This is a genomic window from Ruegeria sp. CDSA021, assembly GCF_059612325.1.
The window spans coordinates 230,687-288,357 of record NZ_JBXWQJ010000004.1; the positions used below are offsets into that span (position 1 = coordinate 230,687).

General features: G+C 57.6%; 51 protein-coding genes (2 of these 51 running past the window's edge). 29 read left to right on the forward strand and 22 right to left on the reverse strand.

Annotation, left to right across the window (positions count from 1 at the left end; all coding sequences use genetic code 11):
• The 4 genes from AC2FLD_RS07285 to AC2FLD_RS07300 form a co-directional block, all read left to right on the forward strand.
• Positions 1-453, forward strand: partial view of an SRPBCC family protein gene (locus tag AC2FLD_RS07285; RefSeq protein WP_496668228.1) — the 3' portion only. 72 nt of this gene lie to the left of the window's left edge; only the last 453 of its 525 coding nucleotides appear in the window; its start codon lies off the left edge, out of view; its stop codon occupies positions 451-453.
• A gap of 27 nt (positions 454-480) precedes the next feature.
• Complete coding sequence (locus AC2FLD_RS07290; protein WP_496668230.1) at positions 481-963, forward strand: (2Fe-2S)-binding protein; 483 nt, start codon at positions 481-483, stop codon at positions 961-963.
• A 51-nt stretch (positions 964-1,014) separates the two neighbouring features.
• Complete coding sequence (locus tag AC2FLD_RS07295; protein WP_496668232.1) at positions 1,015-3,375, forward strand: xanthine dehydrogenase family protein molybdopterin-binding subunit; 2,361 nt, start codon at positions 1,015-1,017, stop codon at positions 3,373-3,375.
• Positions 3,376-3,469: 94 nt separating this feature from the next.
• On the forward strand, positions 3,470-4,261 hold the full coding sequence (locus AC2FLD_RS07300) for an FAD binding domain-containing protein (protein WP_496668234.1): 792 nt from the start codon (positions 3,470-3,472) through the stop codon (positions 4,259-4,261).
• A 141-nt stretch (positions 4,262-4,402) separates the two neighbouring features.
• Here the strand turns inward: AC2FLD_RS07300 and AC2FLD_RS07305 are convergent, their stop codons facing one another.
• Complete coding sequence (locus AC2FLD_RS07305; RefSeq protein WP_496668236.1) at positions 4,403-6,229, reverse strand: BCCT family transporter; 1,827 nt, start codon at positions 6,227-6,229, stop codon at positions 4,403-4,405.
• Positions 6,230-6,832: 603 nt separating this feature from the next.
• On the opposite strand from AC2FLD_RS07305, the gene AC2FLD_RS07310 reads away from it, so the two are divergent.
• Positions 6,833-7,726 carry a LysR substrate-binding domain-containing protein gene (locus AC2FLD_RS07310; protein WP_496668238.1) on the forward strand — a complete coding sequence of 298 codons (894 nt, stop codon included), beginning with the start codon at positions 6,833-6,835 and terminating at the stop codon, positions 7,724-7,726.
• Between the two features lie 172 nt (positions 7,727-7,898).
• On the opposite strand, the gene AC2FLD_RS07315 is transcribed toward AC2FLD_RS07310, so the two are convergent.
• The 12 genes from AC2FLD_RS07315 to AC2FLD_RS07370 all read right to left on the reverse strand — a co-directional run bounded on the left by AC2FLD_RS07315 (position 7,899) and on the right by AC2FLD_RS07370 (position 24,156).
• Complete coding sequence (locus tag AC2FLD_RS07315; RefSeq protein WP_496668240.1) at positions 7,899-8,633, reverse strand: response regulator; 735 nt, start codon at positions 8,631-8,633, stop codon at positions 7,899-7,901.
• 93 nt (positions 8,634-8,726) lie between these two features.
• Positions 8,727-9,971: a molybdopterin molybdotransferase MoeA gene (locus tag AC2FLD_RS07320; protein ID WP_496668242.1), complete on the reverse strand. Its 1,245-nt coding sequence runs from the start codon at positions 9,969-9,971 to the stop codon at positions 8,727-8,729.
• Entirely contained in the window at positions 9,964-10,449 is a 486-nt protein-coding gene (locus AC2FLD_RS07325) for a plastocyanin/azurin family copper-binding protein (protein ID WP_496668244.1), read from the reverse strand. The genes AC2FLD_RS07320 and AC2FLD_RS07325 overlap by 8 nt, the downstream gene beginning before the upstream one ends.
• Before the next feature lie 14 nt (positions 10,450-10,463).
• Positions 10,464-12,671: a HEAT repeat domain-containing protein gene (locus AC2FLD_RS07330; RefSeq protein ID WP_496668246.1), complete on the reverse strand. Its 2,208-nt coding sequence runs from the start codon at positions 12,669-12,671 to the stop codon at positions 10,464-10,466.
• Between the two features lie 166 nt (positions 12,672-12,837).
• Positions 12,838-15,519, reverse strand: a complete 2,682-nt coding sequence (locus AC2FLD_RS07335; RefSeq protein ID WP_496668248.1) for an arsenate reductase (azurin) large subunit — start codon at positions 15,517-15,519, stop codon at positions 12,838-12,840.
• Positions 15,520-15,533: 14 nt separating this feature from the next.
• Positions 15,534-16,103, reverse strand: a complete 570-nt coding sequence (locus AC2FLD_RS07340) for an arsenate reductase (azurin) small subunit (protein ID WP_496668250.1) — start codon at positions 16,101-16,103, stop codon at positions 15,534-15,536.
• A 5-nt stretch (positions 16,104-16,108) separates the two neighbouring features.
• Positions 16,109-17,296: a cytochrome-c peroxidase gene (locus AC2FLD_RS07345; RefSeq protein WP_496668252.1), complete on the reverse strand. Its 1,188-nt coding sequence runs from the start codon at positions 17,294-17,296 to the stop codon at positions 16,109-16,111.
• Between the two features lie 11 nt (positions 17,297-17,307).
• Positions 17,308-18,414, reverse strand: coding sequence for a cytochrome-c peroxidase (locus AC2FLD_RS07350; RefSeq protein ID WP_496668254.1), 1,107 nt, complete (start codon positions 18,412-18,414; stop codon positions 17,308-17,310).
• 135 nt (positions 18,415-18,549) lie between these two features.
• On the reverse strand, positions 18,550-20,730 hold the full coding sequence (locus AC2FLD_RS07355) for a hybrid sensor histidine kinase/response regulator (protein WP_496668256.1): 2,181 nt from the start codon (positions 20,728-20,730) through the stop codon (positions 18,550-18,552).
• A 172-nt stretch (positions 20,731-20,902) separates the two neighbouring features.
• A complete protein-coding gene (locus tag AC2FLD_RS07360; protein WP_496668258.1) occupies positions 20,903-22,333 on the reverse strand; it encodes an NAD-dependent succinate-semialdehyde dehydrogenase in 1,431 nt (476 codons plus the stop codon).
• An 81-nt stretch (positions 22,334-22,414) separates the two neighbouring features.
• A complete protein-coding gene (locus AC2FLD_RS07365) occupies positions 22,415-23,380 on the reverse strand; it encodes a LysR substrate-binding domain-containing protein (protein WP_496668260.1) in 966 nt (321 codons plus the stop codon).
• Positions 23,381-23,382: 2 nt separating this feature from the next.
• Positions 23,383-24,156, reverse strand: coding sequence for an aspartate dehydrogenase (locus AC2FLD_RS07370; protein ID WP_496668262.1), 774 nt, complete (start codon positions 24,154-24,156; stop codon positions 23,383-23,385).
• 147 nt (positions 24,157-24,303) lie between these two features.
• On the opposite strand from AC2FLD_RS07370, the gene AC2FLD_RS07375 reads away from it, so the two are divergent.
• The 7 genes from AC2FLD_RS07375 (at position 24,304) to AC2FLD_RS07405 (ending at position 32,910) form a co-directional block, all read left to right on the forward strand.
• Positions 24,304-25,257, forward strand: a complete 954-nt coding sequence (locus tag AC2FLD_RS07375; RefSeq protein WP_496668264.1) for a dihydrodipicolinate synthase family protein — start codon at positions 24,304-24,306, stop codon at positions 25,255-25,257.
• Positions 25,258-25,363: 106 nt separating this feature from the next.
• Positions 25,364-25,906 (forward strand): 3-hydroxyanthranilate 3,4-dioxygenase, encoded by a 543-nt coding sequence (locus AC2FLD_RS07380; protein WP_050603752.1) that lies wholly within the window; start codon positions 25,364-25,366, stop codon positions 25,904-25,906.
• Positions 25,907-25,929: 23 nt separating this feature from the next.
• On the forward strand, positions 25,930-26,904 hold the full coding sequence (locus AC2FLD_RS07385) for a TRAP transporter substrate-binding protein (protein WP_496668266.1): 975 nt from the start codon (positions 25,930-25,932) through the stop codon (positions 26,902-26,904).
• 63 nt (positions 26,905-26,967) lie between these two features.
• Complete coding sequence (locus AC2FLD_RS07390) at positions 26,968-27,501, forward strand: TRAP transporter small permease (RefSeq protein WP_496668268.1); 534 nt, start codon at positions 26,968-26,970, stop codon at positions 27,499-27,501.
• The gene (locus tag AC2FLD_RS07395) at positions 27,498-28,757 is read left to right on the forward strand and encodes a TRAP transporter large permease (RefSeq protein ID WP_050603749.1); all 1,260 of its coding nucleotides are present in this window, start codon (positions 27,498-27,500) and stop codon (positions 28,755-28,757) included. The genes AC2FLD_RS07390 and AC2FLD_RS07395 overlap by 4 nt, the downstream gene beginning before the upstream one ends.
• A 119-nt stretch (positions 28,758-28,876) precedes the next feature.
• The gene (locus tag AC2FLD_RS07400) at positions 28,877-29,431 is read left to right on the forward strand and encodes a thioredoxin family protein (RefSeq protein WP_496668270.1); all 555 of its coding nucleotides are present in this window, start codon (positions 28,877-28,879) and stop codon (positions 29,429-29,431) included.
• A 173-nt stretch (positions 29,432-29,604) separates the two neighbouring features.
• Entirely contained in the window at positions 29,605-32,910 is a 3,306-nt protein-coding gene (locus AC2FLD_RS07405) for an ATP-binding protein (protein ID WP_496668272.1), read from the forward strand.
• 77 nt (positions 32,911-32,987) lie between these two features.
• Here the strand turns inward: AC2FLD_RS07405 and AC2FLD_RS07410 are convergent, their stop codons facing one another.
• On the reverse strand, positions 32,988-33,998 hold the full coding sequence (locus tag AC2FLD_RS07410; RefSeq protein ID WP_496668274.1) for a D-cysteine desulfhydrase family protein: 1,011 nt from the start codon (positions 33,996-33,998) through the stop codon (positions 32,988-32,990).
• Between the two features lie 226 nt (positions 33,999-34,224).
• On the opposite strand from AC2FLD_RS07410, the gene queC reads away from it, so the two are divergent.
• From queC to queF, 4 genes are read left to right on the forward strand one after another with little or no spacing between them, the layout of a single operon-like run.
• Positions 34,225-34,923 carry a 7-cyano-7-deazaguanine synthase QueC gene (gene queC / locus AC2FLD_RS07415; protein WP_496668276.1) on the forward strand — a complete coding sequence of 233 codons (699 nt, stop codon included), beginning with the start codon at positions 34,225-34,227 and terminating at the stop codon, positions 34,921-34,923.
• Positions 34,923-35,276 carry a 6-carboxytetrahydropterin synthase QueD gene (queD, locus tag AC2FLD_RS07420; protein WP_050603745.1) on the forward strand — a complete coding sequence of 118 codons (354 nt, stop codon included), beginning with the start codon at positions 34,923-34,925 and terminating at the stop codon, positions 35,274-35,276. Before queC ends, queD begins: the two co-directional genes overlap by 1 nt.
• Complete coding sequence (gene queE, locus AC2FLD_RS07425; protein ID WP_496668278.1) at positions 35,273-35,974, forward strand: 7-carboxy-7-deazaguanine synthase QueE; 702 nt, start codon at positions 35,273-35,275, stop codon at positions 35,972-35,974. Before queD ends, queE begins: the two co-directional genes overlap by 4 nt.
• Before the next feature lie 16 nt (positions 35,975-35,990).
• Complete coding sequence (gene queF / locus AC2FLD_RS07430) at positions 35,991-36,452, forward strand: preQ(1) synthase (RefSeq protein ID WP_496668280.1); 462 nt, start codon at positions 35,991-35,993, stop codon at positions 36,450-36,452.
• Between the two features lie 24 nt (positions 36,453-36,476).
• On the opposite strand, the gene AC2FLD_RS07435 is transcribed toward queF, so the two are convergent.
• A complete protein-coding gene (locus tag AC2FLD_RS07435; RefSeq protein ID WP_496668282.1) occupies positions 36,477-37,169 on the reverse strand; it encodes a Crp/Fnr family transcriptional regulator in 693 nt (230 codons plus the stop codon).
• 185 nt (positions 37,170-37,354) lie between these two features.
• Here AC2FLD_RS07435 and hemA point away from each other — a divergent pair, with 185 nt between their 5' ends.
• Positions 37,355-38,578 carry a 5-aminolevulinate synthase gene (gene hemA, locus AC2FLD_RS07440; protein WP_496668284.1) on the forward strand — a complete coding sequence of 408 codons (1,224 nt, stop codon included), beginning with the start codon at positions 37,355-37,357 and terminating at the stop codon, positions 38,576-38,578.
• Positions 38,579-38,631: 53 nt separating this feature from the next.
• Here the strand turns inward: hemA and AC2FLD_RS07445 are convergent, their stop codons facing one another.
• Genes AC2FLD_RS07445 through AC2FLD_RS07470 form a run of 6 tightly spaced genes read right to left on the reverse strand, consistent with a single transcriptional unit; the run spans position 38,632 to position 44,052 of the window.
• The gene (locus tag AC2FLD_RS07445; protein WP_496668286.1) at positions 38,632-38,880 is read right to left on the reverse strand and encodes a cytochrome C oxidase subunit IV family protein; all 249 of its coding nucleotides are present in this window, start codon (positions 38,878-38,880) and stop codon (positions 38,632-38,634) included.
• 43 nt (positions 38,881-38,923) lie between these two features.
• The gene (locus AC2FLD_RS07450) at positions 38,924-39,472 is read right to left on the reverse strand and encodes a cytochrome c oxidase subunit 3 (RefSeq protein WP_496668288.1); all 549 of its coding nucleotides are present in this window, start codon (positions 39,470-39,472) and stop codon (positions 38,924-38,926) included.
• On the reverse strand, positions 39,469-41,394 hold the full coding sequence (locus AC2FLD_RS07455) for a nitric oxide reductase activation protein NorD (protein WP_496668290.1): 1,926 nt from the start codon (positions 41,392-41,394) through the stop codon (positions 39,469-39,471). Before AC2FLD_RS07455 ends, AC2FLD_RS07450 begins: the two co-directional genes overlap by 4 nt.
• Positions 41,395-41,403: 9 nt before the next feature.
• A complete protein-coding gene (locus AC2FLD_RS07460) occupies positions 41,404-42,219 on the reverse strand; it encodes a CbbQ/NirQ/NorQ/GpvN family protein (RefSeq protein WP_496668292.1) in 816 nt (271 codons plus the stop codon).
• Positions 42,219-43,586 carry a cbb3-type cytochrome c oxidase subunit I gene (locus AC2FLD_RS07465; protein WP_050603738.1) on the reverse strand — a complete coding sequence of 456 codons (1,368 nt, stop codon included), beginning with the start codon at positions 43,584-43,586 and terminating at the stop codon, positions 42,219-42,221. Before AC2FLD_RS07465 ends, AC2FLD_RS07460 begins: the two co-directional genes overlap by 1 nt.
• A gap of 16 nt (positions 43,587-43,602) precedes the next feature.
• The gene (locus AC2FLD_RS07470) at positions 43,603-44,052 is read right to left on the reverse strand and encodes a c-type cytochrome (RefSeq protein WP_050603737.1); all 450 of its coding nucleotides are present in this window, start codon (positions 44,050-44,052) and stop codon (positions 43,603-43,605) included.
• A gap of 242 nt (positions 44,053-44,294) precedes the next feature.
• Between AC2FLD_RS07470 and AC2FLD_RS07475 the strand changes: the two genes are divergently transcribed.
• Positions 44,295-45,398 carry a Hint domain-containing protein gene (locus AC2FLD_RS07475; protein WP_496668294.1) on the forward strand — a complete coding sequence of 368 codons (1,104 nt, stop codon included), beginning with the start codon at positions 44,295-44,297 and terminating at the stop codon, positions 45,396-45,398.
• Positions 45,399-45,422: 24 nt separating this feature from the next.
• On the opposite strand, the gene AC2FLD_RS07480 is transcribed toward AC2FLD_RS07475, so the two are convergent.
• Positions 45,423-46,619: an NnrS family protein gene (locus tag AC2FLD_RS07480; RefSeq protein ID WP_496668296.1), complete on the reverse strand. Its 1,197-nt coding sequence runs from the start codon at positions 46,617-46,619 to the stop codon at positions 45,423-45,425.
• Positions 46,620-46,864: 245 nt separating this feature from the next.
• Here AC2FLD_RS07480 and AC2FLD_RS07485 point away from each other — a divergent pair, with 245 nt between their 5' ends.
• From AC2FLD_RS07485 to AC2FLD_RS07535, 11 genes are all read left to right on the forward strand, one after another.
• Positions 46,865-48,541, forward strand: coding sequence for a cytochrome D1 domain-containing protein (locus tag AC2FLD_RS07485; RefSeq protein WP_050603735.1), 1,677 nt, complete (start codon positions 46,865-46,867; stop codon positions 48,539-48,541).
• A 124-nt stretch (positions 48,542-48,665) separates the two neighbouring features.
• Positions 48,666-50,450, forward strand: coding sequence for a NapC/NirT family cytochrome c (locus tag AC2FLD_RS07490; protein WP_496668298.1), 1,785 nt, complete (start codon positions 48,666-48,668; stop codon positions 50,448-50,450).
• 54 nt (positions 50,451-50,504) lie between these two features.
• Positions 50,505-50,906, forward strand: coding sequence for a cupredoxin domain-containing protein (locus AC2FLD_RS07495; protein ID WP_496668300.1), 402 nt, complete (start codon positions 50,505-50,507; stop codon positions 50,904-50,906).
• Positions 50,907-51,095: 189 nt separating this feature from the next.
• Positions 51,096-51,857 (forward strand): uroporphyrinogen-III C-methyltransferase, encoded by a 762-nt coding sequence (cobA, locus tag AC2FLD_RS07500; RefSeq protein ID WP_496668302.1) that lies wholly within the window; start codon positions 51,096-51,098, stop codon positions 51,855-51,857.
• The gene (locus tag AC2FLD_RS07505) at positions 51,850-52,233 is read left to right on the forward strand and encodes a c-type cytochrome (RefSeq protein WP_496668304.1); all 384 of its coding nucleotides are present in this window, start codon (positions 51,850-51,852) and stop codon (positions 52,231-52,233) included. Before cobA ends, AC2FLD_RS07505 begins: the two co-directional genes overlap by 8 nt.
• Positions 52,230-53,375, forward strand: coding sequence for a cytochrome D1 domain-containing protein (locus tag AC2FLD_RS07510; protein WP_496668306.1), 1,146 nt, complete (start codon positions 52,230-52,232; stop codon positions 53,373-53,375). The genes AC2FLD_RS07505 and AC2FLD_RS07510 overlap by 4 nt, the downstream gene beginning before the upstream one ends.
• Positions 53,376-53,378: 3 nt before the next feature.
• Positions 53,379-54,368 carry a siroheme decarboxylase subunit beta gene (gene ahbB, locus AC2FLD_RS07515; RefSeq protein WP_496668308.1) on the forward strand — a complete coding sequence of 330 codons (990 nt, stop codon included), beginning with the start codon at positions 53,379-53,381 and terminating at the stop codon, positions 54,366-54,368.
• A complete protein-coding gene (locus AC2FLD_RS07520; RefSeq protein ID WP_496668310.1) occupies positions 54,365-54,814 on the forward strand; it encodes an Lrp/AsnC family transcriptional regulator in 450 nt (149 codons plus the stop codon). Before ahbB (AC2FLD_RS07515) ends, AC2FLD_RS07520 begins: the two co-directional genes overlap by 4 nt.
• Positions 54,811-55,293 (forward strand): siroheme decarboxylase subunit beta, encoded by a 483-nt coding sequence (gene ahbB, locus AC2FLD_RS07525; RefSeq protein WP_496668312.1) that lies wholly within the window; start codon positions 54,811-54,813, stop codon positions 55,291-55,293. The genes AC2FLD_RS07520 and ahbB (AC2FLD_RS07525) overlap by 4 nt, the downstream gene beginning before the upstream one ends.
• 3 nt (positions 55,294-55,296) lie before the next feature.
• Positions 55,297-56,511 (forward strand): heme d1 biosynthesis radical SAM protein NirJ, encoded by a 1,215-nt coding sequence (nirJ, locus tag AC2FLD_RS07530; protein ID WP_050603727.1) that lies wholly within the window; start codon positions 55,297-55,299, stop codon positions 56,509-56,511.
• A protein-coding gene (locus AC2FLD_RS07535; protein ID WP_496668314.1) for a cytochrome D1 domain-containing protein crosses the window boundary here: on the forward strand, positions 56,486-57,671 show its 5' portion. 440 nt of this gene lie beyond the right edge of the window; 1,186 of the gene's 1,626 nt are visible here — the first part of the coding sequence; it begins with the start codon at positions 56,486-56,488; its stop codon lies off the right edge, out of view. The genes nirJ and AC2FLD_RS07535 overlap by 26 nt, the downstream gene beginning before the upstream one ends.

Sequence of the window (57,671 nt, forward strand, 5' to 3'; positions counted from 1 at the left end):
GTTCTGAAGGATTGTGTGCCGGGATGTCAGGAAATGACCGGCTCGGTTGAAGACGGGTTCGAGGCGACGGTTGTGCAGAAAGTTGGACCCGTCAAAGCAACCTTCAAAGGGGTCGTCACCCTTTCCGATCTCGTGGCGCTTGAAAGAGTGAAGCTCTCGGGTGAAGGTAAGGGCGGAGCGGCAGGGTTCGCCAAAGGGTCTGCAGATGTCAGTTTGGCAGACGCCCCCGAAGGCACGCTGCTGACCTATAACGTCGACGCGCGCGTCGGTGGAAAGCTGGCGCAACTGGGAGGGCGGGTCATCGACGGCGTCGCCAGAAAACTGGCTGACCAGTTTTTTGAGAATTTTCAGAACGCGGTCGAACCTCAACCTGCGCCCGAGGCGGAAAATTCGGATGAGGGTGAGGGCACAGAAGAAAAGAAAGGTTGGTTCAAGCGCGTATTGGGCGATTGAACCATATGAATTCAGGGAGGAAAATTCATGAAGATTACCATGACCGTTAACGGCAAAGCCGTAAGCGGAGACGTCGAAGGCCGGACTTTGCTGTCCGGATTTCTGCGCGAACACCTGTCGTTGACCGGCACCCATGTCGGTTGTGACACCGCGCAATGCGGTGCCTGCGTGGTGCATGTAAATGGTGAGGCGGTGAAGTCTTGCAACATGTTGGCGGCTGAAGCCGACGGGGCCGACGTGGGCACAATCGAAGGTCAGGCGAATGCAGATGGGTCGTTAAACGCGATCCAGCAGGCGTTTCAGGATCATCACGGCCTTCAGTGCGGGTTCTGCACTCCGGGGATGGTGATGAGCGCAGCTGCGCTGCTGAAAGAGAACCCGCGCCCGACCGAGGCCGAAATCCGGAAATATCTGGAAGGTAATCTGTGCCGCTGCACCGGCTACCACAACATCGTCAAAGCGATCATGGCTGCATCCGGCCAGGACGTTTCCAGCATCGCCGCCGAGTGAGGCGGACAAGAGTTTTCGACGAAAATTCTTTTCCAGGGAGGAGAACAAGCAATGCCCAAAGACAGTGGCATCGGAGCCAGTTCCAAGCGGCGTGAGGACGTACGCTTTCTGACCGGAGCAGGTAATTACACCGACGACATAAACGTACATGGCCAGGCCTATGTGCATTTCCTTCGATCCGACATTGCGCATGGACGGATCAAATCAGTAGACACCTCAGCCGCCGAAGCCATGCCCGGTGTGGTCAAGGTATTCACCGGCAAGGATTTTGAAGGCGTGGGTGGGATGCCCTGCGGTTGGGAAGTGACCGACAAGCACGGCGCGCCCATGCAGGAACCGCCGCATCCCATTCTGGCGCAGGGCAAAGTCCGCCACGTAGGTGACCCGATTGCCGCGATTGTGGCCGACAGCCTTGAGCAGGCGCGTGACGCGGCCGAAGCTATCGATCTGGACATCGAAGAACTGCCCGCCGTGATCGACATGAAAGCCGCCGCGCAGGACGGAGCGACGCTTGTCCATGACGATCTGAAAAACAACATCTGCTATGACTGGCAGTTGGGCGAGACTGACGACGCCAAGGTCGATGAGGTCTTTGCCAATGCCGCGCATGTGACGACACTGGATCTGGTCAACAACCGTCTGGTCGCAAACCCGATGGAACCCCGCGTCGCCGTTGGTGAATACAAGCGCGGCACAGATGAGTATACGCTCTTCACCACGTCGCAAAACCCGCATGTGATCCGTCTGCTGATGTGCGCTTTTGTTCTGGGCCTGCCCGAACACAAGGTTCGCGTTGTGGCCCCGGATGTGGGCGGTGGATTTGGCACCAAAATCTTCCACTATGCGGAAGAGGCGTTCTGCACTTTCGCCGCGAAGGCTTGCGGCCGTCCGGTCAAGTGGACCTCCAGCCGGTCCGAGGCGTTCATGTCTGATGCGCATGGCCGTGACCATGTCAGCAAGATCGAACTGGCGCTGGATGCGGATAACAACTTCATCGGTCTGAGGACCAACACCTACGCCAATCTGGGTGCGTATCTGTCGACCTTCTCCAGCTCGGTGCCAACCTGGCTGCATGGGACGTTGATGGCGGGCAACTACAAGACCCCGGTCATTCAGGTGAATGTAAAGGCGATGTTCACCAATACCGTGCCAGTGGATGCCTATCGCGGTGCTGGCCGCCCCGAGGCGACCTTCCAACTTGAGCGTGTGGTGGATAAGGCCGCGCGAGAGTTGGGCCTCGATCCAATTGCACTGCGCCGTCAGAACTTTGTCACTCAGTTCCCCTATGACACACCGGTGGCGCTGACCTATGACACCGGGGATTACAACGGTACGATGGACAAGCTTGAGGCCGCCGCCGATCTGGCAGGCTTTGCCGCGCGGAAAGCGGAAAGCGAGGCCAACGGCAAGCTGCGGGGCTTGGGCATCAACTGCTACATCGAAGCGTGTGGCATTGCGCCTTCCAACATTGTTGGGATGCTTGGGGCCCGGGCGGGTCTTTATGATGCAGCCACTGTTCGCGTGAACGCAACTGGTTCAATCAGCGTCATGGTCGGCGCGCACAGCCATGGACAAGGGCATGAGACCGCCTTCCCGCAGGTTGTGGCCGACATGATCGGCATTGACGAGTCGATGATCGAGATTGTGCATGGGGACACCTCGAAAATCCCCTTTGGCATGGGCACCTATGGTTCGCGAAGTCTTGCAGTCTGTGGCTCGGCCATGGTCAAGGCGACCGAGAAGGTGATCGAGAAAGCCAAAAAGATCGCCGCGCACCTGTTAGAGGCGTCCGAGGCGGACATCGAGCTGAAAGACGGACAATTCAGCGTAGCAGGTACCGACAAATCGGTGGCTTGGGGCGATGTAACCCTGACGGCCTACGTGCCGCACAACTATCCGTTGGAAGTGGAGCCGGGGCTGGAAGAGACCGCGTTCTATGACCCGGCCAACTTCACCTTCCCGGCTGGCGCCTACGCCTGTGAGGTCGAGGTCGATCCGGACACCGGTCAGGTCAGCATCGAGAAGTTCACCGCCGCGGATGACTTCGGCAATATCATCAACCCCATGATTGTTGACGGTCAGGTGCATGGGGGTATTGGCCAGGGTATCGGTCAGGCCCTGCTTGAGAACTGCGCCTATGATGAGAACGGCCAACTGCTCAGCGCCTCGTACATGGACTATGCGATGCCGCGCGCAGATGATGTGCCGTTTTACGGTGTCGATCATTCCAGCCAGACGCCTTGTACACACAATCCGCTGGGGGTGAAAGGCTGTGGCGAGGCCGGAGCGATTGGTTCACCGCCTGCGGTGGTCAATGCGGTTCTCGACGCACTGAATTCAGGCGGCAAAGCGGTGGATCACATTGACATGCCTGTAAGCCCGTCGCGCGTCTGGGCGGCGATGAACAGCTGAGGTGTTGGGGTGCGAGGGGCCAGCCCCTCGCTCTCCCTGAGATATTTATAGCCAGATGAAGGGCGGATCCGCGCCTTTCGGAAAGGAAGACGAAATGTACAGTTTCGATTTTGAAAAACCCTCGACCATCGCCGATGCAGTTGCTGCATTGGGGGCTGAGGACGCGCAGGCTTTGGGGGGCGGGCAGACCTTGATCCCGACACTGAAGCAGCGTCTTGCCGCACCGTCCAAGCTGGTGTCGATGAGCGGGATTGCTGAGATGCAGGGCGTCTGCGTTGAGGATGACGGGTCCCTCTCGATCGGTGGGGCAACGACGCACGCCACCGTTGCGCGTGAGGCCGCGGCAACGTATCCAGCCTTGGCGGCGCTTGCCGGACAGATCGGTGATCCGGCGGTGCGCAACCGTGGCACCATCGGTGGCTCTGTGGCCAACAATGATCCAGCCGCTTGTTATCCGGCAGGCGTTCTGGGCTCCGCGGCAACCATTGTGACCAATACGCGGCAGATTGCGGCGGATGCATTCTTTGAGGGCATGTTCACCACCGCGCTTGAGGAAGGTGAAATCATCACGTCGATCCGTTTCCCGGTGCCGCAGGCAGCGAGCTATCAAAAGTTCCTGCAACCCGCATCGCGTTTTGCGCTAGTCGGTGTTTACCTTGCCCGTTTCGCGGATGGCGTACGCGTGACTGTAACGGGTGCAAGTGAAGATGGTGTCTTCCGTTGGTCCGAGGCCGAAGAAGCCCTGAACAAGGAATTCCGCCCAGATGCCTTGATGGATCTTCGGATCAACCCGGCCAACATGATCGCCGATTTGCATGGCAGCAAAGCGTATCGCGCGCACCTTGTTTCGGTCATGACAAAACGTGCCGTTGAAGCCTGCATGTAAGGATTTTCCAAAGCCCGGAAAGCCTCGGTTAAAGCCGGGGCTTTTTTCGTTCTGGACAGTGAAATTGTGGCCTTTTTAGCGCCCGAAAAAGTCAGGCCGCCCGTGATGGGCGGCCTGACCAGTTCTTCGGAAGGCATTTACCTATTCTGCAGCCTGAGTGCTTATTGACCCGTGTTTGTCACGCTGGCTGTCACGGAACAGGGCCTTGGCCAGTGCAAGGCACATCAGACCCATCACCATAGTGAACGGCAGCGCGCCGATAATCATCGCATTGCGCAACGCATCCATCGGGTTGTTTTCGCCCGCCGCCAGGATAAGCGCGCCGATCACAGCCGTCAGTATCACACCCCAAATAATGCGGTGCTTGATGCCAGTTTCCTGGCTGCCACCCGACATGATGGTGTTCATCACCAGAATGCCCGAGTCCGCCGATGTGACCAGAAAGGTCAGGATCAGGATCACGCACATCACGTTCAGCATGGACAGCAGACCTCCGTCGATCATGTAGGACAGCGTCACGAACAGTTTGTTGGTGTTCGATGCGCCAATGATCGCACCCTCGGCAGCCCCGGCCAGTTCCAGGTCAATTGCCGTGCCGCCCAGAACAGTCATCCAAGCAAAACAGACCAAAGCAGGGGCAAAGACGCAGCCCAAGATGAACTCGCGCACCGAACGGCCTTTGGAGATTCGCGCCAGGAACAAGCCCACGAAGGGCGAGAACGCGATCCACCAGGCCCAGTAGAACGTGGTCCAACCTGCCTGCCAGCCGAACTGACGGCCTTGCTCACCTGCCGCGTAGGCTGCAGCCAGGGTCGCTTCGTCCAACTCTGCCGCAGCGCCTTCCAAACCGCCCTTGAAGCCGTCAAAGCTGCCCCATGCGTTGGTTGCACCCGCAACCAGGTCATCGGCATGAGCCTGAGCCTCAGCAGGCAAGGCTGCCGCAAATGCTTCTGCCGACAGCGGGCCATAGGCGTTAAAGCTGAGCGACAGGAAGTGAAGGATATAATCGAACATCGCCGTGCCGTAGGTAGTCATGGCAAATACAAACGAGCCGAAAACGATGAATGTGCCCAGCAGGATAACCGACAAGACAAGGTTCAGGTTCGACAGGTACTTAACGCCGCGCCCAACACCTGACACAGCCGAAAGAATGGAGAGCGCCATGATCGCAACCAGACCCGAGATCAGACCCACCTTGCTGGGGGTCGGAACCTCTGCGCTCAAGTCCATGATCCAGCCCATACCAGTGATGGCATAGAGGCCGTCGATAAACTGGCTGACGCCATAGCCGATAGTGACGGACACGCCAAGAATCGTTGCAACAACGCCCAGAACGTCGACCACATGGCCGAAAAAGCCGTTGACGAAACGACCAAATAGAGGTGTCAGCGCCGAGCGGATCGTCAAAGGCATGTCGCGGGTGTAAGCGTAGTAGGCCAGCGACAGACCGGTCACCACATAGATCGCCCAAGCATGGAACCCATAGTGCAAATATGTGAAGCGATAAGCCGATTGCAGGGCCTCGGGCGTGTTGCCTTCAACTGCGCCAGACACAACCTCAGGGTTCGATCCCCAGAGGCCCAGCGGTTCTGCTGTGGCGAAGACCATCAAGCCCACGCCCAAACCGGCACCAAACATCATGGAGAACCACGAGAAATTCGAGAACTCAGGCTTTTCACCGGGTGTTCCCATGATCCGACGTCCCGTCGAGGGGATGATCGCAACGATGGCCAGGAAAAAGAAAAACACGCCGACGATTATGACGTAAAAACTATTAAAGATTTCAAGCAACTTGCCGTTCAGGCTGCCCAGCGTGCTGTTTGCATTTGCAGGGAAAACAAGTGCCCACAAAACCAAACCAACCATGATGGCCTTGCTGAATAGGGCGATGGGGACGCTATAGTTCTCATAGAAACCAGCATCCGCCGTTTGTATCTCAACATCCGTAAAGGGTTCGGGTATCGACATGTTGCGTGCTCCTCCTTGCATATGTCGGATTTCGTTCTTCGAAACTGGTGCTGTCAGCCCTCCCTGTTTCACGGCGCAATACTCTGCTTTATGCGCCAGAACACGTGTGGGACGTTGACAGCCTGGTCTTTGGAGGCCCTATGACGTCCCGCTTTTTGCGTGGCCAACCGCTGATTTCCTCCCGGTTTTGCACCGCTTGCAGATTCTGCTGCATCCTGGAGGTAGAACGAAAAGGTGTTTAACCCGATCGCAACATCGCAAGATATGAGCGCTCATCTCAATTTGCGGAAACCTACTTCAGAGGTGAGGAGTATTCACCTGAGAAACCGACCATTCTCTTACGCGAAGCGACCAACATATTCAGGGAACTGTTTGTTTGCGGCAGAGATCACCCGCCCGAAGCCAAAAAACAGTGCGGAACTTGCGATTCAGCAACGATTCCGAACAAGGCACAACACCGACAGATCCCTGATTCATCACACGTGACACGGGTCGAGCCTGCAAAAACGGAATTTGATTGAAAACCCTCGCACTTCTCGTGAATATAAATAAATCCAAATCTAGAATAGCTTGTTGGAATTCATGTCACGAAGACAATATAACTTGCCTCCACTCACATCATTATCGGCGTTTGAAGTTGCCGCGCGACATCTGAGCTTTAAGCAGGCTGCGGTTGAATTGTCGGTGACACCAGGAGCCATCAGCCACCAGATCAAAGCACTTGAATGCGATTTGGGCGCAGATCTTTTTGTCCGAAAGCACCGAAGTGTGGACTTGACCGAAGACGGCCATGATCTGCTGGAGGTGCTCGGGTCGTCTTTCAGGCGGATCTCGGCCGTTCTGGAGAAGATCCGCAATGGTGACTCTGAAAATCAGGTAACGGTCGGGTCAACAACCGCGGTCGCGGCATTGTGGTTGTCGCCGTCCGTCATCCGGTTCTGGCAAGAGTATCCGCATATCAAAGTGAACCAATTAGCTCAGGACCAACCACTCACGGATCGGCCGGACATAGACTTTTTCATTCGCTATGGCCAGCAGGCGAGCGCGAGCCTCACCTACACAAAACTGTACCGTGACACTCTGACTCCCGTTTGCAGTCCCGAGATGGCGCGAGATCTAAAAGGGGCCAGCCTCAATGATCTTGCAGAATGTCGTCTGATCAACCTTGAAGCCCAAGACAACAGCTGGACAAACTGGACGTCGTGGTTTCGCGACCTTGGATTTCAGGGCGATATCCCCGTGCAGTCGCGCGTCAACAGCTATGCACTAGCCCTGCAGATGGCGCGCAAGGGTGCGGGCCTGGCGCTGGGATGGAAACGCCTTGTTCGGCCTATGCTGTCCTCGGGCAAGCTTGCAGCACTTGACGCGTTCACTCTTCCCGCCCCTGAGAACTTTTTTCTTGTCGGTCGCCCTGATGATCAACTCTCGGATGGGGCGCGGGCCCTCAAGACATGGTTGCTTGCCGAACTGCCCGAAGCCCAGTCTTCATTGGAATAACGCTGGATTGAGCCCGACCACAACCGGCTTCGGGCACACACCAACGGGGAACCGTCTCCGCCAGTGTCAGAGGACCTTGTTCCTGAAACCACAATTTGCGCCGCGTTCCTTCCGAATTGCCTCGCAGATAAAGCCGGGTATGAAAGTCGTCTAACCGGCTGTCCTGAACGCCTTAGCCGTCGCTCTTACGCACGTTTGCCGCAAAACAGTATCCAATACCGTGAATGGTTTTGATAAAAGTCGGCTCACTCGGGTCGGGTTCGATTTTCTTGCGCAGGCGCAAGACATGCACGTCGATGGTCCGGTCCCCAACCACGGTTTCACGGCCGCGCGCCTTGTCCAGCAATTGATCGCGGGAAAACACGATATGCGGGTTGGTGGCAAAAGCGTGCAGAACGTCAAATTCAGTTGTAGTCAGGGGCGTTTGCTGTCCACTGCTCTTGGCTGTCAACGTTCGCTCATGTGGGTTTAGCACCCAATCGCCAAACACAATCTGCGTGGCTTCGGATCCGTTTGCGGCAGTCGCTGCGTCCTCTGCCCGGCTTCGGCGCAGCACAGTTCGGATGCGCGCCAGAACCTCACGCGCCTCAAAGGGTTTGGTGATGTAATCATCGGCTCCGAACTCCAGGCCGACAACCCGGTCAAAGATCTCATCCCGGCCTGAGAGCACGATGATCGGAATATTCGACTGCATCCGCAATTCGCGCGTGATGTCAAATCCGTTACGACCAGGCAACCCGATATCCAGCAGGATCAAGTCTACGTTCGCCGTTTCCAGGACAACATCCATGGCGTTTCCATCCGCCACACAGGTCACGTCACATTCCTGCTTTTCAAGATAGCGTTGCAGGAAGGAAGTGATTTGCGGGTCGTCATCAACGACAAGGATATGATCTTTGGCTGTCATCAATCTCTTGCGGGCAGAATGAACTGGCTCATCAGTTTTGTATCCGAGCGCGCTTGAAACTGGCAAGCGCGCACGACGGTCATGCTGTGGCATTCAGACTGGCAGCAGGCCCAGAACGTGACCTTCAGGCAGTTCTTCAACCTCGGCCGGAATGATCGCCAGCCCTTCCGCCTGAGCCAGAAGAGCCACACGGCCGCTGTAAGACGGAGCCATCAGCCGCAACTTCGGGCGACCATCCGGGGTCGTGCCCTCGATCTGAACCGGGCGGTATTCCTGGCGGCCGGCACGGCGACGCAAAGGTTCTGCCAGAACCGCCTGGACTGTTACCTGCGGATTGTAATGCAATCCGGCGCGACGCGCCATCATTTGCGACCCGATGATCTGCCAGGTCACATAGGCCGACACAGGGTTGCCCGGCAGCCCGACATAAAGTGCGCGCCCATAGCGTCCGAACATGATGGGTTTGCCCGGTTTCATTGCAACTTTCATAACGTCCGTCTGGCCACCGATCTCGGCAAACAGGCGTGGCATGTGGTCTTCATCACCAACGGATACACCACCGGTCGTAACGATCAGATCCGAGCTTTCACACGCTTCGCGCAGAACCTGTTCCAAAACGTCCGGATCATCCTTGACCGGGCCGCTGTCAGTCAACTCAATCCACGGCTTCTGCAACAATGCAAGCAGCATGTAACGGTTGGAGTTATAGATCTGCCCTGGACCCAAAGCCTCGCCCGGTTGGCGCAACTCGCTACCAGTGGAAAAAATTGTGACCTTCAGCTTGCGGTAGACTGCGACCTCACCATACCCGGCCGAGGCTAGCGCTGCGACCTCTCGCGGCCCGATCTCGCATCCACGCCGCAGGATCGGAGCACCTGCGCGCAGATCTTCGCCTGCCCGGCGAATATGCTGACCAGCTTTAGGGCGACGGCTGAACCGAATTCCGTCAAGGGTGACGTCGCAGTCTTCCTGCATCACAACCGCATCGAAGTCCGTGGGAACCGGCGCGCCGGTAAATATCCGCAGCGCACTTCCGGCAGGTGCATCATGCTCAGCGCCGTCCCCCGCCGCGATGCGACCGGCCACAGGGAGTTCGAACAGCGGGCCGTCGTTCAAATCAATTGTCCGTACCGCGTAGCCGTCCATCGCCGAATTGTCGAAGGCGGGCATTTCGACCTTGCTGGTACAATCCTCTGCCAATACCCGACCTATTGCCTGCGACAGCTGCAAAGTCTCGCGGTCGGTAAGTGGAGCAGCAATTGACAGGCCGCGCCGCAGAGCGTCATCCACAGTCAGATACATATGAGCGTGGCGGTCACAGGCGCATCCATCAGCCATTTTGGGCCTCCATATATGCAAACAGTTCTTCGAAACCGGCCTGTTCTACCTCGCCCAGCTTGGGCAAATAGGCCCTGGCCTCTTCCAAATTCGAATTTGGATCGCCAACCACCAGCAGCATCACCATGCCGTGGCGGCCATGAACGCGACAGCGTATACCGTAGACGCCTTCTTTCTCGAAGGTCAGGTCCAGCTCGGGCTTGCCACGAATTTCGAATACACGCGCGCCGACGGGGATCATCCGTGGAATTGCTGTAACTGTATGCCGCCCGGTTGAGCCTTTGAAACGCACCGTGGCCCCGGCGGGAACCTGCAGGAATTTCGGCTCAAAACGGAAGGCATGTGCCGGAGTGTCAGCATTGAGGTCGATAATCTGATACACCACAGCGACTTCGGGTAAGTCCTCGGCCTGTACTGCGGGGGCAACAATCATCGTCCCCACAAGAAACGCTGCACTCAATTTCAGCGAAATCCTCATCTGTCCCTCCGGGTTTAAGCCGCCCGAGATGGTTCCCCCAACAGGTCAGCCAATGCGCTGATCATCACCGGCCATTGCGCACGGCGGTTCTCGTCGCGCAATCCAACCAGCAGTTCGCGCCCAATGGACACCACCGCAGAGGTACTGTCATTGACATAGGTCACGATTCGCTGCTCGGGATTGTCCAACAGGAAGGGCACGATGGCTGCTGCGGCCTGATCGGGGGCGACGCTCGACAGCAGGCGCATTGCGGCCTGCCGCACCGGGGCTGAGATGTCATCCAGCAGGCTGCGCGCAACGTTTGGCTTTCCATCCCATTGGGTCAGGATCTGCATGGCGTCGATCCGGAATGCGGTATCCCCGGTTTTCACCATCAAGCGCAACTTGCCACGCAAAGCGTCCTGTGGCGGCAGATCGGTAGTTTGCAATAGCTTAAGAGCCTGAAGCGCAAGATTTGAATCGGTATGCGACACACCTGAAGCGATCAGATCAATCAATTGGTCATCGCTCAACTCGGACCCGTGGCGGGCCAGCGACACGGACAAAGCGGAAACAGCCTGTGCAGCAATATCCGCTTCGGGGTCTTTGGCGATCTGGGCCAGCATAATCTGCATTCCCCGCACTTCACCCAGCAACCGGATGGCTGACATACGCGTTTCACGTTCCAGCGCTTCGGCATCGTCATCCAGCGCGACACGGCGGCGTTTTGGGTGACGGGTTGCCTTGGCCAACAGTGCCTGTTCGCGCGGGGTTAAGGGTTGAACATCGTCCTCTTCGGCCTCTTGCGTCATCTCGGCAGCGATGGCGTCATGACCAAGAATAGCCCCAAGGCTGGAGGTCGGGCCATTCTCGCCCCCTTCGGACACATCCAGGCCCGCCTCTTCCAGAGCGGCGAAATCCGTTTGTATTGCCTCTTCTTTTTGTTCGACGTCGACGGCCAATGGCATCGGAGCCAGCGCAAAAGACAAAAGCAGCTCCCGGCCCTGCTGCTGGTTCACATGCGGGCGATCTGTATCGGTGACAATCATTGCCAGCGACGCCATAGCCTTGAGCCGAACCGACCGGAAGGGTGAGCGACAGGCACGCTGCAACCACTCAGTCGCTTCGCGCAAAGGCGAGGAGGCAAGAGCGTCGACAATAGCCCATTGCAGGCGCTCACCCTTGAGGTCGTCGGCGTTGATCGAGAACACAGCGTTCAAGCGGTCGGACACAAGCTCGGGGGCCAAGGCGGCCAACAGGCCAAGTGCTTGAGCAGACACTTCGGGCTGTTGACCGGTCGCAAGGAAGTCCAGTACCTGCCAGCGCAAGTCGTCCTGATCCTCGATGGGCTGGCCGCGGTTCAGCCGCTCGATCAGAGCCAGTTGGACTTTCGCCCCGGGGTCGCGCATCATCCGATCCAAAAGCTCGGGCTCCGAAAGACCGGACTGCCCCAGAGCTGCTATGCGGATCTCTTCCACCGCGTCGTTCAGCGCCCGCTCGACAAGTGCGGGGTCGTTCGGCATCAGCGCCTCATAGGCGATCAGACGAACTTCACCCTCCTTGTCGGAAAGAGCCTTGCGCAAAATCGCTTCGGCCTCGGCCCCGCCAATCGTGGCCAGCGTCCGAAGCGCACGGTGCCGCAGACGACGGTTCGAAGATTGGGTGAATACGCCCAATGTCGGGACCGAGGGTTCCCCGATCCAGCCCAAAGCTTCGCAGGCCACATCGCCCAACTCTTGCCCGTCTTCGTCCACCAGGGCTATGACGATGGGCTCAATCGCCGCAGCGTCACCCATCTGACCCAGCGCTTTGATTGCGGCAATCTGAGTGTCGAGCCAGTCATCCCACTCGTCCTGATGCAACTCGTCCTCGTCCCACGTCATCTCATCCCCGCGACCGGTCACGAGAGTGCGCAGATAGGGGGTGGCATCCTCGGCTTTCAACGCGGCCAATGAGGTCACGCAGGCAAGTTTCACCTCGCCACAGGGATCGTGGATCAGGTTTTCAAGCAACTGCGGCGCGGCCTCTTTTACACCCAAAACACCAAGCGCCTGCGCGGCGTCCTGTCGGACGTCTTCATCGTCGTCCAGCAGTGCCTCAACCAGTGCCGAATTGTCTCCCGCACCAATTGCGGTCAGGGCCTGAACGGCGCGCAAGCGGATCACGTCAAAGTCGGATTTTGCGTATTCGGAAAACAGGCTGGTGGCCTCGTCACGCAGGGAAGTATCGGAATGGGTGTTCATATCGGATCTGCCATGTTTGTGGTTGGGCGGGTTGGGTGAAAGTGGAAGGCAGATTTCCCAACCGATACCTGCCTTCCATGTGAACCGGGGGACCGGTTCAGAGCCCCTTCTGCAGTGGGGCCCGTCCCGAGGGGCGGCATGGCGTCCGCCCCTCGGAAAGTTGTCATCAGGCGATGTCGCGCGGCGCGAAGGACATCGTGCGGAACGAAGTCTTGTAGGGGCTCGGCCCAAGCTTGCGAACCTTGGCAACGCCCATCTTGTAGTTGTAGTTGCCACTGATCCAGTCGACGATCCGGCCCTCAAGCGCGTTGGCGGGCTGCTGCATGTGCAGGAAGTCCATGTAAACCACGCTTTTCTTGATGGCAGGCGTAACCATCGCCACGGCGGTGATCGCCGCTTTGGTCAGCTCGATATGCCCGTTCTCCATTAGTTTCGAGAACTGGAAGTCATCACCTTCCACACCCAGCAGCGTGTGTTTGTTGCCCGGAACGCGTTCCGAATAGACCATCACATAGTCGCCGCTTTCGATGCCGCGTTCGGCCGCATCGTCGGGGTGAATTTCGACCCAATTTTCCGGCCAGCGCTGCACGATATATGGGCGGCGACGATCGTCGAAACCGGACTGCCAGCGTTCGTTGATCCGTCCAGATGTGGCCCAAAGCTCGCCTTCGTCCTTGTTCGGGCTGAGCCATTCCCAATAGTCCGAGAACAGACCCCAAGGCGATTTCTGGATGTTACACTTGCCGGTCTGGCTGTTGAAATGCGTCAGCTTCTTGTTGAACACATCCGCGCCAGCAGCACCAGTATCGGGCAGTTTGCGGGTTGTGTCGTGCAAGCGCTTGGTCTCAATCAGCGTGACTCCGTCAGCATCCAGCATGACCGGGCACTGCACACCGTCGGTGCCGAATTCACGGACCTTGGCATGCAGGGTTTTGCCTTCGGCCTTGGCCAGACGATGGACCGCGTGGAAATCCTTGCGCGACCCGCGGGTAAAGCGCACGGCCTCCTCCGCGACCTCATTCGAGTTCTGCCAATCGAACCCGTCAAAGCCCATCCGCGTGGCGAGTTGGGCGATGATCCACCAATCCGGTTTCGCCGAACCGGGCGCATCATAGAACTTCTGGTACAGGCGCAGGCGGCGTTCACCGTTGGCCCGCAGGAAGTCCTCTTCGCCCCAGGTTGCGGCTGGGAACACAATGTCGGCGTAACGGTTGCCGATCGGGTCTTGCAGGTAGATGTCCTGATTGATCACCACCATGCCGCCGCTGTCGGCGCGGGCCTTTAGCGTGTCGATCATCTCTTGTTTGTCGAAAGAGGCGATCTGGTGCGGGTTGCGGACGGTCAGTTCCTCAAACTTGTCGGCCAACTGCTGCGATCCACACATGGACTGAATCCAGGTGGTGCCGATCACGTGGGCCATACGGGTATGTCCCGCGATCAGATACCGGTCGGTATCCATGGCGCGACGACGGCGACCCGGCAGCTTCTCGGGCGATTTGTTGCGCGGGTATTTCCCGCCCTTGACGCCGCCCCGTTGGTGGCCACCGGCCCGGCCAATGACCTGGCCCGGACGCCCACCACAGCCGCAGATGATACCCAAAGCCGAGATCGCCTGCGTGTTGCCGGTGTTGTTGGACCAATAAAACCCTTTTTCGATCATGATCGAAGTTTTCGGGCGCGTGCCGTCATCCTTGGGTTTGGCAAGCCATTCAGCAGCCGTATAGATCTTCTGCACGTCGATCTCGGCTGTGGCCGCAGCAGCCTCAGGCGCGAATTCGTCCTGCGCCAGCAGCCACTCTTTCCAGTCCTCGAAACCCTTGGTCTGGAACTTGCCCCAGGTCGTGCGCCACTGCCATGGCGTATTCCGGGTGCCCTGGCCAAAGCCAGAAGAGCTTTCCCACTTGTTGTTGACCCACTTCTTGATCCAGTCGCTGTCTTCCCAGCCATTTTCCACAATGACGCGGGCAATGGCGTTAACGACCAGAAGGTCAGTACCGGGCAAAACGTCGATATGCAGACCACCCATCTTTTCCGCATGGGCCACACCGGCAGAGCGGCGCGGGATCAGATAGATTTCCTTCTGACCGTTCTGCATCCCCTTCATCATCCATTGAGTATAGAGGATGGTCTTGGTCTCATACGGGTCGGTGCCGCAAACCAGAAGGGTTTCCGCGTCACGCCAGTCCTCATAGGAGGGGCCGAAATTATCAAAGCCCGCATCCCGGAAACCGGGGGTCGAGGTCACATCGGACGGTGTGTCGTGGAAGGTGAAGTTGGCGGTGTTGATATGGCGCAGCGCGTATTTCGAGATCGCATAGGTGTTCTCGATATACTGATAGCTAAAGGTCTTTACGCCATAGGCATTGGTGCCATGTTTGGCGATGACATGGTTGCCCACCTCAGCCGCCACATCCAGCGCCAGATCCCACGGAACCGGCATCAAGGTGCCATAAATCCGCATCAGCGGCGTTTTCAGACGGTCGCGTGTGGGCGTCTGCGGGTTATAGCATTTCTGCGCGATACACCCGCCCCGCAAGGAGCTGTCGCCGTCGGTGTTGACAGTTTTGTTGTCCTTGTCGGGGATAATCACGACGTGGTGCGGCTGGCCTTTGTGCAGCACGATATTGTGCTGGTTCGGGGCCACCCATGCGCCCAGCGGTGCGACAGGGAAATCCTCGCCAAAGGCGTTTTCATCCGCGCCGGGCCCACCGGATTTGGCCGTCACGGGCCAGCGGTAGACTTTGTAACCACAGGCCACGATGCAATAGTCGCAGGCGGTCGAGATGACCTCGGCGCCCTTGGGCGGCAGCGGGACGTTGGTTTCGGGTACGTAATACGGGGTTGCCATGATTCCGTTTCCCTTTATGCAATGAGGTTGTCGTAGCGGCCGTAGATCAGGCCAAACATGCCGACGGCGTAGATATCGTCACCATCGAGTTCCAGAAGGACTTGCGGCAGCGACTGATACGCCTGACCGGAGACCAGAATGCCGTGCCGAGTCACGTCGTAGGTCGACAGGTGCAGCGGGCATGGGCCCAGCACCTTATGTTCCCCCTTGTACGTGTCGTAAAGCGATCCGCCCTGATGCGTACACGTCAGGTTGAACGCCACCACGTCCTTTTGCGGGCCGATGCCACCCCCACTTTCCACGCCGGTCTTGACCAGAATCGAGTCCGAATAATCGCCCTCATCCGGGTAGTAGAATTCGACCGGAACATCCTGTTCCAACTCAGAGAGTTTGCCGATCAGTTTGCGCGGATAGGTGGACACAAGGGCAGGAACCTGTTCGGCCTGACCGTGGCGGGTGGGCATGGCCACCATCACGGCAAAGGTTGTGGCGCCCGAGGCGAACAGGAATTGGCGGCGGTTCACGGTGCAGGCTTTCTGGGCTTCACCCGAACAACTGCATCCGGTTGCGTTATGATCAGTCATGACGCTTACTCCTCTGCTGCAACCGCGGGAAGCGGCTGATAATCCGGCAGGTCGGGTTCTTCGATCAGAAGTTCCTCGCCGGACAGGGATTTCAGGAAGGCCACCAGATCCGTCTTTTCTTGATCATTCAGACCAAGGGGTTGGATCAGCTGGGATTTATTCGCTGAGAATTCGTTCTCGCCGCCGCCTTGGTTGTAGAATTCGACCACATCCTCAAGCGTCTCCAGCATGCCGTTGTGCATGTAGGGTTCGGTATAAAGGGTGTAGCGCAGGCTTGGCGTGCGGAACTTGCCCTTGTCGGCCTTTTCCTTGGTGCGGAAATAGAAACCGGGGTCGTCCTTGGTGTGGCGATACATCTCTTCGGTCGAGCCTTTGGCATAAAGTTCGTACCGGAAGGTAACTTGCGCCAGACCATCATCCTGCCAACCGTCATAGGCGGGCACGCCGGTGTTGTAGTATTTCTCATCCGACAGCAACGCACCGTTGTGGCATTCGGAACACTGCGCCTTGCCGGTGAACAACTCCAGCCCGCGTTTCTGTTCCTCGGTCAGTGCCGCATCGTCCCCGCGCAGATAGTTGTCGAAGGGCGTGTCGGTCTGAACGATGGTCCGTTCAAACGCTGCAATAGCCCGCCATGCGTTGCCGATGCGCGGCCAATGATCCCCAAAGACGTCGTTGAACCGTTCGACATATTCGGGAACGAAGGCCAGACGGGCTTCCATCATGTCGGCCTCGCCGTTCCCGGCAACTGCACCGCCCGCAGCGGATTTGGCCTGGCTTTCAAGGCTCTTGGATGAGCCCGCCCAGAACAGTTTGCCGTAATAGGCTGAATTCACGATGGTCTGGCTGTTGCGCCAGTGGGTCGTACCGGGATAGCCGAACGAGATCGGGGCCTCGACGTCCCAGCCGACATCCGGCAGGTGGCAGGCGGAACAAGGCGTCGATGGGTTGCCACCCAGACGCGGATCGAAGAACAGCATCTTGCCAAGCTCAATCTTGGCTTCGGTTTGCGGGTTGTCCAGCGGAATTGGAGGCTCGCCCAGAGCCACCAGTGGCGCATCAGGATCGGGATCTGACCCGCCGATACCGGCCTCAATCTCCATACTGGTTTCCGCAGCGGCCTGCGAGCCAAGAACGGCAAACAGGGCAGCGGTGGCGATTGTGCCTTTGAGATAAGACGAAAGGTCTTTCATGGGTCCACTCCTCAGTTTGTCGCGTCTTGCCAGTTTTCGATCGGCTCGTAGAAGGTATCGACCTCCTCGGCGACGAATTCGGGGCCGTTCAGCGGATCGCCGGACAGCGCCTTAAGGAAAGCCACCAATTGCGCTTGCTCGGTCTCGTTCAGGTTCAGCGGCTTGATGCGCGGATCCTTGTTTTCATCGTCACCACCACCGGCATTGTAGAAGGCCACCACATCTTCAAGCGCTTCCAGCGTACCGTTGTGCATATACGGCGCAGTAAAGGTCAGCTCGCGCAACGTAGGGGTCATGAACGTTCCGAACGTATCGGCGGTGTGGTTGCGGATATACGCCCCGGGATCGGCGCGCAGGTTCATGTAGTTTTCGACACCGAGAAATTTCATCATGGTCACGAAGGTGATGTGACGTTCCGGGGTCGCCCAGATTTCGGGGTTGTCGCCGACACCGATATTATGCGGCAAGTCATCCGTGAACCGCTCACCCGAGTGGCAGGAATTACACCCGCTGGCATTGAATAGCTCATAGCCCGCTTTGGCCTCATCCGACATCTCGCCAGTGTCGAAGGGTGCCCCGCGCGAGATCAGCGTTTTCAGATATTCCGGGATCGCGTTTCGCACGCCGCCGTTCGAGGGCTCGCCGAATCCGGCGGCTTCGAACATCTCGACATAGACCGGGTCCTGCTTGATACGTTCCTGCATCAGGCGCATGTCCATGTTCATGGAATACGTCTCGGTGATGCTTTCGCGTGTAACATCGTTGAGGTTGGTGCCAATGCGCCCGTCATGAAACCACGCCGCACGCTTGGCGCTGTTGATCAGCGTGGGCACGTTGCGGAAATGCAAGCTACCGGCATAGGCGTCCGACAAGGCCTGTCCATCAGTAAAGCCGTTTTCCGGCTGGTGGCAACTGGCGCAGGACAACTCGGTGTCGCCGGACAGTCGCGGATCAAAAAACAAACGTTTGCCAAGGGCCGCCTTGGCGGGATCGAACTCTATCGCTTCTACCGGTCCCGGCTCTTCCGCCTGGGCCTGGTGAACCGGGAACGCAGCGCCCATCGTCAGCAGCGAAACTGTCGATAGCGCCGAGAACCATGTTCTGGCTTTGGTCATCATCTAAAAGCCCCTTTTCGCTAATCCGATCTCTCCGGGTGACCGTGGATCGGTATGGCGAATCCTATAGGGCAGTTGTTTCGTGAGGATTTGACCAGTGTTAAGTTTTAAGAAGAGATGTTAAATTATGTTACAAGCTCAGGTCATCTGAGACCGTATGATCCGGGCAAGTGACTGAACCTCCAACGGTTTTTGAACCATGATGGGAGAAGGTCCGGTCACTGGCACCTCGGCGTCGTCGAAATAGCTGCTGATCAGAATTACGGGCAAATCCGACCGGATCGAACGCACAGACTCGATCAGGTCCGTGCCCCGCAAACCGGGCATCATCAGGTCGCTGATCAGGATGTCAAAGCTTTCGGGGCTTTCACAAAACGCCTCGCGCGCTTTCAGCGGATTGGAATACGCCTCGACCCTGTAACCGTATCGCGTCAGCAGCCGCCGGGTCACGTAAAGGATGTTCTCGTCATCATCCACCAAAAGGACATGTTCGTCCCCGGCCACAGCCTCGACCTCGGCCTGATCTTCCGGGCTGAGTGCGGGCATCAGCGGATAGAACAGGCTGAAACAGGTGCCCTGACCCGGTTCCGATTGCAGCGCGACACGGCCACGACATTCCTCGACGCTGTTATGCACGATGGTCAGACCCAAACCGGTGCCTTTGCCAACAGGTTTGGTTGAAAAGAAGGGTTGGAACACCTGCTGACGCAGGTCCTGGGCAATACCGGGGCCAGTATCACTGACGTCCAGACGGATCACGCCGATGGCCCCGTCCGGCAAATCGTCAAGTGCGTCCTTGTCGGCCAAGCCGATACGCAACACAACCTCACCCGGCTGATCTCCCATGGCTTCAAACGCGTTGTGACACAGGTTCAAGAGTGTCTGAAAGAACAGCGTGCCGTCAAAGTCGGAAAAGGCTGTTTCGACCTCTGTATCAAAGCGCGTCTGGACGCTGGGCGGGGCAGATACCCGGATCAGATCCAACGCTTCCTGCGTGGCTTTGACCATGTCGCCGCGACGCGGGTTGCGTGGCCTTTGACGGGCGAAGGTCAGCATCTTGCGCACCAACGCTTGCGCGCGGCGGGCCGCGATACGGATATGATTGACCGAGGTCTGGATGTCGTCGTTCCCGTCCGCATCCAGCTCGATCAGGTCGGCATTGCCGATGATGCTCATCAATACGTTATTAAAGTCGTGCGCGACCGAGCCTGCCAGAATCCCCACAGCTTCCATTTTTTGCACTTGGGCAAATTGTTCATGTGTGCGCCGGGTTTCGGTGATATCTTCGCCGATCCCAATGTAATGCGTGACCTCGCCGTACTGATCCACCAGCGGGAAAATCGCAGTTGAAACCCAATAATGGCTGCCGTCCTTACTGAGATTCCGAAACACGCCGTACCAGTTCTGTCCAAGTTGCAATTTCTGCCTAATATCAGCGTAAACCCCCTGCCCCGAATGCCCCGATTGCAGCATTCTGGGGGTGTGCCCATAGACCTCTTCCGCCTCATATCCGCTGAGATCAAAGAACTTGCGATTGGCGTATTCTATTTTCAGTTCGGTGTCCGTGATGATGATCGAGGCTGGGCTTTGTTCGACGGCCCGCGCAAGTTTGCGCTCGGCCAGTTCCACCTGCTCGCGCAGTTCCAATTCAGCCTTCAAGCGACGATTGGAACCTAAAATGTTTGAAATCAACAATGTGGTCAGGATCGCAATCACGCCAACCACGAAAATCAGGCCAACCAGCAAAACCGAGAAGCGGCGCACCAGCTGTTCCCCTTCCGAAAACGCCTGAACCATGTCCGACAAGCTTTGATCCCGCTCGGTAATCCAAAGCGTCTCGAGCGTGGAAAGCGCCGCAAGTGCGTCGCTGTCATCCACCCGCACCAGCGCATCAATCTCTTCCGCGCGCAGACCTGCTGCTATGCCCGCTTCGATCTTGGGGATATTGCCGATGTATTCCCGCGCCACCCGCTCGATCCGCTGCAATGCATCCAGTTCCGTCGGCGACGGCGCGGCGTTCCGGTAGGTTTCGATCGTTGCCAGAAGGTTCTGCGACTGGGTTTTTAAGGTCGGCGAGTATTCCGCGTCATGCCTCAGGACGTAGTTCTTGAAGTTGTGGATTAAACCGCCATAGCCGAAATATCCCCGGATTTCCGATATCCAATAGCCGCGCGGGGTGGTCTCGACCGAATAGCCCTGCCAGACCTTTCGCATTTCTCCGATCCGGTCCGTGGTTTCCCGCGACATGTACAGGAATACCGACAGGATGAAGACCAGCGCGATACCCATAGCGAATGCTACACCAAGCGGCGCAGCCATTGATTTCTCAGAAGGGGTGCCCTCTGCCGTCGCGGGATGGCTTTGCCTGAAGACCATGATACCTCCGACCTGATCCTTGCCGTGTGGCTTTACCCTTGGTACCCGCTCATGGCGTATATTGCGAAGAGACTATGGCGCGGCAAATCGCGCCGAAGTCGGATTGCGGATCTCCTCAGACGATCCGGGCCGAATGCCAGACGTTCTTGACGGTCATGTAATTCTCAAGCCCTTCGGTGCCGCCCTCACGACCCGACCCGCTGGATTTCACGCCCCCGAAAGGCGTTTCCGGCATCGATGCTTCAAGCGTGTTGACAGACAGATTGCCTACTTCAACCTCATCGACCAAACGGTCGATGTAATCCGCCCTATTGGTAAATGCATATCCTGCCAATCCGTAAGGGACGGAATTTGCCTGATCGATTGCCTCGTCCAGCGAGGCCACAGGGTTGATGACTGCAATGGGACCAAATGGTTCTTCCTGCATGATCCGCGCGATCTGAGGAACGTTCAACAAGACTGTCGGCTGATAGAAATAGCCCCGGTTGCCCAGGGGCGCGCCTCCCGTAGCGACAATCGCCCCTTTGGCCCGTGCATCCTCGACCAGTTCGGTCAGGGCAGGCACCCGGCGATCATTGGCCAGCGGACCCATCTCGACCTCAGAATCCAAGCCGTTGCCGACAACTGTGGCCGCTGCCCGTTGCACAAAGTCTTTGGCGTAGGACTCAAAGATGCTCTGGTGCACAAAGAAGCGGGTTGGCGATGTGCACACTTGCCCGGCATTGCGCATTTTGCGCACGGCGCCAGAAATTGCCGCCGCCTGAACATCCGTGTCTTCACAGACAATGACCGGAGCGTGCCCACCCAGTTCCATCAACACACGCGTGTCATGCTGAGCCGCAAGTGTGGTTAAATGCCGCCCAACATTTGTCGACCCGGTAAAGGCCACCAGACGCACAGGGGCATGCGGAATCAGATACCCGGAAATTTCGGCTGGTTCCCCAAATACCAAATTCAGGACACCCGGCGGCAATCCGGCATCTTCGAACGCTTTTGCAATGTGCATTGCCCCAGCTGGAGTTTCCTCCGCAGCCTTAAGGATCACCGAACAACCCGAAGCCAATGCACCGGCGATTTTCCGTGCCGGTTGGCTCATGGGGAAGTTCCACGGCGAAAATGCGGCGACAACTCCGATAGGCTGGTGATGTACCGCGAATTTGTGACCCTGAGCAGCCGGGATGATCCGTCCATAGGTCCGCATGGCCTCACCCGCATCCCATTCAAAAAACTCAGCCCCGCGGATCACTTCAAGGCGGGCTTGCTTCAAGGGTTTGCCATGTTCCAGGGTCATCGAATGCGCAATCTGGTCTATCCGTTCCCGCATCAAGGCTGCAGCGCGCAGGATCGTATCCGCGCGTTCACGCGGAGAGGTACGGCTCCAGACGCGGAAACCTTTGACAGCGGCTTCCAGCGCATCGTCCAGGTCTTTGATCGATGCGCAGGGCAACCGCCCAAGCTCTTCTTCGGTTGCCGGGTTGATCACCGGGATATCGCGGTCGGTCTTTCGCCACGTGCCATCTATGAACAATTTGAGCTCTGGATACATGAAGCTGACACCTCTTCTTGCCTTGTTTTCAAATCGCGCGACGCCTCGCATTACATCAAGTGAATTGAACAAATACGGGTATCACTTTGGCGAATAGCTGGCCTGTTTATCCTGCGCCGCCTTGTGCAATGCCGTCTTGAAAGCCCGCCCGGCAGGCGAAAGATCATCGTCAGCGCGGAAAGACACCCCGATCGGTCCCTGACCAAAGGGAACGCTCCAATTGACTTGGACAAGGTGCCCATGCTGGATGTCCTGTGCAACGACCTCGGCAGGCATAAGGCCAATCAGGTCACGCGATTGCAGCAACGCGCGGTTCGTCAGATAAGACACAGACTCGATCATGACCGGCGGCACATATTGCTGCTGGCCAACAAAGAAATGATCGACCTGACGCCGCAACGTGGTCTCTTGCGGAGGAAGAATCCAGCAAAAGGGTTTGGTTTGGGCAAACGTCACGTCCTTGCGACAGGCCAGCGGATGTTGAGGGCCAACAACGGCTAATATCCGATCCTCGAACAGTTTTTCCTGACGGATCTTGTCGCGGTGCCGATGCGAGGGCAGACGGCCCACAACCATGTCGATCTCTCCTGACAGCAGCCGAGGCATCAGCACTTCATTGGTGCCTTCACTGATCTTGACCGCCACATTTGGGCGGTCTTCCAACAGCAGTTCAATGGCTGCAGGCAGAAGGCTGGTCGACGCAGCAAGCAATGTACCCACCACGACGCGACCCGAGTTGCCCTCGTTCAGATCGTCCAGTTCCTGAGCCGCGTTCGACACCTGCGCAAAGATCAGTTTGCCATGACGGATGAGGGTCTCGCCAAAAACGGTTGGTACGACTCCACGATTGGTGCGGGTGAACAGTTTAACTTCGAAGTCCAGCTCAAGATCCTGAATCATCTTGGTGGCAGCGGGTTGAGAGACACCCAACTCGCGCGCGGCATTCTGGATGTTTCCATGCGCGCCCACGGCAACCAGCAGACGCAGTTGGCGCAGTTTCATGCGCGTCAAAGCACGATCAACGATGCGAGAGTGACGCCCAACCATGGCTAAAGCACAATCGGTTTGCAAAGCTGGTCCAGTTTGGACAGAACGCTCATCGCGGCTAATGCCGAGCTGCGCGGATTGTCGGGCAGGGCTGTGCCGCTGATCCGAAACTGAAAAGTTCCAAAATCGCCTTCGGCCTCGACCTCGTGAATGTTCTTGTGAATCGTCGGGTCGGCGATCAGACGAACCTGAGTGTCGTCAAACCCCACACCCGCCAAAGCGACAGCGGCCGCAACGTTGGCGTTCTTTGGGTAAGCCAGCGCCGCCTCTCGGGCAGAACCCTGGAAATGGGTTTCAGCGTCACTAATCTTGTCGAGATCCAGACTGTGTTCAGCAAGCGATCCCTTCCACCCCGCAGGTGGTTTGCGCCCCACGTAGGTAACGGACTTGAGCGGGCCGACTGCAGCAGCGCTCAAGCAATCCAACCCGCCGATGGCACCGCTTGCCAGATGCAAACGTCCCCCACCCTGTCGCGCTGCGCTTTCCAACCGATCCGCTATTTTCTGGTCCGCCAGGGCGCCGACTGAAACGCTGATGATGTCCATACCATTTGCCAGTATGTCCGGCCCCAGACCGGCCAAAGCCTCGTGCCCTGCGCAATCAAGAACCATGTCGATCCCGGTCGGCAGGTCGTCAATTGAACCGACTGACAGGGGCACTTTGGAAGCGACGCGGTGCGGCCTGACCACAATGGCCGCCAATTCATGCCCATGTTCTGGCAGTGCGCGCTGCACATATTGCGCAATTGCGCCGGTTCCAATGACTGCGATTTTCATGCCTGAACCCTAGACCAGCGTTGAAAAAACCTGAATTGATAAGTTGATGGTATAATTTTTTCAGATAGCCATTTCCCTGAAATCGCGCTGGATCGACCGTCTCAATGTGCTTTTCATTGGATCAGAGCCACAGGGACCGCGCAAAAAATGAAATACACAAAAGACGACGCAAAAAATTATGCCCGCGAAAACATGACGGGGATCTGGGCCGCAGCGTTGAATCCGTTCAACGAAGATCTGTCGCTGGATAAGACCGGGCTGCGCGCCAACATCCGCCATTGGATCGACGATCTGGGCATTCAGGGCCTGTTCGTCGCCGGCAAACAGGGCGAGTTCTTTTCGATGAGCATTGAGGAGCGCAAGCGGAATTTCGAAATTGCCGTCGACGAATGCGCGGGCAAGGCCGGGGTGATTGTCTCGGTCTCGGATCAGAACATGAATACGGCGTTGGAGCTGGCGCATCATGCCCAGAATTGCGGTGCGGATTACATCGTGGTCCATGCACCGGTTCTTAGCTTCGTGCAGGATCGAGGCGAGGTTCTATACCAATACTACAAGCGGTTCTGCGATGAGCTAGACATTGGCATCGCCATGTGGAGCCATCCTGACAGCGGCTATCTGATGCAGCCCGAAGAATGCGCGCGCATTGCGGAATTGCCGAATATCGTTGCAATCAAATATTCGGTCCCACGCGAGATGTATGTGAAGCTGACCCACATGGTAGGCGACAAGATTCATGTCTCAACCTCGGCCGAGTTTGAATGGCTGGATAATATCCTGGAACTCGACTGGAAGCTCTATCTTTGCTCCTCTCCACCATATCAATTGCAAAGCAAGGTCGATCAGCGGATGAACGAATACACGCGCCTAGCGTTTGCCGGAAAGGCGGATGAGGCGCGACGTGTGTTTGACAGCCTCAATCCTGTCCGGGATGCCATGAAACGCGCGCGTCCAGCGGGTAAGCCTACGGCCTTTGGAAAGTACTGGCAGGAATTGCTGGGTCAGGTTGGTGGCCATGTGCGCCCGCCGATGCTGGAACTGTCTGAAGCCGAAAAAACGATCATTCACAAAGCGTTCGACGAATGCGGCCTGCGCGTCTGAAATGGCTGCGCGTAGAGCTTTATAAAGAAATCTGATAGCTAGATGCTGATAATTTCTTTGCTGTTATGGAAAAACGCGCCAAACTTTCGGCGGTAGGGAGTGGGACATGTCAAAACTGAAAGCATTCAACTTCAAGGCCTGGATCGACGAACACCGCCATCTGCTCAAGCCGCCAGTAGGCAATCGTCAGGTCTGGGAAGATGCCGATCTGATGGTCACGGTTGTTGGCGGGCCGAACAAGCGAACCGATTATCATGACGACCCTGTGGAAGAATTTTTCTATCAGCTAGAAGGCGACATGGTGCTGAAAATCTTTGACGGAGAGGAGTTCTACGACGTTCCAATCCGCGAAGGTGAGGTGTTCCTGCTGCCACCGCATGTCCGCCACTCGCCGCAACGCCCACAGGAAGGCTCGATTGGGCTTGTGATCGAACCCAAACGCCAGACGGGCGAGTTGGACGCCATCGAATGGTACTGTTTCGAATGCGGATCACTGGTGCATCGTGCGGAAATGCAGCTAAAGTCCATCGTTGATGACCTGCCTCCGGTTTATCAGAAGTTCTATGCCTCGGAAAAAGACCGCACCTGCCCAAACTGTCAGGCGATGCATCCAGGCAAAGAACCGCCCGAGGGCTGGGTTAAACTGTAAAACAAGATCAAACAGGGGAAGTCATGAAACACTTTGTAAAATTCGCCGCCTCTGCGGCTGTTCTGGCAATGTCATCCGTGGCAGTTCAGGCTGAAGAGTTCCGGTTAGGCCTGATCACGCCACCGCCGCATATCTGGACCAAAGCCGCCGAGTCGTTTGGGGCTGAGCTGAACGAGGCCAGTGGTGGCGCGCATTTAGTTTCGGTTTTCCCGGCGCGTCAGCTGGGGAACGAAGCAGAGATGCTGCAGCAATTGCAGACGGGTGCTTTGGACATGGCCTTCATGACGGTGGCCGAAGTGTCGAACCGTGCGCCTGAGCTGGGGGCGTTTTATGCACCCTATCTGGCGGATGACATTGGGCACGCGGGGCGCATCCTGCGGTCTGACACCGCCAAATCCATGCTGGAGCCATTACCAGGGCAAGTTGGCGTTGTGGGTCTGGGCTATGGGATGGCCGGGTTGCGCCAGATCGTCAGTCGGGGAGATGTTTCATCCGCAGAAGATCTGTCTGGCCTGAAGCTTCGGATCACGCCCTTCACGCCGATCCTCGATTTCTACAATGCGGTTGGGGCAGCACCTACACCGATGCCCTTGCCTGCGGTCTATGATGCGCTGGCTAATGGTCAGGTTGATGCAATCGATATGGATGCCGAGCTGATCTGGGTGCTGAAATATTACGAGCACGCCGACACAATCGTGCAGTCGGATCACATGATGTTCCCGATGGTCGGGCTGGTTTCGGCAAAAGTCTGGGCTGGCTTGTCGGAAGAAGACCGGGCGATGATTGCTGAACTGATGGCCAAGCATGTCGACAGCACCATCGACGCGTATGTTGAAAACGATGCCAAATGGTTGGAACTGATCGAGGGCACGGGAAAAGCTTACAAGAAGGTCGATGCCTCGTTCTTTGGCGACGCGATTGAAGAGTGGAACGGGATCTGGTCCGAGAAGACCTCTTCCCTTGACGCTTTGCGGCAGACTGCGGCAGAAACAAAATAACGAAAACGGCATGACGAAAAGGGCGCAGGTCGATCCTGCGCCCTTTCTCACGGGAGAACAGCGATGTTGTATCGGCTGTCGGCTGGCTTGGCGCGGGTCGAATTGTGGTGCGCCGCCTTTCTGGCGGTCTGCATAACGGCTTTAATTTTGCTGAATGTCGTGACGCGTACGGCGGGAAATGCTCTGTTCTGGGTCGATGAGCTGGCGATTTATGCCATGGTCTGGATGACTTTCCTCGGGGCGTCCGCTGCTTTGCATCATCGCAGTTCGGTTTCGATCTCTATTCTCTCCGACAATGTGCCGGATCGCGCGAAACGACTGATCCGCAAGATTGTGGACACCCTCGTGTTTGCCTTTTCCCTGGCGATGCTGTGGTTCTGCTGGCGTTGGTTCCTGCCGCTGGAAATCGCCCGTAGCGGTTTTGACACTTTGGCCTTTCAGGGTAAGACATTTAACTTCATCTATGCTGAGCCGACACTAACCCTAGGCCTGCAAAAATACCTGTTCTGGCTTGTCATGTGGTTGTTTGCACTTGGTGCAACTTTGCATTCCACGATGCACCTGCTGAGCGCCCCGGCGAAGGGGTCGCAGCCATGAGTCCTATCGTCTTTCTGGCTACTCTGTTTCTGTCTGTACCGGTGGCAATCGTGCTGGCCATCACAGCCATCTGGTACATCTGGGAAAGCGGCAACACGGTTCTTTATGACAGCTACGCACAGAAAATGTTCGGTGGGTTGGAAAACTACGGGCTTCTGGCAATCCCCTTGTTCATGCTGACCGGAGAGTTGATGAATGAAGGCGGTATGACCCGACGCCTTGTCGCGCTGGCGCGCGTGTTCGTTGGCGGGTTTCGCGGTGGGCTGGCCTATATCAACCTGCTGGCCAACATGTTCATGGCGGCGATCATCGGCTCTGCGACTGCGCAAATCGCGGTGATGTCGCGCGCCATGGTCCCGGCGATGGATGAAGAAGGCTATGACAAAGGCTTCGCCGCCGCGACCACCGCCGCTGGTGGCTTATTGGCCCCGGTTATTCCGCCCTCAATGATGTTTGTGATCTTTGGGGTTCTGGCCCAGATTCCCATCGGCGACATGTTCATTGCCGGTATTTTGCCGGGCCTGCTTCTGGCTGGCGCTTTTGCTTTGGTCATTACCCTGATCGGGTGGCAGCGGCAGTTCCCCAAAGGCCGCTGGATGACGCGGGCCGAGGCTATTCGGTCCCTGATCAGCGCAGTTCCTGCCCTGTTGATCCCCCTTTCGATCATTGGTGGCATCCTGTTCGGGATCGCCACTCCAACCGAGTCCGCCGCGATTGCGTCCTTAATCGCCTTTCTTGTGGGCTGGCTGGTCTATGGCGATCTGAAACCGCAAAACCTGGCCGAGATGTTCAAACGCACCGCTGCCAATGCCTCGATGATCCTGTTCATGATCGCGGCCGCCAGTGTATTTGGCTGGGTTATCATCTACGAAGAGATACCGCAGCATCTGGCCGGGCTGATCACATCTGTTACCTCGAACCCCTTTGTGTTTCTGCTGATCGTGAACCTGGCGCTCTTGCTCGTGGGAATGGTAATTGATGGCATTGCAGCTATTATCCTGATCACACCCATCCTGCTGCCCATTGCAACCGGGTCTTACGACATCAGCCCGTATCAATTCGGAATCGTAGCCTGCCTGAATCTTGTGCTTGGCCTGCTGACACCACCTGTCGGGATCGGTCTGTACATCGCCTCATCCATGAGCGGCACCACGCCAGGCGCAATCCTCAAATCGCTCTGGCCTTTCCTGGTCGCGGTGGCTTTGGTTCTGCTTCTGCTCAGCTATTTCCCCAGCCTGTCGACGCTGCTGATCTGAGGGTGATCCCATTGGGCTTACCGCCCACCCTCATGGCGGAGGAAAACTTGCGCTAAACTTCCAAGCGATTGACCTCTAGACTGATCCAATCACCACCCTTATCGGACGCAAGGAAGAACATGCTGCTGGACACACCAATCTGCGAATTTGGCTGGAAGGCCCCGGACTTCACACTGAAGGATCCCAGCGGTCAACCTTTCACCATGTCCGATCATCTGCAAAACGGGCTGCTGATCGCCTTTATTTGTAACCATTGCCCGTATGTCAAAACTCTTGCAGATCGGCTGGCGCGGGACACGGATCTTTTGAGGTCAAAGGGCATTGGCGTTTTGGCGGTGATGTCGAACGATTATCGCGACTACGCAGAAGATGCACCGCTTAGAATGTTGGAGTTCGCGCGAATGAACGGGTTCAACTTCCCCTATCTTGTCGACGAGGATCAATCCGTTGGGCAGGCTTATAACGCGGTCTGTACACCCGACTTCTTTGGTCTGAATGCAGACGGGTTGCTGCAATACCGTGGACGCCTGGACAATCTGCTCCGTGGCGAATCCGGCGAGCGCGAGCCAGAACTTGTCAACGCGATGCTTCGGATCGCTGAAACCGGGCAAGGCCCCCAAGATCAAACACCCTCGATGGGATGCTCTATCAAGTGGACCAGAGGGAGCTTGTAGGACCCGAGCGATAGACGTGGAACGTTGTTTTGTCCCAATGCACTCTTGACCCACCCTGCCCTGTCGTTCTTGATAAGACCAAACGTCCTTGGCGGCGCAAAGGCCGAACTTGAGGATCAAACAAAAAAGCGGAGAGCATGGCATCACAACACCGATGTCACGTGCGGGGTCAAATGGCAGATATTGCAGACTGGCTGAGCAAGCATGGCTTATCCAAATATGCTGACGCCTTTTCCCAGCATGAAGTCGAGTTGGGTGATCTTGCCGAACTGAACGATGATGACCTTGTCACCATTGGGTTGCCTTTGGGACCCAGACGGCGTTTCCTGAAGGCCATCCGCGAAGGTGCAAAGGGGCGTTCAGGTCCAGAACCCAATATTGTTGCCGAACGCAGGCAACTGACGGTGATGTTCATTGATCTTGTGGGGTCTACTCCGCTGTCGCAACAACTTGACCCCGAAGATCTTGCCGAGGTTCTGAGGCTGTTCAAGGAAACTTGCGCCGCAGCCGTCGCCGCATATGACGGACACATCGCCAGTTATTATGGCGACGGCATCATGGTGTTCTTTGGGTTTCCGCACGCGCATGAGGATGATCCTCAACGCGCGATACACGCGGGTCTTCGGATTATTCGCGATATCCCCAACTTGCGCACGCATGCCCAGCTTCAGGTGCGTATCGGCATTGCAACCGGCCTGGTCGTCGTTGGCGACCTGCGGGGTGAAAAGATGTTCGAGGATGGCACAGCGATGGGCGAAACCCCAAACCTCGCCGCGCGGCTGCAATCCATGGCCGATCCGGGCACGCTGATCGTTGCGCCGACGACCCACGAACTTGCGGGCGATACGTTTGAGTACATTCGCCGCGGGACATTTCAGCTGAAAGGTTTCGCCAAGGAAGTTGAAGCCTGGCAAGTCACTGGCACGCGCCAAACCCTCAGCCGGTTCATAGCCTCGGATGACACCGCGATGAGCTCGCTTGTCGGCCGAACACTGGAATACAAAACGCTGCACAGCAAATGGGATCTGGCCCAACAAGGACATGGTCAGGTGGCGCTGGTGTCAGGCGAAGCAGGGATCGGAAAATCCCGCCTGATCGAAGAGCTGCACCGAACGATCCCAGACGCATCCTATCAACACGTCCGATTTCAATGCTCACCCTACCACGATGCAAGTGCACTATACCCCGTCATTCGCCAGCTTGAAGCCGCAGCAGGGTTAAGAGCTGACGACAGCGCGGCACAGAAATTGGACAAGATAAAGCACGCTTTGGGCGCGCCGTCTGACATCACTCTAAAACTGGCTGCATCGCTTCTGTCTGTTCCTTTCGAGGATCAGTTGGGTCCGCTGGATCTGACGCCTGAACAGGTGATGAAACAGACGCTGGACATGTTGGCAGATAATCTGATTGCAACAGCCGGGAAGAGTCCGGTGCTGGTGCTGTTTGAAGATGCACATTGGATCGACCCGACAACAAAAACGCTGCTCGATCTCTTTGTAAAACGCATCGGGGATGCGCCGGTGCTGATGGTGATGAGCTATCGCACGGGCTTTGATCCGGGCTGGACATTCACCTCAAATCTCACCCATGTCGATTTGAAGCAGTTGGGCATTGAACAGATCAAGGAAATCGTGGACGACGTCGCAAATGGCAGACCCGTTCCGAAGGCGGCTTATGATCTGATCACAGCCCGTTCAAACGGGGTTCCTCTTTTCGTCGAAGAAGTCACCAAGGACCTTCTGGAGACCGACTTTCTGATTGATGGCGCGGAAACCTTCTCGGCTGACAGTGCGTCGGTATCATCTTCCGTTCCCAAATCCCTGCATGACGCCTTGATGGCCCGTTTGGACCGACTGAGTTCGGCCAAGGAAGTGGCACAGATCGGGGCAGTTATCGGTCCACACTTCTCGTACCCTCTGATCGCGCGGGTCTCGGGTTTGAACGAAGGGGCCTTGCGGGCGGGGCTGGAATTGCTGGTGGATGCAGGTATCGTGAACAGCTCGGACGCAGATCCGGAGGAGACCTTCACTTATCGTCACGCCCTCATTCGCGAAACTGCGTATAACAGCCTTCTGAAACGCGAACGGCGAGGGCTGCATGCCCGTGTGGCCGAGTCATTGGAAGAGACTGAGCATCACGATGCGACGGTCGGCCCTGAGATTTTCGCCCACCACTACACGATGGCGGACATGCCGGAACAGGCGATCGATTACTGGTATCTGGCTGGCCAACGCTCGGCTGAACGTTCGGCGGCGGTCGAAGCGGTGACACAGTTGGGCCGGGCCATCACCTTGCTCGAAAAGGTGGACAAATCCGTTGACCGGGATCGAAACGAAACCCGGATTCAAGTTCTTCGGGCGGGTGTTCTTCGCTCGACCGCAGGCATTGCAGCGGATGAAACAGGAGCGGCTTACGCGCGGATTCGCGACCTGTGCAACCGGCTGGGCGAAACCGAACAACTGTTCCCGGTTCTGAATGGGCTGTACGCGTATCATCTGGTGCGGGGTGAATACAATCTGGCCAAAGCCACGGCAGCACAATTGCTGGACCTGGCAAAACTTGATGAGGAAACGCATCACACCATGATCGCCCACCGGGCCATGGGCGCAGTTTTACTGCATATCGGGCATCTGGAACCAGCTTGTGATCACCTGAAACAGGCGCTGAGCTTGTATGACCCGGAACAGCACAGCCGCCTGGCTTACGTTTATGGTACTGATCATGCCGCCATTACATCTTGTTTTCTGAGCGTCGCGACCTGGCTGCGCGGCGAGCCAGACCGCGCCCTTGATATCCAGCTTCAGGCCGTGTCAGCAGCTCAGGATTTGAAACATGCACACAGTCTGGCGCAGTCATTGACTTATCTATGTATGCTTCACCTTCTGCGGCGCGATCCTGAACAAGTTTATGACGCGGTCTCGCGCCTTGAATCTCTGGCCATCAAACATGCATTCCCGTTCATGTCATTGACGGCCAATGTCTGGCGCAGCTGGGCGGATGCTCAGATTACACCCAACCTTCGGACGATGCACGCGATGCACGATGCGGCACAAGCCTGGTGGGCCAGTGGGGCAGGTAACTACAAGCCTTTGTTCCTGACAGTTCTGGCCGAAGTCGCACTTAAGGCAAACGAAACGCGCACAGCGCAACAGTTTCTGGACGAGGCGCGAACTCAGCAGGATCTGACCAATGAAGGCTGGGCGCAAGCCGAAACAGACCGGATCGAGGCCACTTTGCAGGCCACAGATCACCCCGCCGACCTCTTGTTCGAACGCGCTATTCGAACCGCGCGCAGACAGCAGGCTCGAATGTTCGAACTGCGTACCGCCATCGCGTATCAGCGGACCTGCGAACGTCTCAATTGTGTGCCAGAGACGTCACCGGACATAAGGGGCATTCTGGGCGCAATATCCGGCAGCCCGCAAAACTGCGATATCGCGGAGGCTTTGGCGGCAGTTGATCAAGCAAAGACGCTGTAGGACTTCACGGCCGGCCCGGAGCATACCATAGGTGCTACTGTCGATAGGTCGAACCCGACTGTCGTTTCTTTAATACGTCAGGGCGAAAGCAACTCGTCCTGGTACCCAAATAGCGCCGGTTGACCCCCTGTGTGCAGCAGAATCACTTTCTGCCCCTGCTGCAGAACACCTTGTTCCAGCAAACCCAAAAGCCCCGCGAAGGTTTTGGCTGAATAGACCGGGTCCAAAAAGATACCCTCGGAACGAGCCATCAGGGTCAGAGCATTGCGCGTGGCAGGACCGATCTGTCCGTATCCCGGAGCCAACGCCCCGTCCAATGTCTGAATGTCATCCATGACCAAAACGGGATCGAAGCCCAGCATATCCGCCAGACGCCCCAGAACCTGTTGCATCCGTACATGTTGCTGGTGCTGATCGCGGCGAACGCAGATGCCATAGACAGGGGCAGATTGCCCGGCAAGCCGCAGCCCTGCCAAGAATCCGCCATGGGTGGAACCGCTGCCGGATGGCACCACAGCCGCTTCAAAATTACTGATCTGGGTCATCAGTTCCGCTGCAGCAGCAACATATCCCAACGCGCCAAGCGGAGGATGATCGATGCCAAGATGAATAACGTAGGGCTTTCGGCCTTCGGCCTTCAGCTGATCGGCCCTTTCATGCAAGGCATTGTCTGCGCCGATCTCATCTTCGCCGGTGGGGTAGTGTAAATGTTCGGCCCCCAGAAGACCGGCCAGCAAGACATTTCCCGATCGGTAATAATCTGCACCCATGCCCGGTACGCGCTCTTCCAGCTGAAGGACGGCGTCCATGCCAAGTCTTGCAGCCGCCGCGGCAGCCGAGCGAACAAAGTTCGACTGCACCGCCCCGGTGATCAGGATTGTATCTGCTTTCTGTTGCTGGGCCTCGCCCAAATAGAACTCCAGCTGGCGGGTTTTATTGCCACCAAAGCTCAGCCCGGTCAGGTCATCCCGTTTGATCCACAGATCCAGCCCTAACTGATCCGACAACCGATCAAGCCGCTCGGTCGGCGTCGCGGACGTCATCAATGTGGCGCGGGCAAAACCCGAGAGCATATCTTCAATCGTCATTATCGTGATCCGTTTTGTCGTCTGCGCACAACCAGCGAAAGATGTCCTTTGGCGCACGATAGACAGGAAGCGAACCAAGCGAAAGAACGCAGAACAGGGTCAGCGCACAATCGCAGTTATTTTACCGCGCTCGGGTTCGAAAAGCATTGCACTTGAAAAAAAACGCACCTATCGATGCGCCCCGCCGGTCGCAGCCTACCCGGCTAACAAAACAAGGACTGACAACATGAAAACTGCTTTGATCTGCTCCGGCGGGCTGGATTCGGTGTCTTTGGCCCATGTACTGGCGGCTGAAGGCAACCTGTCTCGACTGATCTCATTCGACTATGGCCAACGCCACACCAAGGAACTGGGTTTTGCCGCCCAATGTGCCGAAAGGCTGGGCGTACCACATCATGTGATTGATTTGCGTTCGGTTGGTGCGTCGCTGACCGGATCTGCCCTGACCGACGATTTGGACGTGCCGGACGGGCATTATAAAGAAGAGACCATGAAGGTCACAGTCGTCCCCAATCGCAACGCCATCATGCTGACCATTGCCTATGGCATCGCGGCGGCAAATGGCGACGCGGCGGTGGCCACCGCCGTGCATGGGGGCGATCACTTTATCTACCCAGATTGTCGCCCCGGCTTCACTGACGCCTTTGACGCCATGCAGCGTGCGGCCCTGGACGGATATGCGGATATCGCGCTGCATGTTCCCTTCGTCCATCGATCCAAATCCGAAATCGTTGCCGAAGGGGCACGGGTGAACACGCCCTTTGCTGAAACATGGTCCTGCTACAAGGGCGGTGATCGGCATTGCGGGCGCTGCGGCACCTGTGTCGAACGGCGCGAGGCATTTGAACTGGCCGGTGTCGAAGACCCCAGTGTATACGAGGACTCCGAATTTTGGCGTCAGGCAGTGGAAAGGGAGCGGGCCTGATGTACCGGATCACCAAGGAATTCCACTTTTCGGCCTCGCACCAGTTGACCCACCTACCAAACGATCACCAATGCGCAAGGATGCACGGGCACAATTATATCGTCGTGGTCGAGCTCGCCTCGGCCCACCTGAACAGCGATGGATTTGTGCGGGATTATCACGAGCTGAAACCGCTCAAAACCTATATCGACGACAGGTTCGACCATCAGCATCTTAACGATGTGCTGGACTGCGCGACCACCGCCGAGAACATGGCGCGCCACTTCTATGACTGGTGCGCCGCGCGCTGGCCCGAAACCGCCGCAGTCAAAGTGTCCGAGACGCCCAAGACGTGGGCCGAGTACCGGCCATGACCCTGCGCATCGCTGAAATTTTCGGCCCAACCATTCAGGGCGAGGGCGCACTGATCGGCCAGCCCACCGTTTTCGTACGTACAGGCGGATGCGATTTTCGCTGCGCGTGGTGTGACAGCCTGCACGCCGTCGACACCGCCTATCGCCACGATTGGAAGGCGATGGAGACCGAGGCCGTTTGGTCCGAGGTACAGCGACTTTCTGGCGGGCAACCCCTGACCGTGTCGCTGTCCGGCGGCAACCCAGCCATTCAGGACTTCGCCCCGTTGATCCAGCTCGGAACGCGGGCAGGCTATCGCTTTGCCTGCGAGACCCAAGGGTCCGTTGCCAAACCCTGGTTTGCCGACCTGTCGATGCTGGTACTCAGCCCCAAACCTCCCAGCAGCGGCGAGGTTATGGATTGGGACGCCTTCGACGCGTGCCTTGCAGTACGGCCCGCGCAGACAGCACTAAAAATCGTCATCTTCAATGACACCGATTTCCAATGGGCAAAGGACGTGGTGGCCCGCTATCCGGACCTGCCGCTTTATCTGCAACCAGGCAACCCGGAAACCGACCCCGATCTGCCCGTCGATCTCACCCAAGCCACCGAGCGGCTGGAATGGCTGATCGACAAAACTCTTGGCTTAGGGTGGTTCGCCCCCCGTATCCTGCCTCAGCTCCACGTGCTGGTCTGGGGCAACAAACGCGGCGTCTGACCAAAAGGAGACAGACATGAGCGACATTTACAGCGATCTCACTCAATTGGGCGGCGACACTGTCCTGCCCAACTCGCCGGAACAGGCGGTTCTTGAACGCGTGCGGAACCCGCAGGCGGACGTGGACTATAACGTGCGCTTCACAGCGCCCGAGTTCACCTCGCTCTGCCCGATGACCGGGCAGCCGGATTTCGCGCATCTGGTCATCGACTATGTGCCCGGCGATTGGCTGGTGGAAAGCAAATCACTAAAGCTGTTTCTGGGATCGTTTCGAAACCACGGTGCGTTTCACGAAGATTGCACAGTCTCGATCGCGCGCCGTCTGCAGGATTTTCTCGAACCCCGCTGGCTGCGCATCGGTGGCTATTGGTACCCGCGCGGCGGCATCCCCATTGACGTATTCTGGCAAACGGGCCCCCTGCCGGAAAGCGTGTGGATTCCGGATCAGGGCGTTCCCCCCTATCGCGGGCGCGGTTGACCAAGATGCAGGATCCGAGCGGTATTACCTCTCGCTCGGGTCGCTATCCGCATAGTCGCGCAGAGTGTCAATATCGTCGATATCTGCGTGGTTTCTGTTGATCTTGACGCCAACAGTTTTCAACCGTGAAAACGCGCGGCTCAGGCTTTCGGGTTTCATCCCCAGGCGTCCTGCGATCAGCATCTTGTCGTAGGGAAGTTCCACCTCGCACGCGCCACTTTCCTGGTCACACAATTCCAGCAGAAATTCCGCAACACGCTGAGCACCGGTCTGCGCCTTCAGCTGCTCAAGCTGCGCCACCAGAGAGTGCAGATGCGTGAAAGTAGCCGCCAGAATCGAAATGCCGATTTCCGGATCTTCCCGCATCAGCGACAACAATACCGGGCTGGGGATATGCATCACTTCACAAGGAGACACAGCTTCGGCTGACACAGGGTATGGCACGTCCCGAAGTGCCACGGCTTCGCCAAAGCTGTCACCGCGCGTAAAAACGCTCACCACCGCTTCAGCTCCGGTCGGCGTAACACGGAACAGTTTGACCCAACCCGCCAGCATAACATGCACTGCCTTGGCCTCTTCCTCTTGCAGGAAGATCGTCTCACCCCGATCATATTTCCGCCAAACGGCCTGACGCAGCAATGAATCGACATGCCTCTCGGGCAAGCTGCGCAATAGAAGTGACTGGCGTGCGATAGCCTTTTGTGCCTCATGTGGCATCAAGGCATCCCCCTGTTTGTCCGTTTCGGGCAGCGCCCGAGTGATCATCCCTAGAAAAAGCTATGCCAAAGCACACTCCGACGCACCACCCCTATTCTTGCATCCAAACTTGACAATTGTCATGTCACGACCAGGTGCGCTGCCTTAAGTTCAGCTCAAAGCCAGTTATCCGGGGAGCATGTCAGATGGACTTCGAGCGATATTTCAGCCAGAGCCTCGACACTTTGAAAGATGAAGGAAACTACCGGGTTTTCATCGATTTGCAACGACGTTGCGGGGCGTTTCCAAACGCCCGGCAGACCGATGGGCCAGTTCAGCGGGATGTGCGGATCTGGTGCTCGAATGACTATCTGGGCATGGGCCAGCATCCGTCGGTGATCAGCGCCATGCACGATGCACTGGACCGCTGCGGCGCCGGGGCGGGTGGAACGCGCAATATCTCGGGGACCACCCATGACCACGTGCTTCTCGAAGCTGAATTGGCTGACTTGCACGGCAAGGAAGCCGCGCTGCTGTTTACCTCGGGCTATGTTTCCAATTGGGCCGCGTTGGGGACGCTGGCTGCGAAGATTCCGGGGCTGATAGTTTTCTCCGATGCGTTGAACCATGCGTCGATGATCGAAGGCATCCGCCACTCACGGGCTCAGAAGGTGATATGGAACCATAATGACCTTGAGGATCTGGACGCAAAGCTGGCCGCCGCTGACCCCAACGCGCCCAGGATGATCGCCTTTGAGTCGGTCTACTCGATGGATGGCGACATCGCCCCTATCAAAGGGATTTGTGACCTGGCCGACAAATATGGTGCAATGACCTATCTGGACGAAGTGCACGCCGTCGGTCTCTATGGCCCGCGCGGAGGTGGTATTGCCGAACGCGAAGGACTGATGGATCGCCTGACCGTTATTGAAGGGACGCTGGGCAAGACCTTTGGTGTAGTGGGCGGATATATCGCCGCCTCTGCCGCCCTGTGCGATTTCGTGCGCAGCTTTGCCAGCGGGTTCATATTCACCACCGCCCTGCCGCCGTCGATCGCGGCTGGGGCTGCGGCTTCGATCCAGCATCTGAAACAATCGAGCACGGAACGTGACTTACAAAAACAACGGGTGGCGCAGGTGCGGGCCCGACTGGATGCCGAAAGCATTCCGCATTTGCCCAACCCCAGCCACATCATCCCGGTGATGGTGGGCGATCCGGTGAAATGTAAGTTCATCTCGGACACACTGCTGGAAGAATTCGGCATCTACATCCAGCCCATCAACTATCCCACCGTCCCCAAAGGCACCGAACGTCTGCGGATCACGCCGTCTCCGGTTCATACGGATGAGGATATCGACCATCTGGTCGGTGCGCTGTCAGCCCTGTGGCAACGCTGCCAGATTGCGCGGATGCCTATGGCCGCACAATAATTCCAAGCACCCCTTTGCATGGAGAACTGCCGCCCTTCGGGGCGGCATTTTTTTCAGACCAGATAGAGGACAAGTATAATCAGTGCAAAGCCCGTCAGCACAATGGAAAACCCACGCAGCCAGGCCGGGCTAGCCGCAAGGTCAAGATACTGCGCCAGGATGATGCGGCACTTGAGAAGCGCAAGACCCAGGATACCCGCGCCGACGATTGTGGGCGCAAACGGTAACAGGGTCAGCAGCGCCGAAGTCACGCTGAGCGCCAACAGGGTGAACCATGCGCGTGTGAGTGCGTTCGGGAGCATCCGGCGGGAGTTTTTGTGAAAAGATGAAGACGCGGGCATCATTTTACCCCAACAGGTAGATCACGGGGAACAGCATGATCCAGACCAGATCGACCATGTGCCAGAACTGCGCGCCTGCTTCGATGTTATGCGGATCGTCGCGCCAGGCCACCAAGAGAAGGATTCCGACCCCGGCCAGGACATGGGCGGCGTGGAAACCGGTCAGCAGGTAATAGAACAGAAAGAAGGGATGAGTTTCAAACGTGATACCCTGCCCGGCTTTTCCCACGTATTCCGCACCCTTGATCATCAGGAAAACGATCCCCAACGCGGCCGCTACCATGAGGGCAAACCGTGCTTTGAACCGTTCTGCGGCACGGCGCCAGCGCAGTGCCTGCGCGGCAAGGTAACCCGATGTGACCAACACCGCAGTGTTGAAGGCGGCGCCAGTACGATAAAGATGCGATTGGGCCTCGGCAAACCCCACCGGATCGGTCAGTCGCACACCCATGAACGCGATCAGGCCCGCGCCAAAGACCAGCAGTTCCGAGATGATCAGAACCCACATCAGTAACTCGCCCGGAAGCTCGTCGATCAGAGACGAAGCGCTCATGCTCCGACCAGTTGGCGGTAGATTTGCGGAAGGGCCATAGTCAGGCGGTGCGGGTCGGGGATGACGGCGAAACCACCCTGCCCAAACATGCGTGGGAACCAGCTTTTGCCGGTCTTATCAATGGTGACGCCAAAAACCGATTGCCCGCCGCGGCGCGCCTCGCGAACAGCCATACAGGTGTCTTCGATACCATGGCGGCCTTCGTAATGGTCGAGGTCGTTGGGCTTGCCATCTGTGATGACCAGCAGCAACCGGCGTTGGCGGGATTGGCTGGCCAGATCGGCGGAGCAATGTCGGATCGCCGCACCTAGCCGGGTGTAATGACCGGGTCGCAGAGAGGCGATGCGTTGTTCGACCTTTGCCCCCATTGGCTCATCGAACCGTTTGCAGCGTTGCACATAGACACGTTCACGTTTCAGCGAACTGAACGCATGGATGGCGAAATCGTCACCACAGGCGTTCAGACCCCAGGCAAGCGCAGCCAACGCTTCACGCTCAATGTCAATCACGGCGCGACCTGTGACCGCGCTTTCGGTTGAGCGGCTGACATCCAACAGGATCGACACCGCCAGATCGCGGGCTTCGGGGCGCGACTGCATCCAGATGCGTTCGTTTCCTTCACCGCTCGCCATTCGCTCGGTCTCGGCCCGTACCGCAGCTTCGATGTCCAGCTGGTCTCCGTCCAGATGGCCTCGTGTCATCACTCTACCGGGGCGTAGAGCCTCGAACTGGCGTTTCACAGCGCGGATACGGCGAGCAGTGGCAGGGTCCTTTCCGAACTCGGCCGCGTCTTCGCGGATTTCGGCGTCCGAAAGCAGAACATTGACGTGATCCGGCAGATATTGCCCTGTCCGCACGTCCCATTCGGGATAGAGGATGCGACCCGACAAGCGCTCGCGGTTCACATCCTCGGGTGCAAGGTCCAGATGCAGTTTCAGCTTAGTCGGTGGTGCCTTGGATATCTGACCCAAGCCGATCTCTTCCTGATCGTCAGCAGCTTTCTTGGCATTGTCAGGATCATCGTCGTCGATGCGGCGATTGATGTTCAGAAACTCAGCCCAGCTGAGGATCGCTTCGAACTTGTGCAAAATGAAACTGTCGCTGCGCTCGGCCTGATCGGATTTGCGGCGGCGGGCGCGGTGCGTTTTTTCACCAGATTCTTCAGGTTCGCCTTCGGTTTCAGGGTTTTCCACCTCGTTATGCTCGGAAAACCCAACCGCCCGCAATTCGGGCCATAAAGGAACCGGGCGGAAATTTTGATACCCGCGCGCAGCAGTCAGATCGTCATCTTCCAGCGAAAGTAGTTGCTCGGCTTTTGAAGACAGGGGGGCAGGATCACCCAGCATATGACGGACAAGCTCTTCAACTGCCGCCTCGTCGGGCGGCAGGTCTGGAACGTCACGGTGATGCAGAACACCCTTACAGAGTTCGGTGTAAAGTGGACGCAACCCGGGGGCGTTATCCAGTGTTACCTCGACCATGTGTCGGGCAGCGATCAGGGCACGCAGGTCAGCGCGCAAAGGGTCGTCTTCGTCGATGCGAGTCCCAGCATGGGCTGCAGCGGCGGCGAGCCAGACGTATAGCGCACCATTTGCTTCACGCGCAGGAAAGACAGCCAGGCGGTCTGGCAGGCGCAGCACTTCTCCGTCGAATGACGCGCGTGGCATCAGTTCGACCTCAGTCGCCAGGCGGCGGCGCCAGCTTAAACGGTGGCGCGATACCTCGGGTGAGACCGGGCGCAATTCCACGCCCGGGGTACCCCCTAATCCCCGAAAGAGGACAGCCAGCCGCCCCGCGACCTGAGACAGGTCGACCGCGGCTCCATCATGCACTTGGGGTGCATCGAGGCGACTGGCTAGGGAGTGCCACAGTTTCCCGATCGTTTCTTCGGGTTCCCATGGCTCAAAATCGATCTTGACCATTGGCCGGCCTCACCCAAAGACAGCCGTGACAAGATCGAGGAGCCCGCGTTTGATATCCTCGTCATCAGTCAGAGGTTCGATCATAGCGGCAAGGATAGCGCGGTCTGTCGACATGCCCTGTGCAATCAGCGTCGCAGCATAAACGACCAGACGGGTAGAGACGCCTTCCTCGAGGTCCTGACCCTTGAGCCCTCGCAGCTTGCCCGCCAGTCGCACCAGCGGTTTGCACCGCTCCAGCGGCAGACCACTTTCTTGCGCGACAACTTGCGCTTCCATCTCAGGCGACGGGAAGTCGAACTCGAGCGAGATAAAACGCTGACGGGTCGAGGGTTTAAGGGTTTTCAGGATATTCTGGTATCCAGGATTATATGAAGCGACCAACATGAAGCCGGGCGCGGCCTCAAGCTCTTCACCTGTGCGGTCAATCGGTAGGATACGGCGGTCGTCAGTCAGCGGGTGCAGTACGACGGTGACGTCCTTGCGCGCCTCGACCACCTCATCAAGGTAACAGATCGCACCTTCACGGACCGCCCGGGTCAGGGGGCCGTCGACCCAGACGGTTTCTCCGCCTTTCAGCAAGTAGCGACCGATCAAGTCAGCAGCCGCCAGATCGTCATGACAGGCCACGGTATAAAGCGGGCGGCCCAGGCGGGCGGCCATATGTGCGACAAACCGGGTTTTGCCGCAACCTGTCGGGCCTTTCAGCAGAACCGGCAGGTCATTGTTGTAGGCGGCGCAGAACACGTCGCATTCATCGCCCTGGGGCAGGTAGAAGGGGGCGTTTGCCGCCCCCTCATTCAGTTTCATGGAGCCGTCCATATTCATCACTCCGCAGGGGTTTCAGCTGCACCGGATTCAATAACCTCTTTCCGGGGCACCCAGATCGAGTAAATGAACAACAGCGCACCAAGGACCACGACGACACCAGAGCCAAGACGCATCCAGTAGAAGATCGCGATTTGATCCTGCACGTCCATGAAGTATTCACCGACAACGCGTTGCATGTGTGTTTGCACAGTCCCACCGAAGGTCAGCACGAAGGTCATGAAGACCATGCCGCTGGTCATCAGCCAGAACGAGCCCATGTTCAGTACCTGATTGTACGGATCACGGTTTTTGAGGATCGGCATCGCGTAGCTGAAGATCGCCAGGTTGAGGCAGACGTAGGCACCGTAGAAGGCCAAGTGGCCGTGCGCGGCGGTAATCTGCGTGCCGTGGGTATAGTAGTTCACCCCATGCAGCGTGTGCAGGAAGCCCCAGACACCGGCACCGAAGAAGGCCAGCGTGGCACAGCCCAGCGACCACAGCAGCGCGGCCTTGTTCGGGTGATCGCGACGGCCTTTCCAGACCATGACGAATGCAAAGGCCATCATCGCGAAGAACGGGATCACCTCGAGGCTCGAGAAGATCGACCCGATCCACTGCCAGTACGCAGGCGTACCGATCCAGTAGTAATGGTGCCCGGTACCAAGGATACCCGAGAACAGTGCAGCCGCGACGATGACATAGAGCCATTTCTCGACCACCTCACGGTCCACACCTGTCAGCTTCAGCATCAGGTAGGCCAGAATCGAGGCCATGATCAGCTCCCACACGCCTTCGACCCACAGGTGGACCACATACCACCAGTACTGCTTGTCGAGCGCCAGGTTGCCCGGGTTGTAGAAGGCAAACAGGAACAGCAATGCCAGACCCCACAGGCCCAACAGCAGGATGTTGGAGATGGCAGTCTTCTTGCCCTTCAGAACGGTCATCGACACGTTGTACAGGAACATGAGCGCGGCCACGACGATGCCCACCTTGACCCACTTGGGTTGCTCAAGGAACTCGCGCCCCTCTTTGCCCAGCAGCCAGTTGCCTTCAAACAGGTTGAAGACATAGGTCACAACAACGCCCAGTGTGCCGACCACAAGAATGATCAACTGCAGATACGCGAGCTTGGGTGAGTGGATCTCGCGCTCGGTCTCTTCCGGGATCAGAAAGTAAGCCGCACCGAAAAAGCCCAGCAACAGCCAGACGATGAGAGAGTTGGTGTGCAGCATCCGCACGATGTTGAATGGCAGAAGCTCACTCAGGAAGTTCGGGAACACATAAATCAGACCAGCCAGAAGGCCGCCGATTACCTGTATCGCGAACAGGGCCATCGCTACTGCGAAGTAAGCGTAGGCGATTTTTTGGGATTCGTATTTCATTGCTCCGTTCCCTTTCTCAGCCTGCCTCGTTGGGCGGCCAGCCCTGAGCGTCGATATTGTCCGTCCAAATCAGGAAGTTCGTCAGATCACGGATTTCTTCGTCGCTGAGGTTGAAATTGGGCATTTGCCGACGACCGGGAATGCCGGTCGGTTGTGCTTCCATCCAGCCCTTGAGGGATTCAAAGGCCGATTCCGGGTCGTCCAGCACGCCCCAACGCGTCATTACGTTGCCGACTTCGGGGGCGAAATACGCGCCTTCACCAAGGATGGTATGACAATTGATACAGGCGTGTTTCTCCCAGACATGTTTACCTCGCACCACACTGTCATCAAGTTTTTTAGAGTTTTCAGAATTGACGATATACAGGTGCGAATGGGCCGATAGGGCCAGAAAGATGAGGATGAAGAACAGTGACCCGCCATAAAATATGTTACGAGCCATGCTCTTTGTCATGACTTCTCGCATCGCGCTCTCCTTTGCGCAGATTAGCTAGTGCGGTCAACATGACGGGTGCGGCGCTGATCCGCCTTAACGAAAGTCAAGACATCAGGTTTGCGAGTGAAGAGATCGCTAAACTTCCCGCCAAGTGGCCTCAAATAGCCCCGAAATTGACTTAAAGCTTTGCTAAAAATAGGGGGGTATAGTGCGAATTGGCTCGCGTCGGATCCGACGCTTTGAACCAGTAACAACAAGTGGCAGGTTAAACTATGGCAAACTATTCATTCATCGGTTACGACCCCGGGGTCATTTCGCTCAGCTTTACCGGGTTTAACACTGGTACGATAACTCTGTCCGGGACGTATGATGCCAGCTCTGACCGGCGTGTGTTCGATGTCGTTGACGCGGCCGGCGGCACACTTGTCAACGGTGACCCGGACAATGGAACAGACTTTAACGGCGACCGCTTCAACAACGAATTCGGCGACGACCTGACCCAATCCGGCGTCGTAACCAATCTTGATGGGTCAGTCACAATAGATTCGGGCGCTATCTATCTTGAGGAATCTTACAGTCTCAGCAAACCGGGTGGTGGCACCATCGATGTCTTCCGCGTCGAAGTCGAAGGCAATCTGGTCGGATACATCACCTCTGAACCGCTGGTGCCCGGAACGGACTATTCCTTTGTCCGGTCAAATGTCACCCCAACCAACGCACCGGACACTTCAGATCCAGGCGCAATTGTCGATGTGCCCTGCTTCGCGGCCGGGACACAGATTGCCACACCGGACGGCCCGGTTTCCATCGAACACCTGAGCGTTGGCGATCAAGTCCTGACAGCCGACAACGGGCCGCAAGAGATACGCTGGATCGGAGCGCGTGCATTGAATGCGTCTGACCTGACCGCAAAACCGAATCTGCGCCCCATTCGGATTGCAGCAGGCAGTCTGGGCAGTGACTTGCCAAAACGCGATCTGCGCGTTTCGCCTCAACATCGCATGATGGTTCGTTCACCAATTGCCGTGCGCATGTTTGACAGCAAGGAAGTCCTGGTTCCGGCCTGCAAACTTGTCGGCGTTCCGGGCATCACGGTCGAAGAGGGCGCGCAAGATGTCGTCTATTATCACATGCTGTTCGACCGGCATGAGATTGTCTATGCAGAAAGCGCCCCGTCAGAGAGTTTGTTCACAGGGGCGCAGGCATTGGCCAGCGTGCACCCGGGTGCCCGCGCCGAGATTCTGGATCTGTTCCCGGAACTCTTGCAACCCGAATACGAGCCGCAGCCGGCACGACATATTCCGGATCAGGGCAGGCGTGCACGTACCCTCATTCACCGCCATATCAAGAATGACCGCCCGCTTCTATCTGAATAACAGCCCGTACCGGCCCCGGAAGAGTCAGTTTGCCCTGGTAACCCGGGGGCCGGTCAATGCCGGCCACATCGCAAACAGATACAATGCCGTGGCTGCGATCCAGAAGCCGTCAGCCGTCAGCATGACCGCCAAATACCCATCTGTCAGGCCCGAGCCCAGCCAGCGCACCAGAGCCGCCGCCGCCATCAACACATAGGCCACCACCATCGGTGACGACGCAACAAGCGGGCGTCCGCTGTGGCCCAGAGCGGCTCGACTCATGACAGCCAAAGTCATGCCGCCGACGCAGCCGATTCCCAAGATGTGTATTGCTCCAACTTCATTGCCCAGCCCAAGGGCTGACAGCCCCCACAGAACCAGCCCAAGGGCCAGCATTCCAAGACCCAAATGCAACGCGATCAGGATCGGTTGGCGCAGGGCCCAACCGGCCCTCCAACGCGCCATGCGCAACAGTTGAACGCCACCCAGTGCCAGGGCACAAATGCCCGCAACCGGACCAACATCCAACACCAGCACCAACAGAGGCAACAGAAGAGCCAGAACCATTGCGGCTTTCTCCAACCTTGGTACAGACACCGGCCATGACGCCTCGGGCTCTCCGGCTCGTTTCATCGCATTGCGGGTAAACGCGGGTGTGATGCGGCCGCCCAAAATCGCGATCATCGAACACAATGCCAGCAAACCTGCCCGAACCCCGATGTTGAGCGTATCGCCGGTGACGCCGACCCATTCCAGATGAACCATTAGATTTGAGACCCAGATCAAGCTCAGAAGATACAGAAAAACCATGTTCTGCGGTTTGGGTCGGCGGATCAACTGGCTTGCAACCTTTAGCGCCAGAATGGGAACAAAACTCAGATCAATGAGAGCAACGGCCAAGGAAGGCAAAGCGGCTGAAAACCAGACCGCCAGCCGTCCGGCCATCCAGATCAACGCCACGAAGGTAATAAAACGTGCCCGCGCCTCGGGCGCACCGGTCCAATTCGGCACCGCGGTCAGAAAGAACCCGCCCAAGGCCGCCGTCGCATATCCAAAGATCATCTCATGCGCGTGCCACATGACCGGCGGCATGGCATAGCTTTGCTCTACATATGGCAGCAGACCATCCAGCGAGGCGAGCCACACGCCCCAAGCAATCCCTGCGAACACTCCGTAGATCCCTGCAGAGAGGAAAAAGACGCGAAATCCCTCGCTGAAAATGCGCGTTACTGCTGATGACATGCCCGCTCTCCATGGCCTCGCTTGTCGTTAATCAAGCCCTATCGCGCCGGGGATTCTGCGGCCTTAACCGAAATCAAGCCCGTTTTAAAACATGCGCAGAAATCTCAAGTTTTATTAGCACTTTTGTCCGTTGATTTTTGGCCGCTGCCATCACTTTGCGCCCCTTCCGTTGACTTTGGTCAAGGATGACATCTCCGTGATGGCTCAATCTCTGCCTTGCCTCACCACGCATATGGAGAGTGATCATGTCACTTGGAATCAGCTACAACAAAACCGGCCGCGCCTTTGGGGTCGGTTTGGCAATGCTGCTGGGCAGCGTCGCTGCACCAACCTTTGCCGAAGAGCCAACATTAAGCGACGAAGCTTTTGAGTCGTCCAAGCAGCTCTATTTTGAACAATGCGCAGGCTGCCACGGCGTTCTGCGCAAAGGCGCCACAGGCAAAAGCCTTGAGCCCCACTGGAAGAAAACCGCAGCCGACGGCACTGTGACCGAAGGCGGCACACTTCAGTTGGGTCAGGAACGCCTTGAAAAAATTATCGCCTGGGGAACCGAAGGCGGTATGAACAACTTCTCGGACATCATGACCGAGCAGGAAATCAAGGATATGGCGACCTATATCCAGATGGAGGCCCCCAAGCCACCTGAGATGTCGCTGGAACAGATGATGGCGACCCGCAAGGTCTATGTCGAAGAAGCCGACTATCCGACCGAGCCGCTACACGGCCGCAACTGGGAAAACTTCTTCGTCGTCATCGAGCGTGACGTAGGTAAAGTGGCCGTTATCGACGGCGACACCAAAGAAGTGCTGACACACATCCCGACCGGTTATGCCGTCCACGTTCTGAAAGCATCGGAACACCACAGCATTACCGAACCGGAAAACCCTGGCCGCTTCTGGTACACGATGGGCCGCGACGGCAAGATGACCAAGATCGACCTCTGGCAGACGCCTGAGAACATGTTGGTTTCCGAAGTCAAGATTGCCTATGACGCGCGTGACGTGGCCGTTTCCGGCGACGGTAAGTACGTAATCGGTGGTGGTTACTGGCCGCCGCACTTCGCTATCGTAGACGCCCAAACGATGGAACCGGTTAAGGTTGTATCGACTCGCGGTGTGAACGTGGACGGCGACTATGTAGAAGAAGCCCGCGTGGCTGCAATCTACACAACGCCGAACGAGCCAACCTGGATCGTTGCAATCAAGGAACTGGGCCAGCTGTGGCAGGTAGACTATACCGACCTGGACAACTTGCGGATCGACAAGATCGACTCGGCCAAGTTCCTGCATGACGGGTTCTTTGACCCGACAGGCCGCTATTTCCAGATCGCCGCAAACGCGTCGAACAAAATGGTGGTTGTCGACACCGAAACCCACAAGCTGGAAGCAATGATCGACACAGCCGCGTTACCGCACCCTGGTCCGGGTGCCAACTGGGTTGACCCGAATTGCGGCCCGGTTGCTGGTACGACCCACCTTGGCGTTGGCACCGTGACAGTCTGGGGTAACGACCCCGAAAACCGTCCGGACGATGCCTGGAAGGTCTGCTACGAAGTGGAAACCGACGGCCCGGGCCTGTTTGTCCGTACCCACCCGAATTCGGATTACATCTGGGCTGACCAGACCAAGCATCCGGAACCGGAAGTGCAGCAATCGGTGCAGGTCATCTCGAAAGAGACCGGCGAGATCGTGAAAACCATCCAGATCACCGAAGACGAAGGCAGTGCTGCCGTTCACTTCGAATTCAACGCGGATGGTACCGAGGTCTGGGTTTCCAAGTGGAACCTGTCAGACTCGCTGGAGCCCAACGGACAGATCGTGATTTTCGACGCCAAGACGCTGGAAGAAATCGGTCGCATCGAAGGGCTGTTTGCTCCGACAGGCAAGTTCAACGTCTACAACCGTTCGAACCACGTCACCTGACGGTTTCACAACCAAAACCGGAAAGGGCGGGCCCCTCGCCCGCCCTTTCCTCGTTTGAGACATCAGCCAAACTCACCGGCCTGCCACCTAAGGCCAGACAATACAGCCAAAACGGAGCCCGGATATGACCTCCGAACCGGATAAGAAAAAACCGATCTGGCGCCGGTATTTCCTTTGGGGAATGCCAGTGGCCGGCATCGCCGCGGCCTTTGTCGGCGGCATCATCTTCTGGGGTGGGTTCAACACCGCCATGGAAGCAACAAACACCAAGGATTTCTGTATCTCGTGCCATGAGATGCGTGATTTCGTCTATGAGGAATATACCGGCACGATCCATGACGTGAACCGGTCGGGCGTGGGGGCTGTCTGTTCCGATTGCCACGTGCCCAAAGACTGGACCCATAAGATGATCCGCAAGATCAAGGCGTCCAAAGAGCTGTATGGCAAGATGGTCGGTACCATCAACACACGTGAAAAGTTCGAAGCCAAGCGCGTGCATCTGGCCATGAACGAATGGGAGCGGATGAAAGCCACCGACTCGCGCGAGTGCCGCAACTGTCATGACTTCGAGTCGATGATGCCTGAGTTTCAGAAACCCCGCGCGCGTCAGCAGCACCTGAACGCGATGACGGCCGGTCAAACCTGTATCGATTGTCACAAGGGCATTGCGCATTCGGACGCTCGCGACCGGGCCGACGAGGAGTATCTGGAAAAACTTGAAGCCCCGAACCCGGCATTCATTCGTGAGATCCCTGCCGAGTATCTGGCAAGCCTCGAGAAAATTGAAGCCCAGGAAGCTGCTGAAGCTGAAGCTGAAAAAGCCGCTAAAAAAGCTCAGCAAGAATCCGTTCAGGCGCAGATTGCTGCAGCCGTCGACGCCGCTGTGGCCGAAGAACGCGCCAACGCAGCCAGTGAAGAAGCCGCGGCCCCGGCAGCAGGCAGCAGCGATGTTGCAACCAACATCGACTGGAACGCAGTGGCCAGCGCAGATCTGAAACTGTTCTATCCCGGTCAGGCTTCGTTTGAGTGGGTGCAGAACGGCAAGTTCCACGGTGGAGCGCGGCCTCTGACCAAGGGCGGGGATCAATGCACAACATGCCACGCCAAGGAACTGGACGCGATCGGCAACAAGATCGTTGCGGGCGGCGATCTTGAACCAACTCCGATCCCCGGCAAACGCGGTGTGATCGATGCAACCGTTCAGGCGGCGCATGATGACGAAAACCTGTATATCCGCCTGCAATGGCCGGATGCGGGCCACAACCCTGCCCCGTTTGTCGACGGCGGCAAGATGGATCCCGACAACCAGATCAAGGTGGCCATGATGATCGCTGGCACAGGTATCGAGCTGGGCGAGCAAGTGGGCTGCTGGGCCTCGTGCCATGCGGACAACTCGTATATGCCGTTTGATCCGGGGGCCGAGGCGATTGCCGCCAATGGTGACGTTTCCGGTCGTCTGAGCACACAGGACACAGTGACCAAATACATCAGCGAAAGCCGCACTGAGGTCGAAGTCAAAGGTCGCCGTGGCAAGGCACTGGGCGGTTGGGACAAGCTGCAAGCTGTGGAACAGATCGAGCAGTACCTGGCCGATGGCACCTATCTTGACCTGATGCGCGTTTATGCCGACGGCAGCGCCACCAACGGGTATCTGCTGGAGCAGCGTGTGGTCAATGACGGTGAAATCGCCGCGTCGGCTGAATTGTCCGGCGGTATGTGGACGGTGGTCTTCACCCGCCCGCTGAACTCGGGCGCGCCCGGTGATGTGCCACTGGAAGCAGGCCAGACCTACACCGTTGGCTTTGCGATCCACGACGACTTCAGCGCTGCCCGGTTCCACCATGTGACGCTGAACACCAGCCTCGCGCTGGATGATGACAGCGTATTCATCAACGTGGTCAAACAATAACGGATCGGGGCCGGGTCATCCGGCCCCCGCCAATTTGGAAAGGAGACATGGATTATGAAACCCCAACGCCTTCTTCCCGCGCTGCTACTGCTGGCCGCGCCCGCCTGGGCGGATGAAACCGCCGAGCTGTGTGCCGAGGCGGAAGAACGTTATGTAGAGCTTTTTGGTCAACCCTCATCCGCGGTCAAGGACGCCGAAGTGGTGTTGATGTACAAGTACAATTTCTGCCCATTCGAGCTGACCGTGAAGGCAGGCACAACCGTCCGATGGGTGAATGTCGACAAACGAACCAGCCACTCGGTTTTACTGAAAGACGGTAGCGAGCCTGAAAGCGACCGTTTGTTCCCTGAGGAATCGGTTGATCTGACGTTTCTTGCACCCGGACCGCAAGACTATCTGTGCGGCCCACATTGGGAGACACAGAACATGATCGGAATGATCACCGTCGAACCCTGAAACACATAAAATACAGGCAAGAAGACAGGAGCACGGGCGCAAATCCCGCGCTCCTTAACTTATGTCAAGGAGGTTAGTTTGTGATTGCGCCACCTTGATCTCATGACACGCCCGGCAGGCCCAGCGACGTCCTTTTTTGCGCAAGCCAGTGCCGGGTTCCGAAGACATTCAGACTAGGCGAGTTTGTACATGAGCGGTAAGGTTTTTCTGATTGGCGCAGGCCCCGGCGATCCCGAACTGATGACCCTGCGCGCATTGAGGATGCTGCAAGAAGCAGATGTGGTGGTTTATGACCGGCTGGTGTCTGCCGACATCCTGAATCTACACACGGAAGGCGCACGGCTGATCCCAGTTGGCAAGGCCCCCAAATGCCATACGGTTCCACAAGACCGCATCAACGAAATTCTGCTCGAAGAGGCCAGCGCGGGACATACGGTTGCCCGTCTCAAGGGCGGCGATCCAATGATCTTTGGCCGCGGCTCGGAGGAGGCCGCCTATCTGATGGCCCACGGTGTCGCTGTCGAATATGCGCCGGGCATTACTGCGGCACAGGGCGCGTCCTCCTCGACCGGTGTTCCGCTGACCCATCGCGGGCTGGCGACATCGGTGCAGTATGTCACCGGGCACCGTCAAGCCGACAAGGTCCTGGATCTCGACTGGAAACGTCTGGCCGATCCGGACTCGACGCTTGTGGTCTATATGGGGGTTGCCAATATCGGCCAGATCGCCGTGGGCCTGATGACTGAAAACCTGCCGGGTTCCACCCCGGTTCTTGCGGTGGGCAAAGCTACCACACCGGATGAACGCCGCATGGTGTCCCGGCTGGACCAACTGGCCACCGACGTGCGCGAAGCCGGGTTGAAAGCACCCACGCTCTTCATCATTGGCAAGGTTGTATCGCTTTATGCGGAACGGCCCGTGGCCGAGCTTTTGGAGCAAGCCAATGGCTAAGCTGGGGCGCAGAACAGTCGCGGCAAGAAGCGGCGGTGCACAGCGTCCGGTAGTGCGTCGGCACTCGATGCCTTCCGTGTTGCTGACAACGGCTGTGCTCGTTGCGACATCCGCCTTCGCCGCTGACACCCTCGACCCCAACGCCCTGAAACGCCTTGTCCATCAGGACTGCGGCTCTTGCCACGGTCTGTCCCTGAAAGGTGGCCTCGGCCCCGATCTGCGCAGCGAGACACTGGAACACTATGATGCGGACGTCCTGACCGGAGTCATCCTCGACGGCATCCCCGGCACCGCGATGCCCCCATGGCGGCCGTTGATCAGCGAGGAAGAAGCCGAATGGATTGCCCGCTACCTGCTGGAACAGGAGGCACAATGAAACACCTCGTACTTGGCCTTGCAGCCTCATTGATGTTGACCACCGCACAAGCCGAACCCACAGCGACCGGAGATCTTGGCCTTGTGATCGAACGCGCCAAGGGATCGGTCCTGTTGGTCGATCAATCCGACCGTGCGGCTCTGGCTCGTATCGAAGGGTTGGGCGATTTGTCCCATGCCTCGTTGGTCTATTCGCCCGATGAACGCTTTGCCTTTGTCTTTGGGCGTGACGGCGGGCTGACCAAAGTTGATATCGTCACCCGCCAGATCGTGAACCGCGTCGTGCAGGCGGGCAACGCCATCGGCGGGGCGATCTCGGATGATGGTACACTTGTTGCCGTGTCGAATTACGAACCCGGTGGAGTGCGCGTGTTTGATGCGGACACGTTGGAAATGGTCGCGGACATCCCCACCGACAGCAAAACCATCGGTCTTGTCGACGCGCCAGGGCGCAGGTTCGTCTTCACCATGTGGGACACGGGCGAGACATGGATTGCCGATTTCGCCAAGGGCGATCCCGTGATCACCAAAATTCCCGACATGGGTAAAAACCCTTATGATGCGCTGATCACCGCCAATGGCCGCACCTATATAACCGGCCTGTTTGGCGAAGACGGCCTGACCGCGCTTGATCTGTGGGCTGACATCCCGGAACCCATCCGTGTGCTGTCCGATTACGGGCGCGGGCAAGAAGAAATGCCGGTCTACAAAATGCCCCATTTGGAAGGCTGGGCGCTGACGGGGCGTGAATTCGTGCTACCTGCGGTAGGTCTTCACGAGGTTCTGTGGATCAACGCGGATACTCTGACCGAAACAGGACGGACCCAAACCCATGGCCAGCCGGTCTTTGCCATGGCACGTCCGGATGGGCGACAGGTATGGGTCAATTTCGCCCACCCGCTGAACGATACGATTCAGGTGATCGACAGCGTCAGCAAAGAAATCATCCACGAATTCAAGCCCGGCCCCGCCGTGCTGCATATGGAATTCACACCACGCGGACATGAGGTCTGGATCAGCGTGCGCGATGCCAACAAGGTCATGGTCTACGACACGCAGAATTTTGAAAAACTGCGCGAAATCGATGCCGACAGCCCTTCGGGCATCTTCTTCACGGCCCGCGCGCACAAAACGGGGCTTTAACGGATGCAGCATATCACCGACCCAATCGATTGCCGTCTGCTGGACGAATTTCAGCGCGATTTCCCAATTACAGAGCGCCCGTTTCAGGTTCTGGGAAAGGCGCTGGGACTGGACGAAACCGAAGTACTTGACCGCCTGACCCGGATGCGTGCCACTGGCCGCATCACGCGGGTTGGCGCAACCATCACACCTGGCGCGGTGACGGCCAGCACTCTGGCTGCGGTATCCGCCCCGGAAAATCGGGTGGAGGAGGTTGCCGCCCTGATCGATGCCGAACCTGGCGTGAACCACAATTACCAGCGTGAAGATGCCTGGAACCTCTGGTTTGTCGCAACCGGCCCGGACCGGGATCATGTCAACGAGACCCTGGCCAGGATCAGCCGGGCCTCGGGGTTGCGAGTGCTGGATTTGCGTCTGGTCCGCCCGTTCAACGTGGATCTTGGGTTTCGCATGACCGCCGGTGCCAAAAACGTTCCCAGCGCGCGCAGGGTTGACGCAACGGCCATGCGAGACGGAGATCGGTGTTTGCTGCAGTCACTCAGTTCGGGTCTTTCACTTGTCGTGGAACCCTATGAGGCTCTGGCCCGTTCATTGAACCGGAATGTCGATGACGTAATGGCGCGGATCGTCGCCTTGCACGCCGCCGGTATCATTTCACGGCTCGGCGTTATCGTGCGCCACCGCGCACTGGGTTGGTCCGCCAACGCGATGGTCGTTTGGGATTTGCCCGCGGAACAAATCGACACTGCCGGTCCGGCGCTGGCAGCCTATCCCGGTATCACTTTGTGCTATGAGCGCAATCCGGTCGAAGATGTCTGGCCCTATCGCCTCTACTCCATGATCCACGCCCGGACCCGGAACGAGGCTCTGGATGTGCTGGCTGGCGCAAAGGACCTACCCGAACTGGCCCGCGCACGGAACAAGGTGCTGTTTTCGACCCGCTGTTTCAAACAGACCGGAGCGTTGATTCAAGCGAGAGAGGTTGCCGCATGACTCTGGACGATAAAGACCGCGCGATTCTGAACCGGATGCAGGACGATCTGCCGCTGACCTCACACCCTTATGTGGCTGTCGCCGAAGAGCTTGGCCTGTCTGAAACCGAGCTGTTGGACCGTCTGAGTCGCCTGAAGGAAGACCGCGTCATCACGCGCTTTGGCCCGTTTTTCGACGCTGCTGCCATGGGCGGGGCCTTCTGCCTGTGCGCTATGGCTGTTCCGGTCGAGAATTTCGAAACCGTCCTGACCAAAGTCAATGCACACCCGGAGGTTGCCCATAATTATGAACGTACGCACCGGCTGAACATGTGGTTCGTGCTGGCCACCGAAACGCCCGAGGGAATCGAGGCCACCGCCGATGCCATCGAACGGGAAACGGGGATTCAAGTTCTCTGTTTCCCCAAACTCCAGGAATTTTTCATCGGCTTCCGGGTGGCAGCATGATCGACGCAATTGACAGGCAGATTATCGAGACGTTGCAAGGGGGATTGCCCCTGACCCCGACCCCGTATGCTCAGGTTGCCAATGATCTTGGGCTGAAGGAAACCGATCTGATTGAACGACTGTCGGCCCTGAAAGCACGCGGTGTGATCCGCCGCATTGCCGCGGCACCCAATCACTACGAACTTGGCATGACCTCGAACGGCATGACCGTTTGGGATGTGGACGATGCCAGCATCACCAAGTTGGGTGCACAGATCGGCGCCCTACCCTTCGTGACCCATTGTTATGAACGGCCCCGCGCCTTACCCGACTGGCCCTATAACCTGTTTGCCATGGTACATGGCGCCGACGCGACCGAAGTGGAAGCAAAACGCGCCGAGATCGCAGCAATTCTGGGCGACGCCTGTCGGGCCAAAGACATCCTCTATTCCACGCGCATCCTGAAAAAGACCGGGCTGCGCCTGAAAAAGAAAGGCTGAGACATGTTCCGCCTGACAGAATACATGCACCAACTCGTCAACCCGACCCCGGTGCGCAAACGCCGCCCCGGCCCAGTGAAACCGGTGGTGATCTGGAACCTGACGCGGCGTTGCAACCTGAAGTGCCGCCATTGCTATACCGTCTCGGCGGATGTTGCGTTCCCAGGTGAGCTCAGTCATGAGCAAGCCATGGTAACCCTTGAGGATCTTGGCCAGTTTCGCGTCCCGGCCTTGATCCTCTCGGGTGGGGAGCCGCTGGACCGGTTCGATTTCTTCGACATTGCAAAGCGCGCCCGCGACCTGGTGCCGATGTTGGCCTTGTCGACCAACGGCACGCGGATTTACGATGAAACCGCCGACATGATAGCCGATGTGGGTTTCAACTATGTGGGCATTTCCTTGGATGGGATCGGAGCCACCAATGACTGGTTCCGCGGTGTCGAAGGTGCCTTTGCCGACGCCCTGCGCGGCGTACGCGAATGCAAGAAACGTGGTATCAAGGTTGGTCTGCGATTTTGCCTGACCGAAGGCACACAGCATCACCTGCCGGACCTGCTGCAACTGTGTGATGATGAAGGCGTCGACAAATTTTACCTGTCCCACCTCGTCTATGCCGGACGTGGTGACAAGAACCGAGGCGAAGACGCCGAACATCAGCGCACCCGCAAGGGATTGGACCTGCTGTTGGAGCGCGCGTGGGAGGCCGCGTCGGGTGGGCGACCATTGGACGTTGTGACTGGCAACAATGACGCCGACGCAGGGTATTTCCTGAATTGGATTCGCACGCATTTTGATGCCGAGAAGGCCGCCCATGTGCGTGCGCACCTGTCCGCCTGGGGTGGGAATTCCAGCGGTTTGGGCGTCGCCAACATCGACAACCTGGGCCGGGTTCATCCCGACACGTATTGGTCCGATTACACGGTCGGCAATGTGAAGACCAAACCGTTTTCCGAGCTTTGGACCAGCGATGACCCGATGCTGGCCATGCTACGCACCCGCCCACGCCCCCTTAAAGGCCGCTGCGGTGCATGTGAGCTGAAGGACGTCTGCGGTGGCAACACGCGTATTCGCGCCTTGCAACTGACTGGCGATCCATGGGCCGAAGATCCGGCCTGTTACCTGTCAAACGAAGAAATCGGCGTGGATGACGCAGGAGAGCGCCTGCAGGTCACACCGTTCCGGGGGAAAAGCAATGATCCGGCGCATCAGTTCTTTTGATAACCCGTCTCTGTTCTGTCAAATCGTGACACCTGTGGCGCGTGCAGGAGCCTCCGGCGGAAGTATTTGGAAAAAGATGAAGATCGGGCTGATGTGTTCAGTTCTGAGCATTGGCGTGGCTTGGGCTGATGCGCCCTCGGATTACGCTGAACACTGCGCTTCGTGCCACGGAGAGAACCGCTTGGGCGGCGTTGGGCCGGCTTTGATCCCCGAGACTTTGAAGCGGATGCGGGGGCCGCGGGTTGCGGCGGTGATCGCCGAGGGCCGCACTGCGACGCAGATGCCTGCGTTTTCACATGAACTCGACGCGTTACAGATCGAGGAACTGGCGGGGTGGCTGAAATCTCCGCTCGAGAGTAACCCGGAATGGGGCCAAGCTGACATCATGGCCAGCCGCACTCTGGACGAGGATTACGCCCCAGTTGAAGCACCCGCGTGGGACAGCGACCCGATGAACATCACACTGGTGGTTGAGACTGGCGACCATCATGTCAGCGTTCTGGACGGCGACACGTTTGAAGTTCTGGACCGGTTCGAGACCCCCTTTGCCGTTCATGGCGGGCCGAAATTCAGCCCCGATGGCCGGTACGTCTTTATCATGTCCCGCGATGGCTGGGTCCAGAAATACGACATCTGGGCGTTAAAACAGGTTGGACGTGTGCGCGCGGGCCTCAACAGCCGCAACATTGCCATGTCAGGTGACGGAAAATGGGTCGCCGTTGCGAATTACTTGCCCAACAGTCTGACCCTGCTGTCGACCGAGGACCTTTCGGTAGCCACCGTCATTGAAGTGAAAAGCAAGAAGGGCGTGCCCAGCCGTGTGTCTGCCGTGTATCAGGCACCGCCGCGGGAAAGCTTTGTGTTGGCGTTGAAAGATGTGCCAGAGATCTGGGAAGTATTCTACGGGGCCAACCCACCTCAATTTGGTATCGGGCACGATTTCCGCATTGAAGGGCAGTTCAAGAACCCAAACCCTTTCCCTGTGCGCAAGATCACCACGCTCGACTATCTGGACGATTTCTTTTTCGACCAGAGTTATGAATACGTCATGGGTGCATCCCGCGATGGAAAGGGCGGTCAAGTGATTGATCTGGTCATCGGGCACAAAGTGGCCGATCTGGACCTGCCGGGGATGCCGCATCTTGGCTCGGGCATCACAT

Excerpts from the sequence above, each read along its gene's own strand:
- AC2FLD_RS07485 (WP_050603735.1), top strand. The coding sequence starts at position 46,865 with ATGTCACTTGGAATCAGCTACAACAAAACCGGCCGCGCCTTTGGGGTC.
- AC2FLD_RS07390 (WP_496668268.1), top strand. The coding sequence starts at position 26,968 with ATGTTGTATCGGCTGTCGGCTGGCTTGGCGCGGGTCGAATTGTGGTGC.
- AC2FLD_RS07395 (WP_050603749.1), top strand. The coding sequence starts at position 27,498 with ATGAGTCCTATCGTCTTTCTGGCTACTCTGTTTCTGTCTGTACCGGTG.
- AC2FLD_RS07495 (WP_496668300.1), top strand. The coding sequence starts at position 50,505 with ATGAAACCCCAACGCCTTCTTCCCGCGCTGCTACTGCTGGCCGCGCCC.
- AC2FLD_RS07355 (WP_496668256.1), bottom strand. The coding sequence starts at position 20,730 with ATGGCTGCGCCGCTTGGTGTAGCATTCGCTATGGGTATCGCGCTGGTC.
- AC2FLD_RS07295 (WP_496668232.1), top strand. The coding sequence starts at position 1,015 with ATGCCCAAAGACAGTGGCATCGGAGCCAGTTCCAAGCGGCGTGAGGAC.
- AC2FLD_RS07465 (WP_050603738.1), bottom strand. The coding sequence starts at position 43,586 with ATGAAATACGAATCCCAAAAAATCGCCTACGCTTACTTCGCAGTAGCG.
- queF (WP_496668280.1), top strand. The coding sequence starts at position 35,991 with ATGAGCGACATTTACAGCGATCTCACTCAATTGGGCGGCGACACTGTC.
- AC2FLD_RS07435 (WP_496668282.1), bottom strand. The coding sequence starts at position 37,169 with ATGCCACATGAGGCACAAAAGGCTATCGCACGCCAGTCACTTCTATTG.
- AC2FLD_RS07470 (WP_050603737.1), bottom strand. The coding sequence starts at position 44,052 with ATGCGAGAAGTCATGACAAAGAGCATGGCTCGTAACATATTTTATGGC.
- AC2FLD_RS07475 (WP_496668294.1), top strand. The coding sequence starts at position 44,295 with ATGGCAAACTATTCATTCATCGGTTACGACCCCGGGGTCATTTCGCTC.
- hemA (WP_496668284.1), top strand. The coding sequence starts at position 37,355 with ATGGACTTCGAGCGATATTTCAGCCAGAGCCTCGACACTTTGAAAGAT.
- AC2FLD_RS07315 (WP_496668240.1), bottom strand. The coding sequence starts at position 8,633 with ATGACAGCCAAAGATCATATCCTTGTCGTTGATGACGACCCGCAAATC.
- AC2FLD_RS07325 (WP_496668244.1), bottom strand. The coding sequence starts at position 10,449 with ATGAGGATTTCGCTGAAATTGAGTGCAGCGTTTCTTGTGGGGACGATG.
- ahbB (WP_496668308.1), top strand. The coding sequence starts at position 53,379 with ATGCAGCATATCACCGACCCAATCGATTGCCGTCTGCTGGACGAATTT.
- AC2FLD_RS07320 (WP_496668242.1), bottom strand. The coding sequence starts at position 9,971 with ATGGCTGATGGATGCGCCTGTGACCGCCACGCTCATATGTATCTGACT.
- AC2FLD_RS07335 (WP_496668248.1), bottom strand. The coding sequence starts at position 15,519 with ATGGCAACCCCGTATTACGTACCCGAAACCAACGTCCCGCTGCCGCCC.
- AC2FLD_RS07375 (WP_496668264.1), top strand. The coding sequence starts at position 24,304 with ATGAAATACACAAAAGACGACGCAAAAAATTATGCCCGCGAAAACATG.
- AC2FLD_RS07300 (WP_496668234.1), top strand. The coding sequence starts at position 3,470 with ATGTACAGTTTCGATTTTGAAAAACCCTCGACCATCGCCGATGCAGTT.
- AC2FLD_RS07385 (WP_496668266.1), top strand. The coding sequence starts at position 25,930 with ATGAAACACTTTGTAAAATTCGCCGCCTCTGCGGCTGTTCTGGCAATG.
- nirJ (WP_050603727.1), top strand. The coding sequence starts at position 55,297 with ATGTTCCGCCTGACAGAATACATGCACCAACTCGTCAACCCGACCCCG.
- AC2FLD_RS07445 (WP_496668286.1), bottom strand. The coding sequence starts at position 38,880 with ATGCTCCCGAACGCACTCACACGCGCATGGTTCACCCTGTTGGCGCTC.
- AC2FLD_RS07490 (WP_496668298.1), top strand. The coding sequence starts at position 48,666 with ATGACCTCCGAACCGGATAAGAAAAAACCGATCTGGCGCCGGTATTTC.
- AC2FLD_RS07460 (WP_496668292.1), bottom strand. The coding sequence starts at position 42,219 with ATGAATATGGACGGCTCCATGAAACTGAATGAGGGGGCGGCAAACGCC.
- AC2FLD_RS07410 (WP_496668274.1), bottom strand. The coding sequence starts at position 33,998 with ATGACGATTGAAGATATGCTCTCGGGTTTTGCCCGCGCCACATTGATG.
- queD (WP_050603745.1), top strand. The coding sequence starts at position 34,923 with ATGTACCGGATCACCAAGGAATTCCACTTTTCGGCCTCGCACCAGTTG.
- AC2FLD_RS07450 (WP_496668288.1), bottom strand. The coding sequence starts at position 39,472 with ATGAGCGCTTCGTCTCTGATCGACGAGCTTCCGGGCGAGTTACTGATG.
- queC (WP_496668276.1), top strand. The coding sequence starts at position 34,225 with ATGAAAACTGCTTTGATCTGCTCCGGCGGGCTGGATTCGGTGTCTTTG.
- AC2FLD_RS07365 (WP_496668260.1), bottom strand. The coding sequence starts at position 23,380 with ATGGTTGGGCGTCACTCTCGCATCGTTGATCGTGCTTTGACGCGCATG.
- cobA (WP_496668302.1), top strand. The coding sequence starts at position 51,096 with ATGAGCGGTAAGGTTTTTCTGATTGGCGCAGGCCCCGGCGATCCCGAA.
- AC2FLD_RS07455 (WP_496668290.1), bottom strand. The coding sequence starts at position 41,394 with ATGGTCAAGATCGATTTTGAGCCATGGGAACCCGAAGAAACGATCGGG.
- ahbB (WP_496668312.1), top strand. The coding sequence starts at position 54,811 with ATGATCGACGCAATTGACAGGCAGATTATCGAGACGTTGCAAGGGGGA.
- AC2FLD_RS07400 (WP_496668270.1), top strand. The coding sequence starts at position 28,877 with ATGCTGCTGGACACACCAATCTGCGAATTTGGCTGGAAGGCCCCGGAC.
- AC2FLD_RS07505 (WP_496668304.1), top strand. The coding sequence starts at position 51,850 with ATGGCTAAGCTGGGGCGCAGAACAGTCGCGGCAAGAAGCGGCGGTGCA.
- AC2FLD_RS07330 (WP_496668246.1), bottom strand. The coding sequence starts at position 12,671 with ATGAACACCCATTCCGATACTTCCCTGCGTGACGAGGCCACCAGCCTG.
- AC2FLD_RS07520 (WP_496668310.1), top strand. The coding sequence starts at position 54,365 with ATGACTCTGGACGATAAAGACCGCGCGATTCTGAACCGGATGCAGGAC.
- AC2FLD_RS07510 (WP_496668306.1), top strand. The coding sequence starts at position 52,230 with ATGAAACACCTCGTACTTGGCCTTGCAGCCTCATTGATGTTGACCACC.
- AC2FLD_RS07350 (WP_496668254.1), bottom strand. The coding sequence starts at position 18,414 with ATGATGACCAAAGCCAGAACATGGTTCTCGGCGCTATCGACAGTTTCG.
- AC2FLD_RS07345 (WP_496668252.1), bottom strand. The coding sequence starts at position 17,296 with ATGAAAGACCTTTCGTCTTATCTCAAAGGCACAATCGCCACCGCTGCC.
- AC2FLD_RS07305 (WP_496668236.1), bottom strand. The coding sequence starts at position 6,229 with ATGTCGATACCCGAACCCTTTACGGATGTTGAGATACAAACGGCGGAT.
- queE (WP_496668278.1), top strand. The coding sequence starts at position 35,273 with ATGACCCTGCGCATCGCTGAAATTTTCGGCCCAACCATTCAGGGCGAG.
- AC2FLD_RS07480 (WP_496668296.1), bottom strand. The coding sequence starts at position 46,619 with ATGTCATCAGCAGTAACGCGCATTTTCAGCGAGGGATTTCGCGTCTTT.
- AC2FLD_RS07370 (WP_496668262.1), bottom strand. The coding sequence starts at position 24,156 with ATGAAAATCGCAGTCATTGGAACCGGCGCAATTGCGCAATATGTGCAG.
- AC2FLD_RS07360 (WP_496668258.1), bottom strand. The coding sequence starts at position 22,333 with ATGTATCCAGAGCTCAAATTGTTCATAGATGGCACGTGGCGAAAGACC.
- AC2FLD_RS07290 (WP_496668230.1), top strand. The coding sequence starts at position 481 with ATGAAGATTACCATGACCGTTAACGGCAAAGCCGTAAGCGGAGACGTC.
- AC2FLD_RS07405 (WP_496668272.1), top strand. The coding sequence starts at position 29,605 with ATGGCAGATATTGCAGACTGGCTGAGCAAGCATGGCTTATCCAAATAT.
- AC2FLD_RS07340 (WP_496668250.1), bottom strand. The coding sequence starts at position 16,103 with ATGACTGATCATAACGCAACCGGATGCAGTTGTTCGGGTGAAGCCCAG.
- AC2FLD_RS07380 (WP_050603752.1), top strand. The coding sequence starts at position 25,364 with ATGTCAAAACTGAAAGCATTCAACTTCAAGGCCTGGATCGACGAACAC.